General features: G+C 70.2%; 45 protein-coding genes and 12 pseudogenes (2 of these 57 running past the window's edge). 25 read left to right on the top strand and 32 right to left on the bottom strand.

Features of this window, described 5'->3' with window-relative positions; all coding sequences use genetic code 11:
- Positions 1-1,593: the 5' portion of a DUF5941 domain-containing protein gene (locus AB0I23_RS11890; protein ID WP_359109081.1), read on the bottom strand. It extends 168 nt beyond the left edge of the window; the window shows 1,593 of its 1,761 coding nt (coding positions 1-1,593); its start codon is at positions 1,591-1,593; its stop codon lies off the left edge, out of view.
- A 339-nt stretch (positions 1,594-1,932) separates the two neighbouring features.
- On the opposite strand from AB0I23_RS11890, the gene galE reads away from it, so the two are divergent.
- The 4 genes from galE to idi all read left to right on the top strand — a co-directional run bounded on the left by galE (position 1,933) and on the right by idi (position 6,285).
- Positions 1,933-2,916 carry a UDP-glucose 4-epimerase GalE gene (gene galE / locus AB0I23_RS11885; protein ID WP_359109080.1) on the top strand — a complete coding sequence of 328 codons (984 nt, stop codon included), beginning with the start codon at positions 1,933-1,935 and terminating at the stop codon, positions 2,914-2,916.
- 164 nt (positions 2,917-3,080) lie between these two features.
- Positions 3,081-4,022 (top strand): cation diffusion facilitator family transporter, encoded by a 942-nt coding sequence (locus tag AB0I23_RS11880; RefSeq protein ID WP_359109079.1) that lies wholly within the window; start codon positions 3,081-3,083, stop codon positions 4,020-4,022.
- Between the two features lie 239 nt (positions 4,023-4,261).
- Complete coding sequence (locus AB0I23_RS11875; protein ID WP_359109078.1) at positions 4,262-5,542, top strand: bifunctional class I SAM-dependent methyltransferase/N-acetyltransferase; 1,281 nt, start codon at positions 4,262-4,264, stop codon at positions 5,540-5,542.
- A 149-nt stretch (positions 5,543-5,691) separates the two neighbouring features.
- Positions 5,692-6,285 (top strand): isopentenyl-diphosphate Delta-isomerase, encoded by a 594-nt coding sequence (gene idi, locus AB0I23_RS11870; protein ID WP_359109077.1) that lies wholly within the window; start codon positions 5,692-5,694, stop codon positions 6,283-6,285.
- A 39-nt stretch (positions 6,286-6,324) separates the two neighbouring features.
- On the opposite strand, the gene AB0I23_RS11865 is transcribed toward idi, so the two are convergent.
- Positions 6,325-6,780 carry an ATP-binding protein gene (locus AB0I23_RS11865; RefSeq protein WP_359109076.1) on the bottom strand — a complete coding sequence of 152 codons (456 nt, stop codon included), beginning with the start codon at positions 6,778-6,780 and terminating at the stop codon, positions 6,325-6,327.
- Between the two features lie 427 nt (positions 6,781-7,207).
- On the opposite strand from AB0I23_RS11865, the gene AB0I23_RS11855 reads away from it, so the two are divergent.
- Entirely contained in the window at positions 7,208-7,972 is a 765-nt protein-coding gene (locus tag AB0I23_RS11855) for an enoyl-CoA hydratase/isomerase family protein (protein ID WP_359109075.1), read from the top strand.
- A gap of 140 nt (positions 7,973-8,112) precedes the next feature.
- On the opposite strand, the pseudogene AB0I23_RS11845 reads toward AB0I23_RS11855, so the two are convergent.
- Positions 8,113-8,632: pseudogene (locus tag AB0I23_RS11845) on the bottom strand (DJ-1/PfpI family protein); the annotation flags it as partial.
- A 134-nt stretch (positions 8,633-8,766) separates the two neighbouring features.
- Between AB0I23_RS11845 and AB0I23_RS11840 the strand changes: the two are divergent.
- Both AB0I23_RS11840 and AB0I23_RS11835 read left to right on the top strand, forming a co-directional pair.
- Complete coding sequence (locus tag AB0I23_RS11840) at positions 8,767-9,630, top strand: SCO6745 family protein (RefSeq protein WP_359109074.1); 864 nt, start codon at positions 8,767-8,769, stop codon at positions 9,628-9,630.
- Between the two features lie 153 nt (positions 9,631-9,783).
- Entirely contained in the window at positions 9,784-12,174 is a 2,391-nt protein-coding gene (locus tag AB0I23_RS11835; protein ID WP_359109072.1) for a Tex family protein, read from the top strand.
- 101 nt (positions 12,175-12,275) lie between these two features.
- On the opposite strand, the pseudogene AB0I23_RS11830 reads toward AB0I23_RS11835, so the two are convergent.
- A pseudogene (locus tag AB0I23_RS11830) lies at positions 12,276-12,565 on the bottom strand (MFS transporter); the annotation flags it as partial.
- Between AB0I23_RS11830 and AB0I23_RS11825 the strand changes: the two are divergent.
- A pseudogene (locus AB0I23_RS11825) lies at positions 12,563-12,664 on the top strand (TetR/AcrR family transcriptional regulator); the annotation flags it as partial. The pseudogenes AB0I23_RS11830 and AB0I23_RS11825 overlap by 3 nt on opposite strands.
- Positions 12,665-12,668: 4 nt before the next feature.
- Here AB0I23_RS11825 and AB0I23_RS11820 read toward each other — a convergent pair.
- Positions 12,669-14,306: an ABC-F family ATP-binding cassette domain-containing protein gene (locus tag AB0I23_RS11820; RefSeq protein WP_359109071.1), complete on the bottom strand. Its 1,638-nt coding sequence runs from the start codon at positions 14,304-14,306 to the stop codon at positions 12,669-12,671.
- A gap of 137 nt (positions 14,307-14,443) precedes the next feature.
- Between AB0I23_RS11820 and AB0I23_RS11815 the strand changes: the two are divergent.
- A pseudogene (locus AB0I23_RS11815) lies at positions 14,444-14,848 on the top strand (FAD-dependent oxidoreductase); the annotation flags it as partial.
- Positions 14,849-14,920: 72 nt separating this feature from the next.
- Here AB0I23_RS11815 and AB0I23_RS11810 read toward each other — a convergent pair.
- From AB0I23_RS11810 to AB0I23_RS11800, 3 pseudogenes are all read right to left on the bottom strand, one after another.
- A pseudogene (locus AB0I23_RS11810) lies at positions 14,921-16,054 on the bottom strand (RNA-guided endonuclease InsQ/TnpB family protein).
- A 288-nt stretch (positions 16,055-16,342) separates the two neighbouring features.
- Positions 16,343-17,017: pseudogene (locus tag AB0I23_RS11805) on the bottom strand (carboxypeptidase); the annotation flags it as partial.
- A pseudogene (locus AB0I23_RS11800) lies at positions 17,017-17,385 on the bottom strand (CocE/NonD family hydrolase); the annotation flags it as partial. The pseudogenes AB0I23_RS11805 and AB0I23_RS11800, both read right to left, overlap by 1 nt.
- 202 nt (positions 17,386-17,587) lie before the next feature.
- Between AB0I23_RS11800 and AB0I23_RS11795 the strand changes: the two are divergent.
- Positions 17,588-17,933 (top strand): annotated as a pseudogene (locus AB0I23_RS11795) (M1 family peptidase); the annotation flags it as partial.
- A 52-nt stretch (positions 17,934-17,985) separates the two neighbouring features.
- Here the strand turns inward: AB0I23_RS11795 and AB0I23_RS11790 are convergent.
- The 3 genes from AB0I23_RS11790 to AB0I23_RS11780 all read right to left on the bottom strand — a co-directional run bounded on the left by AB0I23_RS11790 (position 17,986) and on the right by AB0I23_RS11780 (position 20,108).
- A complete protein-coding gene (locus tag AB0I23_RS11790; RefSeq protein ID WP_359109070.1) occupies positions 17,986-18,879 on the bottom strand; it encodes an oxygenase MpaB family protein in 894 nt (297 codons plus the stop codon).
- A gap of 155 nt (positions 18,880-19,034) precedes the next feature.
- Entirely contained in the window at positions 19,035-19,574 is a 540-nt protein-coding gene (locus AB0I23_RS11785; RefSeq protein WP_359109069.1) for a hypothetical protein, read from the bottom strand.
- Between the two features lie 57 nt (positions 19,575-19,631).
- Positions 19,632-20,108, bottom strand: a complete 477-nt coding sequence (locus tag AB0I23_RS11780; RefSeq protein WP_359109068.1) for a macro domain-containing protein — start codon at positions 20,106-20,108, stop codon at positions 19,632-19,634.
- A 553-nt stretch (positions 20,109-20,661) separates the two neighbouring features.
- On the opposite strand from AB0I23_RS11780, the gene AB0I23_RS11770 reads away from it, so the two are divergent.
- On the top strand, positions 20,662-21,393 hold the full coding sequence (locus tag AB0I23_RS11770; RefSeq protein WP_359109067.1) for a MerR family transcriptional regulator: 732 nt from the start codon (positions 20,662-20,664) through the stop codon (positions 21,391-21,393).
- Positions 21,394-21,434: 41 nt separating this feature from the next.
- Here the strand turns inward: AB0I23_RS11770 and thrS are convergent, their stop codons facing one another.
- The 6 genes from thrS to AB0I23_RS11740 all read right to left on the bottom strand — a co-directional run bounded on the left by thrS (position 21,435) and on the right by AB0I23_RS11740 (position 29,871).
- Positions 21,435-22,739: a threonine--tRNA ligase gene (gene thrS / locus AB0I23_RS11765; RefSeq protein ID WP_359109066.1), complete on the bottom strand. Its 1,305-nt coding sequence runs from the start codon at positions 22,737-22,739 to the stop codon at positions 21,435-21,437.
- Between the two features lie 157 nt (positions 22,740-22,896).
- Positions 22,897-25,104 carry a 3-hydroxyacyl-CoA dehydrogenase NAD-binding domain-containing protein gene (locus AB0I23_RS11760; protein ID WP_359109065.1) on the bottom strand — a complete coding sequence of 736 codons (2,208 nt, stop codon included), beginning with the start codon at positions 25,102-25,104 and terminating at the stop codon, positions 22,897-22,899.
- Between the two features lie 196 nt (positions 25,105-25,300).
- Positions 25,301-26,515 carry an acetyl-CoA C-acetyltransferase gene (locus AB0I23_RS11755; RefSeq protein ID WP_359109064.1) on the bottom strand — a complete coding sequence of 405 codons (1,215 nt, stop codon included), beginning with the start codon at positions 26,513-26,515 and terminating at the stop codon, positions 25,301-25,303.
- Between the two features lie 35 nt (positions 26,516-26,550).
- Positions 26,551-27,693: an acyl-CoA dehydrogenase family protein gene (locus AB0I23_RS11750; protein ID WP_359109063.1), complete on the bottom strand. Its 1,143-nt coding sequence runs from the start codon at positions 27,691-27,693 to the stop codon at positions 26,551-26,553.
- Positions 27,694-27,703: 10 nt separating this feature from the next.
- On the bottom strand, positions 27,704-28,729 hold the full coding sequence (locus tag AB0I23_RS11745; RefSeq protein ID WP_359109062.1) for an LLM class F420-dependent oxidoreductase: 1,026 nt from the start codon (positions 28,727-28,729) through the stop codon (positions 27,704-27,706).
- A complete protein-coding gene (locus tag AB0I23_RS11740) occupies positions 28,729-29,871 on the bottom strand; it encodes a CaiB/BaiF CoA transferase family protein (RefSeq protein ID WP_359109061.1) in 1,143 nt (380 codons plus the stop codon). The genes AB0I23_RS11745 and AB0I23_RS11740 overlap by 1 nt, the downstream gene beginning before the upstream one ends.
- A 204-nt stretch (positions 29,872-30,075) precedes the next feature.
- On the opposite strand from AB0I23_RS11740, the gene AB0I23_RS11735 reads away from it, so the two are divergent.
- On the top strand, positions 30,076-31,266 hold the full coding sequence (locus AB0I23_RS11735) for a saccharopine dehydrogenase family protein (protein WP_359109060.1): 1,191 nt from the start codon (positions 30,076-30,078) through the stop codon (positions 31,264-31,266).
- Between the two features lie 46 nt (positions 31,267-31,312).
- Here AB0I23_RS11735 and mmpA read toward each other — a convergent pair whose 3' ends face one another.
- Positions 31,313-31,456: a morphogenic membrane protein MmpA gene (mmpA, locus tag AB0I23_RS11730; protein WP_359109059.1), complete on the bottom strand. Its 144-nt coding sequence runs from the start codon at positions 31,454-31,456 to the stop codon at positions 31,313-31,315.
- Between the two features lie 286 nt (positions 31,457-31,742).
- Positions 31,743-32,420 carry an endonuclease V gene (locus AB0I23_RS11725; protein ID WP_359109058.1) on the bottom strand — a complete coding sequence of 226 codons (678 nt, stop codon included), beginning with the start codon at positions 32,418-32,420 and terminating at the stop codon, positions 31,743-31,745.
- 65 nt (positions 32,421-32,485) lie between these two features.
- Between AB0I23_RS11725 and AB0I23_RS11720 the strand changes: the two genes are divergently transcribed.
- The 8 genes and pseudogenes from AB0I23_RS11720 to AB0I23_RS11685 all read left to right on the top strand — a co-directional run.
- The gene (locus tag AB0I23_RS11720; protein ID WP_359109057.1) at positions 32,486-32,782 is read left to right on the top strand and encodes a YciI family protein; all 297 of its coding nucleotides are present in this window, start codon (positions 32,486-32,488) and stop codon (positions 32,780-32,782) included.
- A gap of 526 nt (positions 32,783-33,308) precedes the next feature.
- The gene (locus tag AB0I23_RS11715) at positions 33,309-33,725 is read left to right on the top strand and encodes an SsgA family sporulation/cell division regulator (RefSeq protein ID WP_359109056.1); all 417 of its coding nucleotides are present in this window, start codon (positions 33,309-33,311) and stop codon (positions 33,723-33,725) included.
- Positions 33,712-33,858 carry a hypothetical protein gene (locus tag AB0I23_RS11710; protein WP_359109055.1) on the top strand — a complete coding sequence of 49 codons (147 nt, stop codon included), beginning with the start codon at positions 33,712-33,714 and terminating at the stop codon, positions 33,856-33,858. The genes AB0I23_RS11715 and AB0I23_RS11710 overlap by 14 nt, the downstream gene beginning before the upstream one ends.
- A gap of 793 nt (positions 33,859-34,651) precedes the next feature.
- A complete protein-coding gene (locus AB0I23_RS11705; protein ID WP_359109054.1) occupies positions 34,652-36,283 on the top strand; it encodes an ABC-F family ATP-binding cassette domain-containing protein in 1,632 nt (543 codons plus the stop codon).
- Positions 36,284-36,495: 212 nt separating this feature from the next.
- Positions 36,496-36,780, top strand: a pseudogene (locus tag AB0I23_RS11700) (hypothetical protein); the annotation flags it as partial.
- A gap of 119 nt (positions 36,781-36,899) precedes the next feature.
- On the top strand, positions 36,900-37,676 hold the full coding sequence (gene ddaH / locus AB0I23_RS11695) for a dimethylargininase (protein WP_359109053.1): 777 nt from the start codon (positions 36,900-36,902) through the stop codon (positions 37,674-37,676).
- Between the two features lie 116 nt (positions 37,677-37,792).
- A complete protein-coding gene (locus tag AB0I23_RS11690; protein WP_359109052.1) occupies positions 37,793-38,767 on the top strand; it encodes an acyl-ACP desaturase in 975 nt (324 codons plus the stop codon).
- Positions 38,768-38,894: 127 nt separating this feature from the next.
- A pseudogene (locus tag AB0I23_RS11685) lies at positions 38,895-39,101 on the top strand (MFS transporter); the annotation flags it as partial.
- A gap of 451 nt (positions 39,102-39,552) precedes the next feature.
- Here the strand turns inward: AB0I23_RS11685 and AB0I23_RS11680 are convergent.
- Positions 39,553-39,807, bottom strand: a complete 255-nt coding sequence (locus AB0I23_RS11680) for a WhiB family transcriptional regulator (RefSeq protein WP_266979107.1) — start codon at positions 39,805-39,807, stop codon at positions 39,553-39,555.
- Between the two features lie 73 nt (positions 39,808-39,880).
- Positions 39,881-40,681, bottom strand: coding sequence for a VOC family protein (locus AB0I23_RS11675; RefSeq protein ID WP_359109051.1), 801 nt, complete (start codon positions 40,679-40,681; stop codon positions 39,881-39,883).
- A 374-nt stretch (positions 40,682-41,055) separates the two neighbouring features.
- On the opposite strand from AB0I23_RS11675, the gene AB0I23_RS11670 reads away from it, so the two are divergent.
- A complete protein-coding gene (locus tag AB0I23_RS11670; protein ID WP_359109050.1) occupies positions 41,056-43,263 on the top strand; it encodes a DEAD/DEAH box helicase in 2,208 nt (735 codons plus the stop codon).
- 77 nt (positions 43,264-43,340) lie between these two features.
- Here AB0I23_RS11670 and AB0I23_RS11665 read toward each other — a convergent pair.
- The 3 genes and pseudogenes from AB0I23_RS11665 to ligD all read right to left on the bottom strand — a co-directional run.
- A pseudogene (locus AB0I23_RS11665) lies at positions 43,341-43,475 on the bottom strand (multicopper oxidase domain-containing protein); the annotation flags it as partial.
- A gap of 181 nt (positions 43,476-43,656) precedes the next feature.
- On the bottom strand, positions 43,657-44,736 hold the full coding sequence (locus AB0I23_RS11660) for an ABC transporter permease (RefSeq protein WP_359109049.1): 1,080 nt from the start codon (positions 44,734-44,736) through the stop codon (positions 43,657-43,659).
- Positions 44,733-45,755: a non-homologous end-joining DNA ligase gene (gene ligD / locus AB0I23_RS11655; RefSeq protein WP_359109048.1), complete on the bottom strand. Its 1,023-nt coding sequence runs from the start codon at positions 45,753-45,755 to the stop codon at positions 44,733-44,735. The genes AB0I23_RS11660 and ligD overlap by 4 nt, the downstream gene beginning before the upstream one ends.
- A gap of 78 nt (positions 45,756-45,833) precedes the next feature.
- Here ligD and AB0I23_RS11650 point away from each other — a divergent pair, with 78 nt between their 5' ends.
- Positions 45,834-46,895, top strand: a complete 1,062-nt coding sequence (locus tag AB0I23_RS11650) for an ATP-dependent DNA ligase (protein WP_359109047.1) — start codon at positions 45,834-45,836, stop codon at positions 46,893-46,895.
- A gap of 269 nt (positions 46,896-47,164) precedes the next feature.
- Here the strand turns inward: AB0I23_RS11650 and AB0I23_RS11645 are convergent, their stop codons facing one another.
- Entirely contained in the window at positions 47,165-48,181 is a 1,017-nt protein-coding gene (locus AB0I23_RS11645; RefSeq protein ID WP_359109046.1) for an MASE1 domain-containing protein, read from the bottom strand.
- A gap of 89 nt (positions 48,182-48,270) precedes the next feature.
- A complete protein-coding gene (locus AB0I23_RS11640) occupies positions 48,271-49,101 on the bottom strand; it encodes a PP2C family protein-serine/threonine phosphatase (protein ID WP_359109045.1) in 831 nt (276 codons plus the stop codon).
- Positions 49,102-49,622: 521 nt separating this feature from the next.
- Here AB0I23_RS11640 and AB0I23_RS11635 point away from each other — a divergent pair.
- Positions 49,623-49,886, top strand: a complete 264-nt coding sequence (locus tag AB0I23_RS11635; protein WP_359109044.1) for a hypothetical protein — start codon at positions 49,623-49,625, stop codon at positions 49,884-49,886.
- A 223-nt stretch (positions 49,887-50,109) separates the two neighbouring features.
- Here the strand turns inward: AB0I23_RS11635 and AB0I23_RS11630 are convergent, their stop codons facing one another.
- Complete coding sequence (locus AB0I23_RS11630) at positions 50,110-50,289, bottom strand: CsbD family protein (RefSeq protein ID WP_359109043.1); 180 nt, start codon at positions 50,287-50,289, stop codon at positions 50,110-50,112.
- Between the two features lie 280 nt (positions 50,290-50,569).
- Positions 50,570-50,932: pseudogene (locus AB0I23_RS11625) on the bottom strand (hypothetical protein); the annotation flags it as partial.
- Between the two features lie 70 nt (positions 50,933-51,002).
- Between AB0I23_RS11625 and AB0I23_RS11620 the strand changes: the two are divergent.
- Positions 51,003-51,842 (top strand): hypothetical protein, encoded by an 840-nt coding sequence (locus tag AB0I23_RS11620; protein ID WP_359109042.1) that lies wholly within the window; start codon positions 51,003-51,005, stop codon positions 51,840-51,842.
- 178 nt (positions 51,843-52,020) lie between these two features.
- On the opposite strand, the gene AB0I23_RS11615 is transcribed toward AB0I23_RS11620, so the two are convergent.
- Both AB0I23_RS11615 and AB0I23_RS11610 read right to left on the bottom strand, forming a co-directional pair.
- Entirely contained in the window at positions 52,021-53,172 is a 1,152-nt protein-coding gene (locus AB0I23_RS11615; protein ID WP_359109041.1) for a luciferase domain-containing protein, read from the bottom strand.
- A 263-nt stretch (positions 53,173-53,435) separates the two neighbouring features.
- Positions 53,436-53,981, bottom strand: a complete 546-nt coding sequence (locus AB0I23_RS11610; protein WP_359109040.1) for a DoxX family protein — start codon at positions 53,979-53,981, stop codon at positions 53,436-53,438.
- Positions 53,982-54,211: 230 nt separating this feature from the next.
- Here AB0I23_RS11610 and AB0I23_RS11605 point away from each other — a divergent pair, with 230 nt between their 5' ends.
- Positions 54,212-55,312 (top strand): hypothetical protein, encoded by a 1,101-nt coding sequence (locus AB0I23_RS11605; protein ID WP_359109039.1) that lies wholly within the window; start codon positions 54,212-54,214, stop codon positions 55,310-55,312.
- 286 nt (positions 55,313-55,598) lie between these two features.
- Here AB0I23_RS11605 and AB0I23_RS11600 read toward each other — a convergent pair whose 3' ends face one another.
- Together AB0I23_RS11600 and AB0I23_RS11595 are read right to left on the bottom strand one after the other, a co-directional pair.
- Positions 55,599-55,772 carry a hypothetical protein gene (locus tag AB0I23_RS11600; protein WP_359109038.1) on the bottom strand — a complete coding sequence of 58 codons (174 nt, stop codon included), beginning with the start codon at positions 55,770-55,772 and terminating at the stop codon, positions 55,599-55,601.
- A protein-coding gene (locus tag AB0I23_RS11595; RefSeq protein WP_359109037.1) for a FadR/GntR family transcriptional regulator crosses the window boundary here: on the bottom strand, positions 55,769-56,244 show its 3' portion. The gene runs 178 nt beyond the window's last position; 476 of the gene's 654 nt are visible here — the last part of the coding sequence; its start codon lies off the right edge, out of view; the stop codon is at positions 55,769-55,771. Before AB0I23_RS11595 ends, AB0I23_RS11600 begins: the two co-directional genes overlap by 4 nt.

The following is a 56,244-nucleotide window of genomic DNA, read 5'->3' as shown; positions in this document are numbered from 1 at the left end:
CCGGCCCTCGTGCCCACCGATCGTTCGCACCAGCCACCGGGGCGGCGCGCCAGTGCCCCCGCGAATGCGGTACACCGTGTCGTAGTGATGGTAGGCAACGGCCGAAATCAGACCGAAAGCCGCAGGAAGGGCTTGGTCGAGATCGCTGCGGGCGGCCAGAGCGAGGATCGTGCAGTACTCCGCCGCCCGGAATATCGGGGGTACGAGCCAGTCGAGTGCGCCCTTGAGGGGGCGGGCGACGGCGACGCCGGAGCAGACCGCGTAGAACACCGCGGCGACGATCATCTGCCGGCTGCCGAACGGCTGCAGCAGAGCGGCGCCGATCAGGGCGGCCGCACCGACGAGGGCCACCACCGGGGCGGCCCATCCGCCCCGGATGCGGGGTCCCCTCGCCACGACGAGGCCGGCCAGCGGCCCGGAGTCCGCGAGGTCGGCGAGCGCCTGAGCGGCCCGGTCGGTGCGCTGTGCCTTGCGGGTCAGCGAACGCAGCAGGCGGCCGGCGGTGGTGTAGCAGGCGGCGACGGAGCAGCCGATCAGCAGAGCGTAGAAGACGATCCGCGGGGTCGTCACCGCGGTCAGCACGGCGATCATCGCCCAGCGCTCGCCGATCGGCAGCACTATCATCCGGCGCAGCCAGACCGTCCAGCCGACGCTGTCGAGCTTGTCGGAGAGGGCTGCCGTCGGGCTCGAATTGGCGACCGCGTCGTGGTTGGCCTCGTTGAACGAGAAGTCGACGACATGGCGGCAGGTCTGCAGCACCATCGCACCGAGGGCGAGCGCCCATACGTCGTCGCCGTTGCGGGCCGCGCCGAGGGCGAGGCCCGCGTAGTACGCGTACTCCTTGGCCCGGTCGAACGTGGCGTCCAGCCAGGCGCCCATCGTCGAGTACTGCAGCGAGTAACGGGCGAGCTGCCCGTCGGTGCAGTCCAGGACGAAGGAGAAGAGCAGCAGCAGTCCGGCGGCGATGTACCCGCCGCGGCTGCCGGTCGCCGCGCAGCCCGCCGCGATCAGCGCGGTGAGCAGGGAGGCGGTGGTGACCTGGTTCGGGGTGAGGCCGCGGCGCGCGCACCAGCGGGCGATGTAACGCGAGTACGGGCTGATGAAGTGCGTGGTGAAGAAGCCGTCGCGGGCCTTCACGGCGCTGCGCAGCCGTACCGCCTCGTCGTCGACCGCGGCCACGGCGGACTGCGCCGTGGCCCGGGCGGCCTGGTCGACGGGGACGGCCGCGACGAGCGAGCCGAGCTCCGGGCGCTGCACGGCGGTGCCCTCGGACTCCAGCGCGATGGCGAGGTGTCCCGGCACGGTGCGGTCGGTGGCGGGCACGGTGTCCGCGCCGCCGGCCCGCCCCAGGGGGACGCCCGCACCGATGGCCGCGGTGGCGCTGCGCAGGGCACGGGCCAGCGCGGGACGCGCCTCCGGCTGTGCGGTGAGCGCACCGGGGACGGTGGCGGCGGGGAAGCGGGGGTCGGTCAGTCCGAGCCGGAGGGCGTGGACGTGTCCGACGAAACGGGGATCGACGAGTGCGACGCGGACGTCGGCGGGAGCCGCGGAGAGCAGCTCGGCGGCCTCGGTGACATCAGCGGCGGCCTGCACGTCGAAGCCCAGCGACCTCAGATCGTCCTCGAGCGACGATCCGGGTACCGGTGCACCGGTGAGGATGGCGGTCGACAGACGAACTCACTCCTTGGTGCTGACAGGGTCGGCGCGCGACGGTGCGGCCCGGATGCGGGCCGGCGGCACGTCGGCAGAGGCTATCGGATGAACGGAAGCGGGAGTTCACTGCCCGTTCGAGCTCCGTTCGGGGTGGACCGGCATCATGCGGCGCCGCCCGCGATCATCATCGTCGATCCCGGCCCCGGCTCACAAACCGCGGGGGTACCGGTCTCCCCCTCGGCTCACGCGCCGCAGGGGCATAGACCTAGGCTGACGGGTATGACATGGCTGATCACAGGCGGAGCGGGCTATATCGGGGCACATGTGGTGCGGGCCATGGCGGCTGCCGGGGAGCGGGTGGTCGTGCTCGACGACCTCTCGACCGGCATCCGCGACCGGCTCCCGGCCGATGTACCGCTGATCCGCGGCTCGGCCGCCGACCGCGCGCTGCTCGACCGTACGCTCGCCGAGCACGCGGTGACCGGTGTGGTGCATCTCGCAGCGAAGAAGCAGGTCGGTGAGTCCGTCGAGAAGCCACTGCTCTACTACCGGGAGAACGTCTCGGGGCTAGCCGTCCTGCTGGAGGCCGTGGTCGCGGCCGGTGTGCGGAGCTTCGTCTTCTCCTCCTCGGCCGCCGTGTACGGCGTACCGGACGTGGGACTCATCACCGAGGAGACTCCCTGCGCACCGATCAATCCGTACGGTGAGACCAAGCTTGCCGGGGAGTGGCTGGTCCGGGCGACCGGGAGGGCGCACGCGCTGTCCACCGGCTGTCTGCGCTACTTCAATGTGGCGGGAGCGACCGAGCCGGAACTCTCGGACACCGGCGTCTTCAATGTCATACCGATGTTCTTCGACCGGCTGACCCGCGGCGAGGCCCCCCGGATCTTCGGCGACGACTATCCGACGCCGGACGGGACCTGCATCCGCGACTACATCCACGTCGCCGATCTCGCCGACGCGCATCTCGCGGTGGCCCGCCGGCTGGCGGAGCAGGACGGCTCCGGGGACCTGACCGTGAACATCGGCCGCGGCGAGGGCGTCTCGGTGCGCGAGCTCGCCGATCTGGTGGGCGAGGTCACCGGTCACCCGATCAAGCCGCAGACCGAGCCGCGCCGGCCCGGCGACGCGGCCAGAGCCGTCGCCTCCGCCGCACGGATGTCCGAGGAGCTGGGCTGGACGGCCCGGCGCGGGGTGCGAGAGATGGTCGAGTCGGCCTGGGAGGGCTGGTGCCTGCGCCACCCCGGGGCACTCGCCGACTGATCCGCACTGACTGCTCGACCGCCCTGACCTGCCATCGTTTCCGCAGGTCAGAGCACATGACAACGGTGTTCAGTACCGTGTTGCCGGATACCCCCTACCCGTAGTTCACTGGCCTTCTCGGGCCGATACAGGTCCGGTTCCGCAAGACGACCGGAGGCGTCCCCATGGGGGCTGGGCACGATCACGGGCACTCGCACGGCGGGCCGCCGCCCACCGGCACCGCGGCCGCCGGGTACAAGGGACGGCTGCGGATCGCGCTGTGCATCACACTCACCGTGATGGTCGTGGAGATCATCGGTGGTCTGCTCTCCGACTCGCTCGCGCTGATCGCCGACGCCGCCCATATGGCGACCGATGCACTGGGGCTGGGCATGGCGCTGATGGCGATCCACTTCGCCAACAAGCCGGCCGGACTCAACCGGACCTTCGGCTACGCCCGGGCCGAGATCCTCGCCGCTCTGGCCAACTGCCTGCTGCTGCTCGGCGTGGGCGGCTATCTGCTCTACGAGGCGGTCCAGCGTTTCATCACGCCCGCCGAGACCCGGGGCGGGCTGACGATCGTCTTCGCCCTCGTCGGCCTGGTGGCCAACATGGTCTCCCTGTCGCTGTTGGTGCGCGGGCAGAAGGACAGCCTCAATGTGCGTGGCGCCTATCTGGAGGTGCTCGCGGACGCGCTCGGCTCGGTCACCGTGCTGGTCTCGGCCAGCATCATCCTGGCCACCGGCTGGCAGGCCGCCGACCCGATCGCCTCGCTGCTGATCGGCCTGATGATCGTCCCCCGTACGGTCAAGCTGCTCCGGGAGACGCTCAATGTGCTGCTGGAGGCGGCCCCCAAGGGCGTCGACATGGGCGAGGTACGGGCCCACATCACCGCCCTGCCCGGGGTGCTGGACGTCCATGACCTGCATGCCTGGACCATCACCTCGGGGATGCCGGTGCTCTCCGCCCACGTGGTGGTGCGGCAGGAGCTGCTCGACTCGATGGGGCACGAGAAGCTGCTGCACGAGCTGCAGGGCTGTCTCGGCGACCACTTCGACGTCGAGCACTGCACGTTCCAGCTGGAGCCGAGCGGGCACGCGGAGCACGAGGCCAGACTCTGTCACTGAACGGCGGTTCAGCGCGGTGCTCCAACTGCCGCCCTGGCGTGGATGTTAGGGTCGTGCGCAGAGGTGTGCGAGCCTCCCCGTGCCTGAGAGAGGAGCTGAGGTTGATGACCGTCGCGACGGCGCCTGCCCGGCGCAGCATCCGGTCCTTCTTCCGCTCCCGGGTTCCCGGCTGACGCCCCGGCTCACCCACACCGAGTCACCACGTCGGCCGGAACCCTTTCACTCAGGGGTTTCCCACGTTGACCGACAACGATCACGCCGCCCGTTACGAGGCGTTCTTCTCCCTGCACCACCACCTGCCCCGGCAGAGCCCCGGCTCCGACACCACCACCCGGTGGCTGCTCGCCCGCACCGGCCCACTGCCGCACCGTCCGCGCGTCCTCGATCTGGGCTGCGGTCCCGGCCGTGCCGCGCTGCTGCTCGCCGCCGACGCCGGCGCCGAGGTGACGGCCGTCGACACCCATCAGCCGTTCCTCGACGAGCTGCGCGCGTCCGCCGAGGCGCGCGGGCTCGGCGACCGGATCCGTACTGTCCACGCCGACATGGGCAGGCTTTCCGGCCCCGGCACCCCGGACTTCGCGGACGCGTCGTTCGATCTGGTCTGGGCCGAGGGATCCGCGTACATCATCGGCTTCGACACCGCGCTGCGGGACTGGAAGCGGCTGCTCGCCCCGGGCGGCTCCCTGGTCGTCAGCCAGTGCGTCTGGACGACGGACGCGCCGTCCGACGAGGCGCGCGCCTTCTGGGACCAGGACGGCCCGATGCTCCCGGTGTCCGCACAGACGGCGCAGGCCGTCGCGGCGGGCTATCACGTCCTCGGGGTGCGGGTGCAACCCGAGAGCGACTGGGACGAGTACTACGTGCCGCTCGCCGAGAAGGTCGCGGCCACCGATCCGTCGGCGCCCGGTATGGCGTGGGCACTCGCGTCCACCCGGGAGGAACTGGCCATGCGCCGCGACCACGGTGCGGAGTACGGCTATGCCGCGTACGTCCTGCGCCCCGCCGACCCCCGCTGGACCACCGGGCCGGAGACGGCGGCGGACATCGGTGCCGTGCACGTGGTCAATGCGGCAGCCTTCCCGACTCCGGACGAGGCCCGTCTCGTCGACGCGCTGCGCACCGATCCGCAGGCCTGGCTGCCCGGTCTGTCCTACGTGGCGCGGGAGACCGAGGGGGCCGGGGACATCGCGGCGTACGCCCTGCTGACCCGGTGCCGGGTCGGTGACGCACCGGCGCTCGCACTGGCCCCGGTGGCGACCGCCCCGGGCCGTCAGCGGCAGGGTGCGGGTCAGGCGGTGGTGCGGGCCGTGCTGGACGCGGCGCGGCTGCGGGGCGAGTCGCTCGTGCTGGTGCTCGGGCATCCCGACTACTACCCGCGGTTCGGCTTCGTACCTGCGTCCCGGTACGGGATCCGGGCGGGCTTCGAGGTGCCGGACGAGGCGATGATGGCTCTGGTCCTCGACGATTCCCTGCCCGTGCCGACGGGCACGATCCAGTATCCGGCGGCATTCGGGATCTGACGTGCCGTCCGGTCCCGCCGCATCCATCAGGTGCGGCGGGACCGGACATGCCAGGGCTCGAAGTACGGACAAGCCGCTTTTGTACGGCAGACTTGAGCAGACTCGAGGGGACCGGCGCACAAGGCCGGGGACCATAGCGAAGGATGGGTATGCCGACCACACCAGCCACCGCGGCGAACAGCTCGTCGAACGGCACAGCAGAAGCGATCATGCTCGAACTGGTCGACGAGAACGGCACCACCATCGGCACGGCGGAGAAGCTCGCCGCCCACCAGGCACCCGGTCAACTGCACCGGGCGTTCTCCGTGTTCCTCTTCGACGAGCAGGGCAGACTGCTGCTGCAGCGCCGGGCGCTCGGCAAGTACCACTCCCCCGGTGTCTGGTCGAACACCTGCTGCGGCCACCCGTACCCGGGCGAGGCACCCTTCACCGCCGCCGCCCGCCGTACGTACGAGGAGCTCGGGATCTCGCCCTCGCTGCTGGCCGAGGCGGGCACCGTCCGCTACAACCACCCCGACCCGGCATCGGGCCTGGTGGAGCAGGAGTTCAACCACCTCTTCGTCGGGATGGCGCAGGCGGAGCCGGAGCCGGACCCGGAGGAGATCGGTGAGACAGCGTTCGTGGCCGCCGACGAACTGGCGAAGCGGCATGCCGAGGCACCGTTCTCGGCGTGGTTCATGACGGTGCTCGATGCCGCGCGCCCGGCGATCAGGGAGCTGACCGGCCCGTCCGCGGGCTGGTAGCGGCGAACCGAACGGTGAGCGCGGGACGGGCGGGGGCGGTCAGAGGTACGGGTTCAGCGGCAGCGCAGCCCAAATGATCTTTCCGCCGCCGGCGGTGTGCTCGACATCGCAGGTGCCGCCCGCCTCGTTCGTGATCTCCCGGACCAACAGGAGCCCGCGCCCGCCCGTCTGCGCATAGTCCGTCTCCAGCGCCGTGGGCCGGTACGGGTGGTTGTCCTCGACGGAGACTCTGACCCATTCGGCACCGACGGCCACCTCGACGGCGAGCTCCGGGGAGAGCAGCGCGGCGTGCTTCACGGCGTTGGTGACCAGCTCCGAGACGATGAGCAGCAGGCCCTGGGCGATACCTTCGTCCATCGGCACGCCCTGGCGGTTCAGCAGATCGCGTACGGCGTGCCGGGCCTGCGGTACGGAGACGTCGACGGCCGGCGCGGTGAACCGCCAGACTCCCTCGTAGGACACGGGCCTGGCGGGGACACTCCCGCGGCTCTCCATAGTTCCCGCACCCGCTCTCGATTGGACAGTCACTGCACGTCGAAGTACAGAGTGCGGGGAGTAGTTGGTCCGGGCCGTACTACTGAACAGAAGTAGACGCCTATCGACAGAATTTGTTCGAATGAGTATGACGGCGTCAGTTCTTGGACTGGTTCTGATCTTCTCCTGAAGGCCTGTCCGGCAGCCTCTCGGACGCCATCCGGTCCGAGACCAGCGAGGCGACGCGACGGCCACCGGCCCCGATCGCGATCGGACCCAGCCCGGCGAAAAGCAGCGCCGGCGAGAGGAACAGGCCGAGTGTCGAGGCTGCGGCTCGGTTTCCTTCGCTGGAGTTCGGGGCCGGCCATCCGACAACTCCTGACGGTCCGCGCCTGCCTCGCGACCCTTCTTGATCATAGGTTCGAACGGGACGGATAGCATCCGGCTCATGGACCGTACGGAACCGCAGCTGCAGCTCACCGTCGCGGAGGGCTTCGCCACCGTCGTGATCAGCAACCCGGCCAAGCGCAACGCCATGACGGCCGCCATGTGGCAGGCGCTGCCCGGACTGCTGGAGCGGCTGGCCGCCGACCGCACCGTCCGCGCCCTGGTTCTGACCGGCGCCGGGGGCACCTTCTGTGCAGGCGCGGACATCTCCTCGCTGCAGGAGCGGGCGAGCGATCCGGCGTACGATCCGCAGGCTCTGGCGGTGGCGGCCGAGGAGGCCCTGGCCGCCTTCCCCCGGCCGACGCTCGCGGCGGTGCGCGGCTACTGCGTGGGCGGCGGCAGCCAGCTGGCGGCCTCCTGCGATCTGCGGTTCGCCGAGGAGGGCGCGTCCTTCGGCGTCACCCCGGCCAAGCTCGGGATCGTCTACGCCGCGTCGTCGACCCGGCGGCTGGTCTCACTGATCGGACCGGCCGCGGCAAAGCATCTGCTGTTCTCCGGCGAGTTGATCGGCACGGAACGGGCGCTGCGGACCGGCCTGGTGGACGAGGTGCTGCCGGCCGGTGAGCTGGACAAGCGGGTGGAGGCGTACGCACGGATCCTGGCCTCGCGCTCGCAGCTGACGCAGGCGGCGGCGAAGGAGTTCGCCACAGGGCGGGGAGACCGGGACGCGTACTGGGCGGAGCAGGCGCGCCACAGCGGCGACACCGCGGAGGGTGTCGCCGCCTTCCTGGAGCGGCGGGCGCCGCGCTTTACCTGGACGACCTGAGCGCCGGCCGTGATACGCCACGCCCCCTACCGAAGGATGAAGCGGCTCTTGGCGCGGAACTCCTCGACGAGCGCGGCCGGGGCCCTGTCCGGTGGCCCCGCGTCGTACGGCGGCTGGGGGTCGTACTCCGTCAGCAGCTGCACGGCCTGGGCATGCTCGTCACCGGTGATCCGGCCGAGCAGGGTGAGCCCCATGTCGATGCCGGACGAGACGCCGGCAGGCGCGTACGAAGATCGGGTCCGGGTCGACCTCGACGGCCGGGTAGGCGCGGGCGAGGTACTCGGTGACCACCCAGTGGGTGGTCACCCGGTGCCCGTCCAGCAGGCCGGCGGCGGCGAGCAGCAGAGCTCCCGTGCAGACCGAGACCAGTCGTTCGGCGTGCGGGGCATGGGTGCGCAGCCAGTCGACGAGTGCTGGGTCGGGGTGACGGGTGCCCTGGCCGCCGGGGACGAAGGGGGTGTGGGGCGGTTCGAGACTGCCGTCCGGAACGAGGGTGAGGCCGACGCTTGTGCGGACCGGTGCCCCGTCGAGGGAGGCGGTGCGGAGCTCGTACGTGACGTCCGGGAAGCGGGAGGCACCGGCGAAAACCTCCATGGGCCCGGTCACGTCGAGACTCTGAACACCGTCGAAGAGGACGACGAGTACGGATCGCTGCGTCATGTCTGCCGTCCTGGGCGGCCACGACGATGGCTGCAATGACGAAGAACCCACCTTTCCTGCCGTGCCGGTCCCGGTCGAAATTGGGTGTGGCTCCGGGGTTACGGGACGTACTGACCAGTCGGTAACGTTCGGGCATGAGTACTCTGCCGCCGCGCGCCGGACGCCGCTGCCACAACGCCATCAACCCGCTGCACTCGACGGTCTACTTCTCCCCCGACCTCGGCAAGGAGCTCGGAGAGCTCGGCATCCACGACTCGAACGCCGCCTACTTCGCCGCACGCGGAGCGGCGCTCGGCGCCGTCGGACCAGGCACGGTCACCGCCACCTTCTACAACTTCAACCACGAACTCCTCGCCCGGCACCTCCCCGCGGTGTGGTCCGTCGCCTCGCCGCAGGCGGTCCTGGACGCCCGGCTGCGGGCCGCGGACACGACGCTGCGCCGGCTGCTCGGCCCGGAGATCATCGACTCCCCCGATCTGGCCGAGGCCGCGGAGCTGGCGCTGCGCGCCGCCGAGGCGTGCACGCGACACGCCCGGCCGCTCTACGCCGCCCACGCCGATCTGCCGGTGCCGGAGCAGCCGCATCTGGCGTACTGGCACGCCGGGACGCTGTTGCGCGAACACCGCGGTGACGGCCATCTCGCCGCGCTCCTCGCCGCCGGTCTCGACCCGGTCGAGGCCCTGGTCAGCCACACCGCGACCGGAAAGGGAATGTCCCCGCGCTGGGTGCTCGCCACCCGCGGCTGGCGCCGCCCGGACTGGGAGGACGCGGCCGAACGGCTGCGCCGGCGCGGACTCCTGGACGGCGAGGGCGAGTTGACGGAGGCGGGCGTCGCACTGCGGGCGGAGCTGGAGGACACCACGGACCGGATGGACCTGGCACCGTACGAGCATCTGGGAGCGGAGGGCGTGGAGCGGCTCACCGAGCTGGCGCGCGGATTCCTCCTCACGGCGGTTTCTGCGGGTGCCTTCCCGGCCGATCTGGTCGGCAAGGGCTGATCCCGCCGACCCGCCGACCGGCGGACAAGTGGGGTGGTCGGGCGACACGGCGCCCGGCCACCCGGCACAATGCAGACGGAAGGGGCCCCGCCCCGGTAAGCACAGCCAGTACAGCCCAGCACAGCCAGTACGAGAAGGCGAGTCGGTAGAACCGTGACGACGTCCATCGAAGGCAGGATCGCCGAGGAGCTCGGCGTACGCGAGCGGCAGGTGAAGGCGGCCGTCGAGCTGCTCGACGGCGGGTCGACCGTGCCGTTCATCGCGCGCTACCGCAAGGAAGCGACCGAGATGCTCGACGATGCGCAGCTGCGCACGCTCGAGGAACGGCTGCGGTACCTGCGGGAACTGGAGGACCGGCGGGCGGCGATCCTCGAATCCGTACGCGAACAGGGCAAGCTCGACGACGCCCTGGAGGCGCAGATCCGGGCCGCCGACACCAAGGCGCGGCTCGAGGACATCTATCTGCCGTTCAAGCCGAAACGGCGGACGAAGGCGCAGATCGCCCGGGAGGCAGGTCTCGAACCGCTCGCCGACGGTCTGCTGGGCGACCCGTCCGTCGAACCGCTCGCCGCTGCCGCCGCCTTCGTCGACGCCGGCAAGGGCGTCGCGGACCCGGCCGCGGCTCTGGAGGGTGCCCGTGCCATTCTCGCCGAGCGGTTCTCCGAGGACGCGGACCTGATCGGCGAGCTGCGTGAGCGCATGTGGTCGCGCGGGCGGCTGGCGGCGAAGGTGCGGGACGGCAAGGAGGAGGCGGGCGCGAAGTTCGCCGACTACTTCGACTTCGCCGAGCCGTTCACCGCGCTGCCCTCGCACCGGGTCCTCGCGATGCTCCGGGGTGAGAAGGAGGACGTGCTCGACCTGGTCCTGGAGCCGGAGGAGCCCTCGGAGACGCCGGGCCCTTCGACGTACGAGAACATGGTCGCCCGCCGTTTCGGCGTGGCCGACCGGGGCCGCCCGGGCGACAAGTGGCTCGGCGACACGGTGCGGTGGGCGTGGCGGACCCGGATCCTCGTACACCTCGGGATCGATCTGCGGCTGCGGCTGCGGACGGCGGCGGAGGACGAGGCGGTACGGGTCTTCGCGTCGAACCTGCGCGACCTGCTGCTCGCCGCGCCAGCCGGGACGCGTGCCACGCTGGGGCTCGACCCCGGTTTCCGTACGGGTGTGAAGGTCGCCGTCGTCGACGCGACCGGCAAGGTCGTCGCGACGGACGTCATCTACCCGCACGTCCCGGCGAACAAGTGGGACGAGTCCCTGGCCAAGCTGGAGCGGCTGGCGAAGGAGCACTCCGTCGATCTGATCGCGATCGGCAACGGCACGGCGTCCCGCGAGACGGACAAGCTCGCGGGTGAACTGTGCGAGAGGCACCCGGAGCTGAAGCTCACCAGGGTGATGGTGTCCGAGGCGGGCGCATCGGTCTACTCGGCCTCCGCCTTCGCCTCGCAGGAACTCCCCGACATGGACGTGTCGCTGCGCGGTGCGGTGTCGATCGCACGTCGGCTGCAGGACCCGCTGGCCGAACTCGTGAAGATCGACCCGAAGTCGATCGGTGTCGGCCAGTACCAGCACGACCTGTCCGAAGTGAAGCTGTCGCGCTCACTGGACGCGGTCGTCGAGGACTGTGTGAACGGCGTCGGTGTCGACGTCAACACCGCGTCCGCCCCGCTGCTCTCGCGGGTCTCCGGCATCGGCTCCGGTCTCGCCGAGAACATCGTCGCGCACCGGGACACGAACGGGCCGTTCCGGTCCCGGAAGGCGCTGAAGGACGTGGCGCGGCTGGGCCCGAAGGCGTACGAGCAGTGTGCGGGCTTCCTCCGGATCCGGGGCGACGACCCGCTCGACGCGTCGAGCGTGCACCCGGAGGCGTACCCGGTGGTGCGGCGGATGGCGAAGACAGTGGGCGGCGACGTCGCGTCGCTGGTCGGCAACTCGGGTGTGCTGCGGTCGCTGCGGGCGGACGACTTCGTGGACGAGACGTTCGGGCTGCCGACGGTCACCGACATCCTGAGGGAACTGGAAAAGCCGGGTCGCGACCCGCGGCCCGCGTTCAAGACGGCCACCTTCAAGGAGGGCGTCGAGAAGATCGGCGATCTGGCCCCCGGAATGGTGCTGGAGGGGGTCGTCACGAATGTCGCGGCGTTCGGGGCGTTCGTGGACATCGGTGTGCACCAGGACGGTCTGGTGCATGTGTCGGCGATGTCGAAGACGTTCGTGAAGGATCCGCGGGATGTCGTGAAGCCTGGCGACATCGTGAAGGTGAAGGTGATGGAGGTCGACATTCCGCGGAAGCGGATCTCGTTGACGCTGCGGCTGGACGACGAGGCGTCGCCGCAGGCCTCCGGCGGCGGCCCGGGCCGGCGCCGCGAGCGCGGCCAGGATTCCCGCCCGCCCCAGCAGCGCACCCCGCGCGACCGGCGCGACGGCGGGGGCGGCGCCCGCCAGGCGGCGGCCCCGGCCCCCGCGAACAGTGCGATGGCCGATGCGCTGCGTCGCGCGGGCCTGACGGACGGCGGCAATCCCACGGACCGCCGCGGCAGGCGCTGACGATGCCGGGGGCGGCCGGGTCGGGGGACGAGGCCCGGCAGGCCCCCGGCGTACCCGCCCGGAATTCACCACGGGTACCGCCCGGACTCGGCCGGGATAGGGAGCACACCGGAGGCGAACATCGCGACCAGCATGGGCAGCATCAGCAGTCCGGTCCCGGTGACACCGGAGCCGAATCCGTACCCGACGGCCGACGGGGTCTGCGCGAAGCCGGGCAGGAACGACCACACCGCGTACATGCCTGCCCCGAACAACGGGGTGACCGTGTTGGTCGTCCACACCGGGCACAGCCGCTGATCCGCAGATCGATCAGCGGGTGTTCGGCCCGCGACTCGGCGAACAGCCACGCGGCGAACAGCACGACGGCGACGCCGAACAGGCCGAGCACCTGATCCGCATGGTCGCGGGCATCACCGGGGCGTCGGACCCCACGACCGGACAGCGCGACCGCGTCCTGGAGATCGCCCTGGACGGCGTCCGCGGCCGCTGAACCCTCAGCTCTCGGTGACCCTGCCCCCGTCCACGCGCAGCATGCGCGTGGTGCGGACGACATCCAGCATGCGCCGGTCGTGCGTGACCAACAGCAACGTCCCGGTGTAGGAGTCGAGCGCCGACTCCAGCTGCTCGATCGCGGGCAGGTCGAGGTGGTTCGTCGGCTCGTCCAGGACCAGGAGGTTCACGCCCTTGCCCTGGAGAAGAGCGAGGGCCGCCCGGGTCCGTTCGCCCGGGGAGAGGGTCGTGGCGGGCCGCATCACATGGTCCGCGCGCAGCCCGAACTTGGCGAGCAGCGTGCGGACTTCGGCCGGTTCGGTCTCGGGGACGGCCGCACAGAACGCCTCCAGCAAGGTCTCCGAGCCGTGGAACAGCTTCCGCGCCTGGTCCACCTCGCCCACGACCACGCCCGAGCCGAGCGTCGCATGGCCCGAGTCCAGCGGCAGGCGGCCGAGCAGCGCCGCGAGGAGAGTGGACTTGCCGGCACCGTTGGCCCCGGTGATCGCCACCCGGTCCGCCCAGTCGATCTGCAGCGACGCCGGCCCGAACGTGAAGTCGCCGCGCACGACCTGCGCCTCGCGGAGCGTGGCGACGACCGATCCGGAGCGCGGGGCCGTCGCGATCTCCATCCGCAGCTCCCACTCCTTGCGCGGCTCCTCGACGACATCGAGCCGTTCGATCATGCGCTGCGTCTGCCGGGCCTTCGCAGCCTGCTTCTCGCTCGCTTCGCTGCGGAACTTGCGGCCGATCTTGTCGGAGTCGGTGGCCTTGCGGCGGGCGTTCTTGACGCCCTTGTCCATCCAGCCGCGCTGCATCTGGGCGCGGCCTTCGAGGGCGGAGCGCTTGTCGGCGTACTCGTCGAACTCCTCGCGGGCATGCCTGCGGGCCCGTTCGCGCTCCTCCAGATAGGCCGCGTACCCGCCGCCGTAGAGGTTGATCTGCTGCTGGGCGAAATCGAGTTCAAGGACCTTGGTGACCGTACGCATCAGGAACTCGCGATCGTGGCTGATGACGACGGTGCCTGCGCGGAGCCCGGAGACGTACCGCTCCAGTCGCTCCAGTCCGTCCAGGTCCAGGTCGTTGGTGGGCTCGTCGAGAAGGAAGACGTCGTACCGCGACAGAAGCAGCGAGGCGAGTCCGGCGCGGGCGGCCTGGCCACCGGAGAGCGCGGTCATCGGCAGGTCGAGGCCGACCGTCAGACCGAGGTCGGCGGCGACCTCCTCGGCGCGCTCGTCGAGGTCGGCGCCGCCGAGGGCCAGCCAGCGTTCGAGGGTTTCGGAGTACGCGTCGTCCGCCCCCGGTGCCTCGTCGACGAGGGCCTGGGTGGCGGCGTCCATCGCCGCCTGGGCGTCGGCGACGCCGGTCCGGCGGGCGAGGAAGTCCCGTACGGTCTCGTCCTGGCGGCGCTCCGGCTCCTGCGGGAGGTGGCCGACGGTGGCGGTGGGCGGGGAGAGGCGCAGCTCGCCCTCCTCCGGCCGGTCGAGCCCGGCGAGCAGCCGGAGCAGGGACGATTTTCCGGCTCCGTTGACTCCGACGAGACCGATCACGTCACCGGGTGCGACGACGAGGTCGAGTCCGGCGAAGAGTGTGCGGTCGCCGTGTCCGGCGGCGAGGTCCTTGGCGACGAGAGTGGCAGTCATCAGGGTGTCGATCCTAATCGGCGGACGGCTTCGCTCTCGACAGGTGTCTGAGCAGCCCGGCCAGTCTGTAGAGGGCGAGCGATCCAGCGACGGCGACGTTCAGGCTCGCGCCGGTGCCGATCATCGGAATCTCCACGCACCCGGTCCGCGGCCAGCTGGTGCTGGTGGAGAACCCGGGGATCGAGGAGTGGTTCACCGAGGCGAACCCTGCGTCGGACGCGACGACGTACTTCTTCCCGCAGCCCGGGAGGCTGGTTCTCGGCGGCATGGCCGAGGTGGACGAGTGGAGCACGGTGCCCGACCCACGTACCGCCGAGGAGATCGTGGCCCGGTGTGCCCGGATCCGACCGGAGATCGCGGGGGCTCGGGTCATCGGGCACCTGGTGGGTCTGCGTCCCGCACGCGACACCGGGGTGCGGATCGGGACCGAACCGCTGCCGGGCGGCGGACGGTTGGTGCACAACTACGGGCACGGGGGTGCGAGGGTGACGGTGGCCCTGGGCTGCGCGCGGGCGGCGGCCGATCTCATCTCGTCAACTTGACCCGGTCCTGAAGAACCGAGCTTGGAGGTAGAGCCCAACTGGCTGCTGGGTTGTCTCCTCCGTCCAGGCCTCCTATGGGGTGGCTGGGACGCGTGACTCAGGCCCCGCAGTCCACACGGTCTCGCCCTTGCGGTCGATGTTGTGGGACGCGTTGTCGTCCGCGTGCATGGTGACGCCGCAGGCACGGCACGCGAACGTTGCTTGACCGACTCGGTTCTTCCGGTCGATGTGTCCGCACTCGGAGCATTGCTGGCTGGTGTACGCGGGATCGACGTACACCAGCGGCACCCCGGCCCGGCGTGCCTTGTACTCAAGGAAGGAGCCGAGCTGGTGGAAGCTCCACGAATGCAGTTGTGCCCGCTGGTCCTTGCGGAGCCGTACCCGGTCGCGGATGCCCGTGAGGTCTTCCAGGGCGATACCGCGACCGGTGCGTTCAGCGGTGGTGACGATCTTCTTCGAGATGATGTGGTTGATGTTCGCGGCGTGCCGCTGTTCCTTGCGGCTGCGGTGCTTCAACCGACGTTTGGCGGACTGGGTGCCCTTGGTCTGGAGCTTGCGGCGCAAGTCGCGCTGCCGCTTGCGGTGCCGGTTCAAGCCGCGTCCGGCGGCCCGGTAGCCGGTGGAGGTGGTGGCGATGTTGACGATGCCGAGGTCCACGCCGATGAACCCGGACGGGTTCTCGTTGACCGGGGTCTCGGGGATCTCGCATACCGCGATCAGGTAGAACACTCCGTCGCGTTCGATCAGATCCGACTCGCCCTGACGGTGCTCGCGGAGCGTTCTGAGCGCGTCGGCGGAGCAGACGAAGCGGACGTTTCTGAGCCGCCCCGCTGTGGTCCAGATACTGACGGTCCGCGCGTCGTACTGCCAGGACAGACACCGGTCGTCGAACGGGTGCGCGGCCTGGGGGCGGAAGCTGATGGGCTTGGACTCCGCTTTGGCCCGGCGCTTCGATCCGGGCTTGCCAAGGTTCCCGGCCTTGATGTTCGCCTTCAAGGTGGTGTAGGCGTCGCGGACCTTCTTGATCGTTTACTGAGCCGTCTGCGCCCCGAGACCGGAGGCTTTCAGCTCGGCGTAGGTGTGCTTCCGCAGTTCGTACTCACGCGGCACACCGTGTTCGAACGCCACGCCGGACACCCAGTTGGCCCGGTCGTTGACCGTGCGCAGGGTCGCACCGATGACCGGTGCCTGTACGGCATCCGGCATCAGCTTGACCTGCACGACGATCTTCACGCGGATCAGCGTACTACGGTTGATCTATGTCACCCCAATAGGAGCCAAACTCCAATATTCGCCGGGGACGTACGGTCGTCTACACTCAAGGCCGGTCGTGGGGTGCCGGTCTCGCGTCAGGTCGCCGGGCAGATCCGCCATGACCGGCAGATCCCCCGGCCGCCCGTTCTCCGTTCGTCCTGCGACACGAGTGGCACCTTTCACGGAGGCTGAGTTTCGCTCTCCGTAGCCAGTACCACACGCATCACATGGTTCATGGGATCAACAAGCCGTATCGGCTTGACCGTTTGTGAGGTGATAGGTCGCCCGCTCGTCGAGGAGGAGCGGAATCAGGTTACGGGCCGACTGCCGCAACGGTACGTACGCTCCGTCACCGTCGGGCCGGGAAGTGACACCGTGCAGGGCGAGTTCGTCCTTGACGTCGGCGAACTGCGCGGCGCTGAGGCGGTAGCCGCACGGCGGGTCCTGGAGGATTTCGGCGGGCCCGGCCGGTTCGTTGTCCGCGCCACCGAGGTAGACGGGACCGCGGTCGGCGTACCCGGCCGCACGCGATGCGGCGGTGGCGGCGCCGATGGGGCCACGCCGTTCGTCTGTGAAGCGGAACAGACCGTCGAGCGCGGTGAGTTGAGAGTCGACGCGGCGTCGGCTGTTGAGGGCCGGGTCGGCCTTCTCGGCGTCGGTGAGCGCATCGACGCGGGACTCGATGAGCAGGCCCACCGCGTGCTTGATGCCCGAGGTGTTGCGCAGGATGCGCTCCTGTCCGTCGCCCGCCGTCTGCTTGATCGGGTCTCCGGTGACCGGGTCGGTCCAGATCCCGTAGAGGCCGCTGCTGTAGCCGGCGTCCTTGGCGGTGGGCCGCACGTACTGTTCCGCCAGGGTCCGCGATTCGTTGTGCACCCGGTCGGTGGCGTTGAGGTTGCGGGGCCAGAGGACGAAGGGAACTGGACGGGGTCGCCGTTGGTGTCGTAGGTCTTCAACTGGCTCTCGTTGCCCCGCCCGCAGCACGAGTAGTACGGGCTGGCGTCCATGATCACGGGTATCTTCCGGCCCTGTTGCGCGGGTTCGCGCGGCCGGACGATGTCGACGGCGACGCGGTCGCTCGTCCCGTCTCCGTCACCGTCCAGTCCCGTGTCCACCCAGACGGACTCACGGACGGCGTTCCCGTACGAGTAGACGGCTCTGCTCTCCCGCGGGCTCGCGCCCTGTGCACCTGCCGGCGAGAGCAGGACGGTCATCAGGGCGGCCGAGGCCGCCACCACCAGCGATCTGTACGTCAAGCGGGTGCTCCGCGCACGTATCGGCATCTGCGGACGGTACCCCGGTCAACTCCTGTGCAACAGGGGGCGATCACAGGCCGATGTGACGGAAAGGCAGTCAAGGTGCCTTCGCGGCCGAATGGCGATCGTGTGACAGGGGTGGCCATGGACACGACCAGGGCGGGGAACGCTGAACAGTGTCGAAAGGACCGGTCGGAAAGGTCATCCGCCCCGAAGACTTGGAGTATTCGTGCACCGCAGACTCATCGTCCCGAGCGCACTCGCGGCCTGCCTGCTGCCGGCGATCCCGGCATCGGCCGCCGAAGGCACCGCGGAGTCCCGGGTATCGGCGACCCCTACTACCCGGCCGGCGGCAACGGCGACTACGACGTTTCCCACTACGAACTGCGGCTGAAATACCAGCCGCAGACGGACCTGTTGGAGGGCACGGCGACGCCCTCGCGACCACCACCCAGAATCTGTCGCGCTTCAACCTCGGCTTCGGGCTCGATGTCTCCGAGGTGCGGGTGAACGGGACGAAGGCCCCGTACGCAAGGACTGGCACCCAGGAGTTGGAGATCACCCCCACAGCCCCTGGCGACGGGCACGGGTGGCGCCGACCAGCCGCCCGTCCACTGCGGAGGACCTTCAGCGAGAAGCGCCCCGGACCGCCCTGCGGTGCTCCGCCCGCGCCTTGCGGGCGAAGGGCAGATAGCGCAGCCGCTCAGGAAGCACGGGCACCACGACCCGGACGACACCGCAGAACCGCCGCAGTTTGCGCTCCTGCGCGTCCGTCCACTCCAGACCGATCGCCTCGCGCGCGTCCGGCGGCATCAGCCCGATGGTGATGAACCTGCGGAACCGGGCCAGCGGCGGGAACAGGAGGGGCCACAGGGCCTTGAGCAGCAACCTGACCGGCAGCGGACCCCGGTCCGGCGGCGGTACCGGCCGGTCGGTGGCGACCAGCTCCTCGACGACGACGGTCGCCTCGATCTCGTCGGCGAGCATCTTGCGGAAGTACGGCCAGAACTCCTCGATCGACTGCGGCATGTCCCGGTCGTGGATGCCGAGAACCCGGCCGACCTGGAGCCATTCCCGGTACAGGGCTCGTTCCTGCGCCTCGGTGAGGGGTCGGACGAGATAGCGCGTGGCGTGCCGGTAGACGGGGAAGCCGGTGGCATGCACCCACGCGTAGTTCTCCGGTGACAGTGCGTGATAGCGGCGCCCTCGGCTGTCCGTGCCCTGAATGGTGCGATGCAGCTTCCGCAGCCTGCGCCCCTCCTCGGCTGCTTCCTCGCCCCCGTACACCCAGAGCTGGAGCGAGCGCAGGGACCGCTCGCCGCGCCCCCACGGGTCCGTACGGAACACCGAGTGCTCGTCGACGCCCGCGCCGACCGCCGGGTGCGCGACCTGCAGGGTGAGGGCGGCGGGGAGCATCAGCAGGGCGCGGACGTCCCCGGCGAGGCTCCACAGCACTCCGCCGGGCGGCGGCGGCTCGGGATCCCGCTCCCGATCCCTGTCACGGGGTGCTTCGCTGCTCATGCGGGTACTCCCAGCGGTCGGTGGCATGCGGGCCGGGCGGGGGCCCGGCTGGTGTGTGTTCCAGTATGCGATCGTGGGCGAACCGGCGAGCCGCAAGGGCGGCGGGGCCGGTTTCGGCCGGCGTCCGCTGTGTGCGCAGGAGGCGGTGCCCTCCGTCACCGCCAGCCGACGGCTTCCAGCACCGCGGCCGCGGCCTGGTCGACGGATCGGCCGGTTGCCTCGACCGTGAAGTCCTCCACCCGGGCCCGATCGAGGATCCCGTCCAGCTCCCCCGATCGGTCCAGGTGCCAGCGCAGCGCCTCGGGCTCGTCCGCATGGCGCCGGGTCAGCCGCTGCCGGACCACCGGCAGCTCGACCAGGAGTCGGCACACGGACAGGCCGACACCCACCGCCTCGCCGCACTGCTTGCGGTCCTCCACGTCCTCGACGACGCCCGCGAGAACGAGCCGGGTGACGCCCGCATCAAGGTAGTTGCCGACCATGCACCGCAGATTGCGCAGCAGCAGGGCGAAGTTGAAGCGGTCGTCGGCGGGCGCGGGCCAGGTCCGGCGCAGCCAGTCCATGTCGATGACGGCGTTGGGTATCCCGGCGCCGGTGAGCAGATGACCCACGGCGCCGGCCACCGACGTCTTACCGGCCCCGACGGTGCCGGTGATCAGAAGGGCGCGGGCTTCCGGAGTGCTGTCGGTTCGCATGGCCGGGAGCCTACGGTGGGCGATGGTCCACCGGTACGCGGGTTCCGCGCCCGGCGCCTACTCGTAGTCGTACACCGTCACGGGTATCCCCCGGCTCAGCAGCCGACGCTCGATCAACGGCTCTGTCCGGGACCACTTACCGCCCGCGAGGCCGCACCCGATCCGCGGCATGTGGACCGACGCCCCCAGTTCGACCGCCCGTTCGGCCACCGCCTGCAGCGCCGTGTCGATCGCCTCGTACCGCACGGGCACCCCCTTGCTGCCCGTGCGCATGCCCCGCTGCCCCACCATGTTCGCCACCCACACATACGGCCCCACCTGGACGAACTGCACGGCGCCCAGGCCGAAGTCGTTGCCCGCGCGCTCCCGGTGCCAGCGGCGGTACGCGGCTTCCGGTTCGGGCCAGCGGTGCGACACGGCGAGGACGAAGCCCTTGCCCCACCCGCCCAGGTCGTTGCAGACATGCGTGATCAGCTTGACGCCCTTGCCCTGGGGTGCGGTGGCGTCCCCCCGTACATACTTGATCTCCGCCATGACACCAGCGTAGGAGCCGCGACTGACAACCGGCCGAGTTCAACGGTCCCCGTACAGCGCCTCGATGAGCTCGCCGTACGTGTCGCGGCTGTGCCGGGCGATGTGCGCGATCTGTCCGGGGGGCCGCGGGGGAGTACACCGGCACCGGAACGGCTCCCCGGAGTATCCGGTGGCGAGTTCGCCCGTCCTGCGCCGCACCTCGCGCCAGGTGAGGGTCGTCCATCCGGAGTCGCCACCGTCGGCCCGCCACGAGAGCGCCGGAAGATCACCATGGTCCTCGGCGTTGCGCAGCAGCAGGGCGGGGAGCGTGAAGTTGCCCGGGTCCGGCGGGAAGTCGCAGGATCGTGGTCACGGCCGCCTCCTGGCGCCATCGGCCGGACCGTGCGGGTCCGTACCGGGAGGTGGGACTGCGCTTCGATGCTGCCGGACACTTTCACAACAGTGGTGAGACAGCAATACTGTTGAACCGGATGGATGCAACGGATGCGGCCGTGCCCACGTACAGCCGTGACCGAGGACAGCAGTGCCCAGCGGTCAGGAGCGAGGAGCAGACATGGCGACCGGGACCGAGGAGCCGACGCTCACCGTCGACGAGCTGGCGGCGCGCGCCGGAGTCACCGTACGCACCGTGCGTTTCTACAGCACGCGGGGGCTCCTGCCGCCCCCGGTGATCGGACCGCGCCGGGTCGGTCACTACGGGCACGAGCACCTCTCGCGGCTGGCGCTGATCGAGGAACTTCAGCACCAGGGCATGACCCTCGCCGCGATCGAACGCTATCTGGAGCAGCTGCCGCCCGATCTGAGCGCGCACGACCTGGCGATCCACCGGGCGATGGTGGCGTCCTGGGCGCCGGACTCGGCGGAGGACGCGACCCGGGCGGAGCTGGAGCGGCGGGCGGGACGGGCGCTGGCCGAGGGGGACATCGACCGGCTGGCCGCGATGGGCGTTCTGGTGCGTGCGGAGGCGGCGGCCGGGAGCTACCGGGTCGATCCCGGGCTGCTGCGTCTCGGCGTCGAGCTGCTCGACGTTCCGATCGCGCACGAGACGATCCTCGCCGCCCGTACGGTGCTGCTGGAGCACACCCGTTCCGCCGCGCACGAGCTGACGCGGCTGTTCCGGGACGAGGTGTGGAATCCGTACCGGGAGCGGGAGTCGGACCCGGAGCATGTGGCGGCGATGAAGTCGCTGTCGGCCCATATGCAGCCGATGGTGCTGCAGGCGCTGGTGACCGCGTTCCAGCGGTCGCTCAGGGAAGAGCTGCGGGCGGCGTTCACAGCGGAGTGAGCCCCGTCGGCGACAGGGGCTCACTGCTGGTGGACGGTCCGTTACGCGGCGTCGTCCCACAGCCCGGTGCTGTGGGCGTCGATGAGCGCGCCGATCCGTTCGAGGAAGGCGTCGGCGGGTTGCGGGTCGAGGCGGCGTCCGTCGCGCAGCCGTACGGCGACGTGGTCGTCGACGGCTTCCTTGGCTCCGATCACCGCTTGGTACGGCACCAAGCGTTCCTCCCGGATGCGGGCGCCCAGGGTGCCGCGTTCCGGCCCGGCGACCTCGGCGCGCAGCCCGCGCCCGGTGCAGCGCGCGGCCAGCGCGACGGCGTTCGGCAGTTCAGCCTCGGAGACCGGGAGGATCGCCAGCTGGGTCGGGGCGAGCCAGGCGGGGAAGGCGCCGCCGTGCTGTTCGATGAGGTGGGCGACGGCCCGCTCCACGCTGCCGATGACGCTGCGGTGGATCATGACCGGCCGGTGTTTCGCGCCGTCCGCGCCGATGTAGTGCAGGTCGAACTGCTCGGGCTGGTGAAAGTCGACCTGGACGGTGGACAGGGTGGATTCCCTGCCCGCACCATCGGTGACCTGGACATCGATCTTCGGGCCGTAGAACGCGGCCTCGCCCTCCGCCGAGTCGTACGGCAGGCCCGAGCGGTCGAGTACCTCGGTGAGCAGGGCGGTGGACCGCTGCCACTTCTCGGGGTCGGCCACGTACTTGCCGCCGGGGCCGGGGAGGGAGAGCCGGTAGCGTGCCGGGCGGATGCCCAGCGCCTCATAGGCACTGCGGATCATCTCCAGGGCGGCCCGCGCCTCGTCGGCGACTTGGTCCAGGGTGCAGAAGATGTGCGCGTCGTTCAGCTGGATGGCCCGGACGCGGGTCAGTCCGCCGAGCACGCCGGAGAGTTCGGAGCGGTACATGCCGCCCAGTTCGGCCATGCGCAGCGGCAGTTCCCGGTAGCTGTGGGAGCGGGAGCGGTAGATCACCGCGTGGTGGGGGCACAGGCTCGGCCGCAGGACGACCTGTTCCGAGCCCAGGTCCATCGGCGGGAACATGTCGTCGCTGTAGTGCGACCAGTGCCCGGAGATCTCGTACAGCTCCCGCTTGCCCAGCACCGGCGAGTACACATGCCGGTAGCCGGCCCGCCGCTCAGCGGTGCGGATGTACTCCTCCAGGGTGTGCCGCACGGTCGCGCCGTCGGGCAGCCAGTACGGGAGTCCCGCGCCGATCAGCGGGTCGGTGTCGAACAGGGCCAGTTCGCGGCCAAGCTTGCGGTGGTCGTGCATGGCGGTCTCCTCGCGGTCATCGGGCGAGTGACCACAAGCCGAAGCCCCGGGGCACTCGCCCCGGGGCTTGGACTGAGACATCTGTCAGCGCGCCGGGACACTCTCCGGCGTCGTCGTCATGGCAGCACGCTTCATGGCTCTGACGCTAGCAGGGTGTCCCGCTGTCCACCCGGTAATTTCCGGCCGGAGGGTGCGGATGCCGCAGCCTCCGGCCGTACGTGGCCCGCTGGGCCGCCGGTCAGTCGTGGAAGGTCTCGCCCTTCTCGGCCTTCTCCACCAGCAGCGCGGGCGGCAGGAACCGGTCGCCGTACTTCTCGGCGAGTTCCCGGGCGCGCGCCACGAAGCCGGGCAGGCCGCCCTCGTACCCGTTGATGTACTGGAGCACGCCTCCGGTCCACGGCGGGAAACCGATGCCCATGATGGAGCCGATGTTGGCGTCGGCGACCGAGATGAGGACGTTCTCCTCCAGACATCGGACACTGTCCAGGGCCTCGGAGAAAAGCATCCGCTCCTTCATGTCGACGAAGGGGATGTCGGTGCCGGTCTTCGTGCTGTGCTGGCCCGAGGGGCGACCCCCGGAACCCCCGAAATGCTCGCGCAGCCCCGGCCACAGCCGGGCCCGCTTGCCGTCCTCGTCGTAGTCGTAGAAGCCCGCGCCACCGCTGCGTCCGGTGCGTCCGAATTCGTCGACCATCCGGTCGATGACCGCGTCCGCAGGATGCCCGGCCCATGTGCCGCCCGCCTCCTCGACCGCGCGCTTCGTCTCGTTGCGGATCTTGCGCGGCAGGGTCAGCGTCAGCTCGTCCATCAGCGAGAGGACCTTGGCCGGGTAGCCGGACTGGGCCGCGGCCTGCTCGACCGACGCGGGCTCGACGCCCTCGCCGACCATGGCGACGCCCTCGTTGATGAACTGGCCGATGACGCGCGAGGTGAAGAAGCCACGCGAGTCGTTGACGACGATCGGCGTCTTCTGGATCCGGCGGACCAGATCGAAGGCGCGTGCCAGTGCCTCGTCGCCGGTCTGCTCGCCCTTGATGATCTCGACCAGCGGCATCTTGTCGACGGGCGAGAAGAAATGCAGGCCGATGAAGTCGGCGGGGCGCGTGACGCCCTCGGCAAGGACCGTGATCGGCAGGGTCGAGGTGTTGGAGCAGAGCAGCGCGTCGGGCTCGATGATGTCCTGGATCTCCTGGAACACCTTGTGCTTGAGCGCCGTGTCCTCGAAGACCGCCTCGATGACGGCGTCGCAGCCCGCCAGATCGGCCGGGTCGCCGGTCGGGGTGATGCGGGCCAGCAGCTCGTCGCGCTTGGCCTCGGTCGTGCGGCCCCGGGAGAGCGCCTTGGCGAGGAGTTTCTCGCTGTACGCCTTGCCCTTGGCGGCCGCCTCCGTGGAGACGTCCTTGAGGACGACGTCGATGCCGGCGCGGGCGCAGGAGTACGCGATACCGGCGCCCATCATTCCGGCGCCGAGGACGGCGACCTTGCGGACCTGACGCTCCTCGATGCCCTTGGGGCGGCTGGCGCCGGAGTTGACGGCCTGGAGGTCGAAGAAGAACGCCTGGATCATGTTCTTCGAGATCTGGCCGGTGACGAGCTCGGTGAAGTACCGGGCCTCGATGGTCAGCGCGGTCTCGAAGTCGACCTGGGAGCCCTCGACGGCGGCGGCCAGGATGTTGCGCGGCGCGGGCATGGGGGCGCCGGCGAGCTGTTTCTTCAGGTTGGCCGGGAAGGCGGGCAGGTTGGCGGCGAACTTCGGATTCGACGGGGTACCGCCGGGGATCCTGTAGCCCTTGACGTCCCAGGGCTGCTGGGACTCGGGGTGGGCGTCGATGAAGGCGCGGGCCTTGTCGAGCATCTCCTCGGGGGTGGCCGCGACCTCGTGGACGAGGCCGTTCTCCAGGGCGCGCTTCGGGCTGTACTGGGTGCCCTGGAGGAGAACCTTCAGCAGCGCGTCGGCGATGCCCATGAGGCGTACGGTGCGGGTGACGCCGCCGCCCGCGGGCAGCAGGCCAAGGGTGACCTCGGGCAGGCCGATGCGGGAGCCGGGCGCGTCGAGGGCGATGCGGTGGTGGGAGGCGAGCGCGATCTCGTAACCGCCGCCGAGGGCGGCGCCGTTGATGGCGGCGACGACGGGGATGCCGAGGGTCTCGATGCGGCGCAGCGAGTTCTTGATGGCGGTGCCGACGTCGAAGGCGTCCTGGGCGCTCGAAGGACCGACCTTGATCATGTCCTTGAGGTCGCCGCCCGCGAAGAAGGTCTTCTTGGCGGAGGTGAAGATGATGCCGCGGATGGAGTCCTTCTCGGCTTCCGCGCGATCGGCGATGACCGCGATGGAGTCCTTGAAGGCCTGGTTCATCGTGTTGGCGGACTGGTTGGGGTCGTCGAGTACGAGGGTGACGACGCCGGTCTCGTCCTGTTCCCAGCGGATGGTCGTGCTCTCGGTCATTGCTGTCTTCTCCGTAAGTGAGGGGCCGACGCGGGTGGCGTGGGTGAAGGAGCGGGGCCGGGGTGCGTGGATCGCAAGGCGGAGGACCGATCCATGGCGGAGCCATGGTGAGGGACGACAACGCCGCGAGGTGCGTGCCCCGGCTCCGCGACGCCACGCCACCCGCCGCCGGCCCCTCCCGGGTGGCCCGGGACGGTCAGAGACGCTCGATGACGGTGGCGATGCCCATGCCGCCGCCGACGCAGAGGGTGGCGAGGCCGTACCGCTTGTCCCGGCGCTCCAGTTCGTCGATGAGCGTGCCGAGGATCATCGCGCCGGTGGCGCCGAGCGGGTGGCCGAGCGCGATGGCGCCGCCGTTGACGTTGATCTTGTCGAGGGAGAGCCCCATGTCCCGGGCGAAGCGCAGCACGACACCGGCGAACGCCTCGTTGATCTCGACGAGGTCGATGTCGTCGATGGTGAGTCCGGCCTTGGCCAGGGCCTTGCGGGTGGCGGGCGCGGGGCCGGTCAGCATGATGGTCGGCTCGGAGCCGGAGACCGCGGCGGAGACGATCCGGGCGCGCGGCGTGAGTCCGTACCGCTCACCGGTCTCCTTGTTGCCGATCGCGACGAGTGCGGCGCCGTCCACGATGCCGGAGGAGTTGCCCGCGTGGTGGACGTGGTCGATCTTCTCGACCCAGTGGTACTTCTGCAGCGCCACGGCGTCGAAGCCGCCCAGCTCGCCGATGGTGGCGAACGACGGCTTGAGCGAGGCCAGCGAGTCGGCGGTGGTGCCGGGGCGCATGTGCTCGTCGTGGTCGAGGACGACGAGGCCGTTGCGGTCCTTGACCGGGACGACGGAGCGCGCGAAGCGGCCGTCCTTCCAGGCCTCGGCGGCCCGCTCCTGGGAGAGTGCGGCGAACTCGTCGACGTCGCGGCGTGAGAAGCCCTCGATGGTGGCGATGAGGTCGGCGCCGACGCCCTGCGGGGCGAAGCCGGTCTCGTAGTTGGTCATCGGGTCCATGGCCCACGCGCCGCCGTCGGATCCCATCGGCACCCGGGACATCGACTCGACACCACCTGCGAGGATCAGGTCCTCCCAGCCCGAACGGACCTTCGCGGCAGCCAGGTTGACAGCTTCCAGACCGGAGGCACAGAACCGGTTCTCCTGGACGCCTGCCACCGAGTCCGGGAGCCCGGCCGCGATGGCGGCGATCCGCGCGATGTCGGAGCCCTGGTCGCCGAGGGGGCTGACCACGCCGAGGACGATGTCGTCGATGGCGGCCGGGTCCAGGCCCGGGAAGCGGTTGCGCATGTCGTGGATGAGGCCGACGACGAGGTCGATCGGCTTGGTGCCGTGCAGGGCTCCGTTGGCCTTGCCGCGGCCGCGCGGGGTGCGGATCGCGTCGTAGACAAATGCTTCGGTACTCAAGACAGCAGCCTTTCGAGGGTGGTCGGTCGTCGGGGTCAGGCGAGCAGCGAGCGGCCGATGATCTCCTTCATGATCTCGGTCGTGCCGCCGTAGATGGTCTGGATGCGGCCGTCGGTGAACGCCTTGGCGACCCGGTATTCCGTCATGTAGCCGTAGCCGCCGTGGAGCTGGAGGCAGCGGTCGGCGACGCGCTTCTGCAGTTCGGTGGCCCACCACTTGGCCATCGAGGCGTGCACGGCATCGAGTTCGCCGTTCGAGTGGTCGACGATGCACCGGTCGATGAAGGTCCGGGTGACGGCGCACTCGGTGGCCATCTCGGCGATCTCGAACCGGATGTGCTGGAGCTTGGAGAGCGGCCGCCCGAAGGCCTCGCGCTCCTTCACGTACTGGGTGGTGATCTCCAGGAGGTACTCGGCGGCGGCGATACCGGCGACCGCTATGCCCATCCGTTCCTGCGCCAGATTGGTCATCAGGTGGATGAACGCGCCGTCGCGCTCACCGAGCAGGTTCCCCTTGGGGACGCGGACGTCGTCGAAGAACAGCTCGGCCGTGTCCTGGGACTTCTGGCCGATCTTGTCGAGGTTGCGGCCCCGCTCGAAGCCCTCCGCACCGCGTTCGACGACGATCAGCGAGAGCCCCTTCGCGCCGCCCTCCGGGGTGGTCTTCGCGACGACGACGACCAGGTCGGCGAGGATGCCGTTGGAGATGAACGTCTTGGAGCCGCCCAGCAGCCAGTGGTCGCCCTTGTCCTCGGCGGTGGTGCGGATGCCCTGGAGGTCGGAACCGGCGCCGGGTTCGGTCATCGCGATGGCGGTGACGATCTCGCCACTGCAGAAGCCGGGCAGCCAGCGCCGCTTCTGTTCCTCGGTGGCGAGGCCGGTGAGGTAGGGGCCGATGATGTCGTTGTGCAGGCCGAGCGCGAGCCCGGGGGCGCCGGCCCGGGTGAACTCCTCGGCGAGGACGGCGCTGTAGCGGAAGTCGGTGGTGCCGCCGCCCCCGTACTCCTCGGGCACGGCGAGGCCGAGCAGCCCCTGCCGTCCGGCCGCGAGCCAGGCCTCGCGCGAGACGATGCCGTCCTTCTCCCACTGCTCGTAGTGCGGGAGGACTTCCTTGGTCAGGAAGGTCCGGACGGTCTCACGGAACGCGTCGTGCTCCTCGGTGAAGATCTGCCGCTGCACTGCGGGCCCCCTAGAGCCAGTTCTTGACGGTGGAGATCAGCCGGGCCGGATCGGGGCCGACCGGGATGACGTTGAGCATGGTGACGCCGGCCTCGCGGAACGCCTCGATGCGGTCGCGTACGTATCCCTCGGGCCCGCACAGCGACATCAGCTCGCAGAATTCGTCCGGGACGGCGGCCTCGGCCTCCTTCTTCTTCCCGGAGAGATAGAGCTCCTGGATGAGCGCGGCTTCCTTCTCGTACCCGTACGCGACGGCGAGGTCGTTGTAGAAGTTCTTGCCCTTGGCGCCCATGCCGCCGACGTACAGCGCGATCTGCGGGCGGGCGAGGTCCCTGAGTGCGGCCGCGTCGTCGCCGATGGCGAGGAGCCCGCCCGCGACGGTCTGCAGCGGTCCGCGCGCCGGGTCACGTCGAGCGGCGCCTTCGGCGAGGGCCGCGCCCCATACCTGCTGGGCCTTCTCGGGGAGGAAGAGTGTGGGGAGCCAGCCGTCGGCGATCTCGGCGGTCAGCCGGACGTTGGCGGGGCCGAGCGAGGCGATGTAGAGCGGGATCTCCTCGCGCACCGGGCGGGTGAGGATCTTCAGCGGCTTGCCGAGCCGGCCGCCCTTCTCCCTGGGCAGCGGCATGTCGGTGATGCCGTGGTGGTCGATGACCTCGCGGCGCCAGATCCGGCGGCACAGTTCGACGGTCTCGCGTGTCCGGCCGAGCGGCTTGTCGTACACCTTTCCGTGCCAGCCCTCGACGACCTGCGGGCCCGACGCGCCGAGCCCGAGCAGTGCCCGGCCGCCGGAGATCGCGTCGAGTCCGGCACCGGTCTGGGCGATCAGTGCGGGGGTGCGGGAGTAGACGTTGAGGATCGCCGCGCCGATCTTCATGCGTTCGGTACGGGCGGCCAGGTACCCCATGAGGGTGGGTGAGTCGAAGCCGTACGCCTCCGCGACCCAGACGGCGTCGAGTCCGGCGGACTCCAGCGCGGCGACCTGGTCGCAGGCCTCGCGCGGGTCGCCCGCGTAGTTCAGAGGCAGGGAGAGTTCCATCAGTCGGTGGTGTCCTTCCGGGGCCGGTGGATGCTCGGTACGTCCCAGTCCCGGGCGACGGCCTCGGTGTCCGCGCCGGGCTGCGCGGGTCCGCTGCGTACGGAGACGGGGGTGGCGGAGAAGCGGGGTGCGGGGGCGGGCTGGGTCAGGCCGCCGTGTTCGACGAAGGTGGAGCGGGCCGCGAGGTGCGGGTGGTGCCGGGCCTCGCGGAGCGACAGGACCGGGGCCACACAGGCGTCCGTGGCTTCGAAGACCTCGGTCCACTCCGCGCGCGTCCGGGTCCTGAACCGGTCGGCGACGACGGTGCGCAGCTCCTCCCAGCGGCTGACGTCCTTGCGGTCCGGGGCCCCGTCCCCGATCCCGAGCAGTTCGACGAACTCGTCGTAGAACTGCTGCTCCAGCGGGCCGACGGCCATGTACTGGCCGTCGGCGGTCTCGTACGACCCGTAGAACGGACAGCCGCCGTCCAGGAGGTTGGAGCCGCGCCGGTCCTGCCAGCCGCCGGCCGCCAGCATCCCGTGGATCATCGTGGCGAGATGGGCGGCGCCGTCGACGATCGCCGCGTCCACGACCTGGCCCGTGCCGCCGGGCGTGCGAGCGTGCTGGAGGGCGGCGAGGACGCCGACGACGAGGTAGAGCGAGCCGCCCGCGTAGTCGCCGACCAGATTGGCGGGGACGGTGGGCGGCTCGCCGGGTTTGCCGATCATGGAAAGGGTGCCGGTGAGGGCGATGTACGCGATGTCGTGCCCCGCCCGTTCGGCGAGCGGCCCGTCCTGGCCCCAGCCGGTCATCCGCCCGTACACGAGCTGCGGGTTGCGGGCCAGGCAGGCGTCGGGGCCGACGCCGAGGCGCTCGGCGACGCCCGGCCGGTAGCCCTCGATCAGGATGTCGGCGCGTTCGACCAGGTCCAGGACGCGGTCCGGGCCGCCCTCGGCCTTGAGGTCGACGAGCACCGAGCGTTTGTTCCGGTTGGTGAGGTCGTGCGCGGGGTCGATGCCGAGCCCCGCGCCACCGGGCCGGTCGACCCTGACGACGTCGGCGCCGAGGTCCGCCAGCAGCATCGCGGCGAACGGGCCGGGTCCGATGCCCGCCAGCTCGACCACGCGCACACCCGCCAGCGGGCCGTGCTCTGTCGTTGCCATCGAACCCCCAGCGGTGTGACACAACTGATGTAACAGCGACGATGCTAAGAACGCTCCACGCTCCGCACAACCCTTTTGGCCGAGCAAGCGCTTAGTTCTTCCTCAAGGATCCTCCCCCACGAGGGCCGCCCGCCTGCACACCGCCACGAACCCCTCCGCTAACCTCTGCCTGCTACATCGGCGCCGGCCCCTGCGGAGGCACTCGTGAACAGGCAGAACGGGGCAGAACGCCCCTATGACATAGTCCTCTTCGGCGCCACCGGCTTCGTGGGTGTCCTCACCGCCGAATATCTCGCCGCCCACGCACCCGACGGATGCCGCTGGGCGCTGGCCGGCCGCAGCCCGGCCAAGCTCCAGAACCTGCGCGAGCGCCTGGCCGCCATCGATCCCCGCTGCGCGGACCTTCCGCTGCTGCACGCCGACGCCGAAGCCCCCGGTTCACTGCGCGCCCTCGCCGAATCGGCCCACGTGGTGGCCACCACCGTGGGCCCCTACGTCTGGTACGGCGAACAACTCGTCGCCGCCTGCGCGGAGGCAGGGACGGACTACACGGACCTCACCGGTGAGGCGGAGTTCGTCGACCGGATGTTCCTGGAGCACGATGCGCGGGCCCGCGAGACCGGGGCGCGGCTCGTGCACGCCTGCGGCTTCGACTCCGTACCGCACGACCTCGGGGTCTACTTCACCGTCCAGCAGCTGCCGCAGGACGTGCCGCTGACGATCGACGGGTTCGTCCGCGGCAACGCCGTCTTCTCCGGCGGTACGTTCGCCTCCGCACTCACCGCGATGGGCCGCGGCCCGCAGATGCTGCGCGCCGCACAGGAGCGTCGGCTGCACGAACCGCGCCTGGTCGGACGCCGTGCCCGCGCCCGCTTCGGCACCCCGCACTTCAGTGCCGAGACCGGCACCTGGGCACTGCCCCTGCCGACGCTGGACCCGCAGGTCATCGAGCGCTCGGCGCGGGCGCTCGCGCGGTACGGCCCCGACTTCCGCTACCGCCACTTCGCCTCGGTGAAGACGCTGCCGATGGCGCTGGGCGGCACGGCCGCGATCGGCGTCCTCGTGGGCGCCGCGCAGCTGCCCGCAGCGCGGAGCCGGCTGATGGACCGGTACGAGCCGGGTGAGGGCCCGGACGCGGAGCGCCGGAAGCGGAGCTGGTTCACGGTGCGGTTCGTCGGGGAAGGCGGCGGACGCCGGGTCTACACGGAGGTCTCCGGCGGTGACCCCGGCTACGACGAGACGGCGAAGATGCTCGCCCAATCCGCGCTCTGCCTCGCCCTGGACGAACTCCCGCGGACATCGGGGCAGGTCACCACGGCCGTCGCGATGGGCGACGCGCTGCTTCAGCGGCTGCGCGGAGCCGGGCTGCGCTTCCGGGTCGCGGCGACACGCTGAGCGGATTCACGCCGGGACGGCTGTTGGCAGGCGGGTCGTCCCGGCGTCAGAACATCCAGGACGCGAGCGTGCAGATCATCGAGACGGTCCAGACGACTGCGGCGAGGGCGCCGAGGGTCATCCCTACGGCGAGGCGCCGCTGGGCGACATAGACGGTTCCGGCATGCGTGGGCGTTCGATGATCGGTCATACGTACCAGCGTGCCGTTCATGATCGGCAAACGGTATCCGTACGCATACTCAGATACTCGGGCGCGGGCGCCGTCGGGCCCTCAGAGCCTGTCGGGTGACCTTCGATCGGAGAGCGGACGCGGCATGGTGCGTGCGATTCCAAGGCGCCGGGATGGCCTCGGATGGGGTCTCCCCTGCTCGAACGAAGCTGAGAGCTTGGGGAAGGAGCTACCAGGGCATTTCGGCAACGCCGGAAGCGTGCGTGCCAGGGCGTGGCCGCCCGATCAGAGGTCACCCGACAGGCTCTCAGGCGGTCGCCTCCCGGAGAACCCGCCTGCAGAGTGCGTCGGCCCTGCGGGTCGTCTCCGGTTGGCGGAAGTCCCTGGCCAACAGGAGGGTGTGCGCGCAGGCGTTGTCCAGACCGGTCCGGTGACCGACGGACACGTACACCGGCTTGGTGCCGTCCTGGGTGCGCAGCGCCCGGCCCACCTCCTCGTCCCCGTCGACGAGCGGGGAGAAGTCGCCGCGCCGGGGGCCCGGCTGTTCGTACGTGAAGGTGAACGGGTTCTTGGCGACACCGATGACCGGCAGCCCGGTGAGGACGCCGAGGTGGCTGGCGAGCCCGAACCGGCGCGGGTGCGCCCTGCCGTAGCCGTCGCAGACGACCAGGCCGGGGTCGACCGGGAGGGATTCCAGCGCGGCCAGGACGGTCGGTATCTCCCGGAAGGCGAGCAGCCCCGGGATGTAGGGGAAGGCCACCCGGCCGGTGGCGGTGGCCTCGGCGACGACGTCGAGGGTGGCCGCGTCGAGCACGACCGCCGCCGCCACGACACGGTCGCGCTCGTCGTCGTAGGCGACGTCCACACCGGTCACCCGACCGGTGCCGGGCGGCGGTCCCGGCTCGTCCAGCACCACGCGGGCGCGGAGGGTGTCCTGCATGGCGCGGGCTTCGGCCGCGTCGGCCGGTGTGCGGAGCGTCGTCATAGTGCCATCCAGCTTAGAAGTCCTGTCCGAACCTCCCTCGATAAGGCCTCGGTAGGGTGAGACGTATGTTCGTACTCGAGTTGACCTACACCGCCCCCGTCGAGCGCGTCGACGCGCTCCTGGAGGCGCATGTCGCCTGGCTGGACACGCAGTACGCAGCGGGGGTCTTCATCGCGTCCGGGCGCAAGAACCCGCGCGACGGCGGGGTGATCCTCGCCGTCGGGGACGACCGCACGCAGATCGAGAAGATCACGGCGGCCGACCCGTTCGTGGCCGAGGGCGTGTGCGCGTACCGGATCACGGAGTTCATCGCGACGAAGACGTCGGACGAACTCGCCCCGTACCAGCAGCAGTTGCCGTAGCGGTCCGGCAATCGCCCCATCCTGGCATGGAATCCGGGTCCTGGACGAGGATCCCGGAGCGGTGCTGCCGGGGCCCGGTCTTCGCCGGGTGGCCGGGCCGGGCCGGCGCGGGTCGGCGGAGCGGGCTGAGCCGGCCCGCTCCGCCTGTCGAACCTGCGCCGGGGACCCACGAGGCCGATCGCGCAGCAGGCCGGATCCTCGTTCCGGCGCCGGCCTGATCCAGACGAAAGACCCTAGTTCATCCGGGCGATCCGCCCCTTCTCCCCCGCCGCCCCCGCGGTCAGCGCCGCCCCGCACAGTCCCCATGCCATCAGTCGTGTCGTCTTCCCCTTGGGCCTCATGGCGCAGGAAGCTAACCCACGGGCAGTACGCCGTCCAGAGTGCGCCGCCGCCACGCGGGCACGTGCGTCAGGGAGCTGCGGTGCGGTGACGCAACTCACTCCATCCCCCAGTGCACGGAACGTGAGGTTCCGTCGTCTCTGTCGGTGCCGGGAACCGTTCATCTGGCCGTATGAGGGAGCAGGTCTTGTCCAGCGTCATCGAGCAGTCCGTACAGGCCCGCATGGTCGCATCCGCGCCGCGGATGGAGACCCTTCCCGCCACCTTGCAGTACGACCGCCGGGATCCGTTCGCCGTGCGCATGGCCTTTCCTGCCCCGGCGACCCTGGAGGGCACCGAGGTGTCCTGGGAGTTCTCCCGCGAACTGCTGGCGGCAGGAATGGAAGGACCGGCCGGGGTCGGGGACGTACGGATCAGGCCGTTCGGCTACGACCGTACGGTCCTGGAGTTCCATGCCGCGGAGGGCATCGCCATGGTGCATGTCCGCACGGCGGAGCTGCGTCGCTTCCTCAGGCGCGCCGAGGAGCTGGTCCCGTCGGGGCAGGAGCACCGCTTCCTGGATCTCGACCGGAGTCTGACGGACCTGCTCGGTGGAGCGTGCTGAGCCCGGTCAGTCCTTCTTCACCGCTCTGATCTCCACCAGGTTCCGGCCGTCGCAGTACATCACCGCGCCGGACTTCACCGCGGCGAAGGCCATGCAGTCCGACGTCCCGCGCCAGCTCACCGCGCCGCCGTAGCCGACGAGCAGCAGGTTCCGCCCGACCTGGAAGAGGCCCCCATCACCCGCCGGGCCCCCGCCCCCAGCGCCTTGGCCGGCTTCCGGTCGTCAAGGGCGGCGTCGAGCGGGCGGTCGGGGCGGCCGGGGGCGCGGATCAGGTCCGGGAAGCCCCTGCCGTCGCCGCGGCCACGTACGCTCCCTCGGCGAGCCGCCGGGGGGGTTGTGCCCCGGGCCGAAGCAGGGGTCGACGACCAGGGCGCCGCCCCGCTCGGGCAGCACCAGGTCCCAGGCCGTGTTCTGCGGCAGGCTGCGGTTCCAGCGGCAGCCGGTGTGCGGATCTTTCGCCCTGCTCGGAGGGGACGGACACACCGTCCCCGAACCTCGGTGGCTGCGGAGCGAAACAGCCGGTCAGCACCGCACCGGCGCAGAGCACCGTGAGCGTCCTCAGGGCTCTGCCCGTCCAGCGATCTGTCATCGTCCGGCCCCCGTCCCGCCGCACACACCGGCGCGGCCGGGATCGACGTAAATCGTTTGCCTGGCCGCGAGGTCCCGTCGTACCGTTTGTGACGTCCTTGTTGTCGTCGGATCGGAGAAGGACGTTGCTCGTCTGAGGTCGTGAGACACCGCGTTGCGCGCCGTGTCCGGACAGTGCATGCCCGTTCATGTCTGTCATGTCTGCGCGCCCGAGTGTGACCTCAGCTCTTCGAGCCGTCCTCCGCAACCGGGACCCCTCCTTGGCCATGTCCGTGGAACGCCCGTGACCGGTGTCTCGCCCGTTGCCCCCTGTCCTTCCTCGCAACCGGGAGATCCGCATGTCTACCCCCCTGACTCATATCGCCTGTTCGTCGCTCTCCTTCGCCTGGCCCGACGGCAGTGAGGTCTTCGACGACTTCCAGCTGGCCGTGGGCCCCGGCAGGACCGGTCTCATCGGCCTCAACGGCTGTGGAAAGTCCACCCTGTTGCGGCTGATCGCGGGTGAACTCGCCCCCACCGAGGGTCACATCCGGACCCGGGGCGAGATCGGGTATCTGCCGCAGAATCTGGTGCTGGACACGGCGCTGCGGGTCGATGCGGCCCTGGGCATCGCCGGTACCCGGGCCGCTCTGCACGCCATCGAGGCGGGCGACGTCCGCGCGGAGCAGTTCGCGGCCGTCGGCGACGACTGGGACGTGGAGGAGCGCGCCCGCGCGACGCTCGATCAGCTCGGCCTCGGTCACATCGGGCTCGACCGCACGATCGGCGAGATGTCGGGCGGCGAGTGCGTGCTGCTGCGCCTGGCCGCGCTGCTGCTGGCCCGCCCCGGGGTGCTGCTGCTCGACGAGCCCACGAACAATCTGGATCTGTACGCGCGCAGGCGGCTGTACGAGGCGGTCGACGCATGGGCGGGTGTCCTGGTCGTCGTCAGCCATGACCGTGAACTCCTGGAACGGGTCGACCAGATCGCGGATCTGCGGGACGGATCGCTCACCTGGTACGGCGGGAATCTCTCGGAGTACGAGGAGGCGCTCGCCGTCGAGCAGGAGGCGGCCGCGCGCATGGTGCGGGTCGCGGAGGCCGACGTGCAGCGACAGAAGCGTGAACTGGCCGACGCCCAGGTCAAGTTGGCCCGACGCAAGCGCTACGGACAGAAGATGTCGGACACCAAGCGTGAGCCGAAGATCGTCATGGGCAAGCGCAAGCGAGCCGCCCAGGAGTCGGCCGGCAAGCATCGCCTCATGCACGCCGGGAGACTGGCCGAGGCGAAGGAGCGCCTCGACGACGCCGTCGAGGCGGTGCGGGACGACGACGAGATCAGGGTCGAGCTGCCGCACACCAAGGTGCATCCGGGCCAGGGCGTGCTCGTCCTGCGCGATCTGGAACTCGCGTACGGGGCACGGGTGAGCGGCGGGTTCGAGCTGCGAGGCCCCGAGCGGATCGCGCTGGTGGGCCGCAACGGCGCGGGCAAGACGACGCTGTTGCGGACCATTGCCGGTGAGCTGGCACCGGTGTCCGGCGAGGCGACTCCGCAATTGCCGCTGGGCTTTCTGCCACAGCGTCTGGATGTGCTCGACGACGGACTGAGCGTGGTGGAGAACGTGGCGCGATTCGCACCGAATGCCACGGACAACCGGATCAGGGCGAGGCTGGCGCACTTTCTGTTCAAGGGGGCTCGGGCGGACCGGCCCGTGGGGACGCTGTCGGGCGGGGAACGATTCCGTGCGGCGCTGGCGGCGTTGCTGCTGGCCGAACCGGCACCGCGGCTGCTGATGCTGGACGAGCCGACGAACAATCTGGACATGACGAGTGTGCGCCGGCTGACGGCCGCTCTGGAGTCGTACGAGGGAGCGCTGATCGTGGCGAGCCACGATGTGCCGTTCCTGGAATCGCTCGGCATCACGCGTTGGCTGCTGCTGGACGGCGAACTGCGTGATACCACGGCCGAGGCGGTGGTCACGGAGCTCTGAGCCGTAGGACGCGGGAGGGTGGAGGTGGTGGGCAATCGGTGGAAACAAGGCCCAGCTCTTGCAGCCGCCGGACGGACAGCGCGGGAGCGAGCCCCCGGTCCCCGCCTTGCGAGTCGGCCGCGGCGGCGAGCAGCCACCTGCTCTCGCTGTGGCGCTCGCGGCATTCCCCGCACTTCTCGGCCGATCGGCGGGTCGGGCCCCGGTCGTGGAGGATGATCCGCGGCGCATCGAACGGCCCATGGGCCCGGAGCGGCATGTCCGGGTCCGGCGTGGCCCGAAGGTGGCCGGATTTCCCGGCTCGACCACATCCTGGAACAGTCGGAAGGGAACGGATCACTGTCCGCGCCATCCCGTTCACGGCGTGCGGTTTCCCGGGTGCGGGACAGGCCTTCACGTACATCGGCGCCGCGGCGCCTCGGCTCGACACGGTGCAGCCCGACTCCTCGCACGGCTCGATGCCGCTCGATACCAGTATGCAACTGCGCTGCTGTCGGGGATTGTTGGAGCGACTGCGGACCCTTGCTCCACCGGTCCAGGAGTCGCGCGACTTCATCCGATGCGTGACCGAGGTGGCCGGCCCGCACCCCGCCCCGGAACCCTATGGAGGAAACTACCCGTGCCCAGTAGAAAAGCCCTGGTCCGCCGCCCCGACCCGCGTCTCGCCGAGGGTCTCGTCACCCATGCCGAGCGCACCGCCGTCGATGTCCCCCTCGCCGTCGAACAGTGGGAGCGGTACGTCGCCGTCCTCGGCGAGTACGGGTGGGAGACGGTCGAGGCGAAGCCGGCGGACGGATATCCGGACAGCGTGTTCGTCGAGGACACCGTCGTAATGTTCCGGAACGTGGCGCTCATCGCCCGGTCCGGTGCGGAGTCCCGCCGTGGCGAGACCGCGGCCGTGGAGGAGGCGCTGGCCGGGCTCGGCTGCTCGGTGAACCGGGTGAGGGAGCCGGGCACGCTGGACGGCGGCGACGTCCTGAAGATCGGCGACACGGTCCATGTCGGGCGCGGCGGCCGGACGAACGCGGAGGGGGTGCGGCAACTCAGATCCGCGTTCGAGCCGCTGGGCGCCCGTGTCGTAGCCGTACCGCTGACCCGGGTGCTGCACCTGAAGTCCGCTGTGACCGCACTGCCGGACGGCACGGTCGTCGGGTATCCGCCGCTGGTCGACGAGCCGTCGCTCTTCGGCCGTTTCCTGCCGGTTCCGGAGGAGGCGGGCTCGCACGTGGTGCTGCTCGGCGGCGGGAATCTGCTGATGGCCGCGAGTGCACCGAAGACCGCGGAGTTGTTCGCGGGGCTCGGATATCACCCTGTATTGGTGCACATCAGTGAGTTCGAGAAGCTGGAAGGCTGCGTGACCTGTCTGTCCGTACGCCTGCGTGACCTGCAGACATAACGGTACGTAATCGTACTTCGTGCGGCCCGGGTTGGCGATGGCCTTACTCCCGCTTTAACCTACGGTCTCGTAACCTACGAAGCCGTAGGTACTTCTCCCGTCCCCAGGAGCCCCCCGTGACGATCACCTCTCCCCACCTCGGCAGTTCACAGGCGTGGACCGACGCCCAACTGCTGTACGCCCTGGAAGAGGTGGTGGAGAAGGAGCTCAACCGCCATCTCAAGGTCGCCAAGGACTGGATGCCCCACGAGTACGTCCCCTTCTCGGACGGCCGGAACTTCCCCGGCGTCTTCGAGGACGGCGAGGCGTGGCACGCCGACCAGTCCAAGGTCACCGACATCGGCAAGATCGCACTGGTCGTGAACCTGCTGACCGAGGACAACCTCCCCAGCTACCACCACGAGATCGCCTCCCTCTTCGGACGTGACGGCGCCTGGGGCACCTGGGTGCACCGCTGGACCGCGGAGGAGGGCCGGCACGGCATCGTGATGCGCGACTACCTGCTCACCTCCCGCGCCGTCGACCCGGACAAGCTGGAGCAGTTCCGGATGGCGCACATGGCGGAGGGCTTCGAGTCCGACAACCGGCATTCGATGCTGCACTCCGTGGCGTACGTCGCCTTCCAGGAGCTCGCGACCCGCGTCTCGCACCGCAACACCGGCCACCAGTCGGGCGACCCGGTCTGCGACCGCATGCTGGCCAGGATCGCCACTGACGAGAACCTGCACATGGTCTTCTACCGCAACCTGCTCGGCGCGGCCTTCGAGCTCGCCCCGGACCTGACGATGCAGGCCGTGCGTGACGTCGTGGTCAACTTCCGGATGCCCGGTCACGGCATGCCCGGCTTCGAGCGGGCCGCAGCACAGATGGCGATCGGCGAGATCTACAACATGCGGATCCACCACGACGACGTGATCCAGCCCGTGCTGCGCTACCTGAAGGTCCTCGACATCGACGGGCTCGGCCCGGACGGGCTGAAGGCGCAGGAGGAGCTGGGGCTCTACATGGGCGGACTGGACAGCGAGGCGGCCAAGTTCGACGAGAAGCTGGCGGCGCGCAAGGCGCGGATGGCCGCCCGCGCGAACGCCTGAGTCTCAGGTCTCCGCGAAACGCCTGACCCGCAGCCCGCACGGCACCCGACGGCCCACGAGCCCGCTCACTCGTGGGCCGTCGTCTCTGCGTGACGCGGCATCACGCACATCGGGTCCGAGACGGTGACAGGCCACGACCTGGACCGCCACCGTGGTCGGACCGCCGCTCGGCGGGACCGCGATCGGGCTGTTCGGCCCCGTGATGACCGTGGTGGCCGATGCGGTCAGCTACCTGCTCTCGGCAGTAGGGATCCGTGCGCTCGGCGGCAGCGAGCCGATCCCTGTGCGAAGCGACGCACCGCCACGGCTCCGGATCGGTGATCTGCTCGATGGCAGGAACTGACCCTGAGCGTGTGGCTCGTGCTGCGGCTGGTGGCTGACCTGGCCGACCTGGCCGACCTCCGCGATTGCGGGGCCCGCCTGTCCGGTGGTGCCTCAGGTGGTCCTGGTCGTCGTCCTCCGCCGGGGCGGCAGTGCCATTGCGGTCACGGCGAAGAGCAGAGCAGTGAACGCGGCGGTGGTCAGGGAGGCTGCTCGCGCGCCGGGTAGGGACGCGCCGGGGACCCCAGGGTCCGGGTCGCGCTGGTCGAGTCGGGAGGGTGTGACCGCAAGCGGAGATCAGGGTTCCGGCCGCCTTCCCGAAGCTCATCAAGACGAGTCGCTCGGCCAGCACCGCCGGTCGATCCCGCACCGACGACGCCGTAGTCGTACTCGCTCGACGCGGCTCCCTGGAGATGCGAACTCAGGACTGCGGAGGGCCGAATCGTGGTACGTACCGAGGAAGTTCAGGCCCGGCCGCGCTCAACTCTGCGCAGTCGCTCCCGCTCCTTCTCCGATAGTCCGCCCCAGACGCCGAACCGCTCGTCGTTGTCGAGGGCGTACTCCAGGCAGGCCACCCGGCCCTCGCAGGCGTTGCACAGCTGCTTCGCCTCACGTGTGGAACTGCCGGGGGCAGGGAAGAAGAACTCGGGTCCCGCTTGCGCGCAGAGCGCCGTCTCCTGCCAGGCGAGTGCGGGGTCGGTCACGGTGTTGATCAGCATGGCGCACACAGTGCCCGGTCGGAATAAACGACTGATCAACGACGCATCAATGCGGGGTCCGTACGCCCTCCGGTCAGCCTTCCGACGAGTCCGCGCTCTTGATCACGGCGAACTGCGCCCCGTACGGATCGGCGACGTCGGCGAACTTGCCCACGCCTTCCATCTCCATGGGCTCCAGCGTCAGCTTGCCGCCCAGCCGCTCGACGTCCGCGACCGTGGCGTCGCAGTCGTCCACCTCGAAGTACGGCAGCCAGTGCGGTCCCAGGACGCCCTGGGTCGCAACGGCGTCGAGAGGTACGAGCCCGCCGAAGCCGGCATCCTCGCCGCCGCCCTTGGTACGGATCAGAGTGTAGGACCCACCGCCGCCGGGGTACGCCACCTGATGGGTCTCCCACCCGAAGACCCTGCCGTAGAACGCGGCGGCCGCGGGCACGTCCGGGGTGTACAGCTCGGCCCAGCAGAGCGAGCGGGGCACGCCCACCGCGCCCAGGCCGGTGTTCTTCTTGGGCTGCCAGGTCCCGAAGTACGCGCCGCCCCGGTCCGTGAAGCCGCCCATCCGACCGAAGTCGAGGACATCCATCGGCGGGAAGGGCACCGCGCCGCCGGCCTGCTCGACCGCCTTGGCGGTGCCGTCGACATCGGGTGTCTGGAAGTAGACCGACCAGGACGACTTCGCCTGCTCCGGGGTGACGGTCATGGCACCCGCGACCGATTTCCCGTCCAGCATGAACATCCCGTACCCGCCGGTCTCGGGACCACCGGGAACGAAGTCCCAGCCGAAGAGGCCCTGGTAAAAGGTGGTGGCCCGGTCGAGGTCGGGCGTGCCGAGATCGAGCCAGTTGGGGGATCCGGTGACATAACCGGTGGTGAGCATGGTGCGCTCCTTCAGTGAGTCCCGCGTGTGCGCTGCAGGGGTTTCTCCTGACCGTCCGAGTCTTGCACCGGGCACTGACAACCGCAGACTGCGCAACGCGGGAAACCAGTGCGCCTCGGCGCGGGGTGAGAGCCGCAGCACCATCGACAGGCAGCACGTGCAGGTCTTCGACGCGGTGGGACGGTCGTCCTGCGCCAGGACGCTGGAGGTCCTGCAGCTGTCCCCGGCCGAACGCCGTCCACCCGCGTCCTGACCCCGCACCGGGGCTCTCGCTCCGTCCGGCCTTCACTGTCATCGGCCCATGGCACGATATGTCTCACTCGGGCAGCTGCCGGGCAAGGCGGCAGCGGGGCTGCGCGGACAGAGGAACGTACATGACAGAGGCCGGGGAGACCGGTACCGGGGCGAGGGACACCGGGGCGCCGATGGGAAAGGCAGCCCGGGAGCTGATCGCAGAGGCGGAACGGCTGCTCGACGCGGCGCGTGCCGTGCTCGCCGACCACACCCGCGCGACCGACGCCATACACGCCGCCCTCACCCCGATCCTCGACTCCCTGATCCACCGTGAGCTGGCCGCGATCCCGGTCTCCCGGCTCAAGGACGTCACCGAGGGCCGACTGCGCCTCGGCACGGTCGAGCAGGCCGGCTACACGACGGTCGGTCAGGTCCATGAGGCCAATCGGTACGAGCTCCGCCAGATCCCCGGCGTCGGTGCGCAGACCGCCGATCAGGCGCTCGCCGCCGCGAGCCAGATCGCGCACGCGGTCCGGGACACGGTCGCCGTCCGGATCGACGTGGAGGCGCCCGACGAGTCCACGACCGCCCTGGTCATGGCGTTGCACCGGCTGGTCGAGGCCGGTCCGGACGTCCGGCGGGCCGTGGACGCCGCCCGGCGGCTCGTCGGGCGGCTGGAGCCGCTGCTCACCGCGGCCGGACCGGCCCGCGGTCGGTTGCGCATGCTGTTCGCCGGGCGGCAGACCCGTGCGGCGGCGCTCACGGCCGTCGCCTCTGTTCGGACCGTGGTCGCGGAAGCGACGGAGCGCGGGCTTCCGCTGCTGTTCGGGCAGGTGTCGGTCGATCTGCTGCGGGCCCCGGAGTCGGACCTCGCCGCATGGGTCGACTTCGAGCTGCGGTCCGCCGAGTACTACAGCCTGCTCGCCGAGATGTCGGGCACCAGCCCCGACCGGGACGCCGCCGAGGGGTTCCTTCCGTCAGGGATCGCGGACCGGGTGCGCGGGCTGCGGCTCGACGACGCGCATCTGCGGGTCTCCCTGCGTGGCTACCAGTCGTTCGGCGCCCGCTTCGCGCTCGCGCAGAAGCGGGTGATCCTCGGCGACGAGATGGGGCTCGGGAAGACTGTGCAGGCGATCGCCGCGCTCGCGCATCTCTCGGCGCGGGGCGAGACGCACTTCCTGGTGGTGTGCCCGGCGAGCGTGCTGATCAACTGGGCGCGGGAGGTCCGGGCCCGGTCCACCCTGCGGGTGCTGCCGGTGCACGGCCCCGAACGGCAGGAGGCGTTCGCCGAGTGGCACGAGCGCGGCGGGGTGGCCCTCACCACCTTCGACGCCCTGCACACCCTCCCTGCCGCACGGGACGGCGGGAAGCGGCCCGGCATGCTGGTCGTCGACGAGGCGCACTACGTCAAGAACCCCGCCACCCGCCGCTCGCGCGCGGTCTCCGGCTGGGCGGGGCGCACCGAACGGGTGCTGTTCCTGACCGGTACGCCGATGGAGAACCGGGTCGAGGAGTTCCGCAGCCTGGTCCGCCATCTCCAGCCCGAACTGGCCCCGTCGATCATGACCACCCACGGGGTCGCCGGTTCGCACGCCTTCCGCCGCGCCGTCGCGCCCGCCTACCTGCGGCGCAACCAGGCGGACGTGCTGACCGAACTCCCGGCGCTGGTGCAGGTCGACGAGTGGGAGGAGTTCAGCGAGGCCGATCTCGACGCCTACCGGGAGGCGGTCGCTGCCGGACAGTTCATGCGGATGCGCCGGGCCGCGTACGCCCGCCCGGAGACCTCCGCGAAGCTGAACCGGCTGCGCGAGCTGGTCACGGAGGCCGCCGGAAACGGGCTCAAGGTCGTCGTTTTCTCGTACTTCCACGAGGTGCTCACCACGGTCCGGGAGGCCCTGGGCGACAAGGTGTTCGGGCCGGTCTCCGGCAACGTCCCGGCCGCCCGGCGGCAGAAGCTGATCGATGAGTTCGGCACGGCGGACGGCCACGCTGTCCTGCTGAGCCAGATCCAGGCCGGGGGCGTCGGGCTGAACATGCAGGCCGCGTCGGTGGTCATCCTCTGCGAGCCGCAGATCAAACCGACGATGGAGCACCAGGCCGTGGCCCGCGCCCATCGGATGGGGCAGATACGCACGGTCCAGGTGCACCGGCTGCTCGCGACGGACAGCGTCGACCAGCGGATGCTGGACATCCTTGCCCGCAAGGAGCGGCTGTTCGACGCGTACGCGCGGCGCAGCGACGTCGCCGAGACGACGCCGGACGCCGTCGACGTGTCGGACGGGAGCCTGGCCAGGCGCATCGTCGAGGAGGAACAGCTGCGCCTGGCGACGGGGACGACGGAACCCTGACCGGATTCTGTCGGCCCCGGTCCGTCGGCCTCAGGTCTTGTCGTGCATCGCCCCGTCCTTCATCGGCTTGTCTGCCTTCATGTCATGCATGGCGTGGGGGTCGTACCCGGCACCGTGCCGTCCGCCTTGGCGACCAGCAGCAGTCCGGCCATAGCCATGCCGAAGTGGCTCTGCACATGGCAGTGGTACATCCAGGCACCCGCGCAGCGGTGTCCTGCTGAACGAGTTCGACAACACGGGCGGCCAGGTCTTCGAGCCCCCGAGGGGCGACGATCCGGGCACCGCCGGCCGCAGGTTCTCCTCCGGCTACATCGGACTCCAGGTCCACAGCACCACGGACGTGGTCTCGTACCGCGACATCCGGATCAAGGAGCTGTAACCGCCCAGGGACAGTCAGGAGGCCCTGACCGCATGCTGAGGCATGTGGTCACGGCCTCCCGGGTGCCGATGACGCCACACCCAGAACACCGTGCACGACACCAGCGACCAGCCGGCGAGCACCAGGTAGGGGAAGATCCGCTGGTGCCCCTGGTAGTAGACAGCGGCGTGCTGGGCGTTGACCGAGGCGCCCGGGGGCAGCCAGCGGCCGATGAAGCCCAGCACCGACGGCAACAGCGGCCAGGACACCGCACCGCCGGAGGACGGGTTGCCGAGCAGCACCATCAGTCCCCAGGTGGGGATCATCGCCCAGCGGCCCATCAGGGTGTTGAACATGGTGAAGACCATGCCCGTGGTGAACATCGTGAAGGCGAGGATCATCCACGACTGGACGAACGGCAGATCGATGGAGCCGAGCAGCCAGTCCACCACGGCGGCGATCGCGAAACCGCCGAGCAGCGCGTACGCGACGGTGAACCCGATCCGCTCCAGCGGGTTCAGCCCCTTGGCGTGCACGCTCAGCTGGATGGCGCCGACGAAGCCGATGACCACCGCGGCGAGCGAGATGTAGAAGAGGGCGAGGCCACGCGGATCACCCCGTTGCAGGGGTTTCACGTCGGTGACCTTCACCGGCACATGGGTCGCTTGCGCCACCCTCAGTGCGGACTCGGCGAGCAGCTGGGCGACCGAGGCTCCGGACGCGCTCGCGACATCCAGGGCGACACCGCCGTTCGCGGACCGCACGACGGCGAAGACCTTCTGCTCCTCCAGCGCGGTGCGGGCCTCGGCTTCGGTGGCGTACTCGTGCAGCACCAGCGAGGTGTCGAGCACGACCTCCAGCCGCTCGAGGAAGGCCTTGTCGCGCGGGGTGTCGAGGTGTCCGACCGCGGCGGCCGGGATGTTGCGCGGGGTCGGGTTGGCCATCGCGTACGTGTAGGAGCCGGCGAAAAAACCGGCCGCCGCCGCGATGATGAACAGCAGCACGACGGCGGGCAGATACGGGGACGCCTTGAACGCCGCCCACCTGTCACCGCGGGTCCGGGGGCGGGCGTGGTCCCCGTGCGGCTTGACGGGCTCCAGGTCGGGCGCGCTCATGCCTCCCCGTCCTCGTCGCGCCGGGCACGGCTCGGCTGGACCCGCTTGGGTTCGCCGGGCATCTTCGGATACTCCGGCGGGTAGGGCATGTCGCCGAGCCCGCGCTCCCGCTCGTCCCGGTCCGCCAGTTCCAGCAACCGGTCGAGCCGGAAGGCGTGGTCGTCCATGTCCGCGTGCACATCGCCGACCTCCGCGTACCGCTTCGGCATGGTGCGGATGTCGAAGTCCCGCGGATCGGCGTCGTCGATCTCGTCCCAGCGCAGCGGTGCGGAGACCGGAGCGTGCGGGCGGGGCCGCACGGAGTAGGCGGAGGCGATCGTCCGGTCGCGGGCGGTCTGGTTGTAGTCGACGAAGACGCGTTCGCCGCGCTCTTCCTTCCACCACGCGGTGGTCACCCGGTCCGGCGTCCGGCGTTCGAGTTCGCGGCCGGCCGCGATGGCCGCGCGACGGACCTCGGTGAAGGTCCAGCGGGGTTCGACGGGGACGAAGACATGGATGCCGCGCCCGCCGGAGGTCTTGGGCCAGCCGCGCAGACCGTGGTCGTCGAGGACGGCGCGCAGCTCATGGGCGGCAATGACCGCGTCGGCGTAGTCCGTGCCGGGCTGTGGGTCGAGATCGATGCGCAGTTCGTCCGGGTGGTCGGTGTCGGTCCGCCGTACCGGCCAGGGGTGGAAGGTGAGCGTGCCGAGGTTGGCCGCCCAGAGGACGGCGGCGAGTTCGGTGGGGCAGATCTCGTCGGCGGGCCGGCCGCTGGGGAAGGTGATGCGCGCGGTGGGGATCCAGTCGGGGAGGTTCTTCGGGGCGCGCTTCTGGTAGAAGAAGTCGCCGTCGACACCGTCGACGAAGCGCTGGAGTGTGGTCGGCCGGTCGCGCAGGGAGCGCGTGATCCCGGCGCCCACGGAGAGGAAGTACTCGGCGACGTCCCTCTTCGTGTAGCCCTTCTCCGGGAAGTACACCTTGTCGGGGTTGGACAGCCGTACCGCCCGTCCGCCCGCATCCAGCTCCACCGCAGCGCCCATGGGGGCCACGGTAGGCCGGGAGCTCACATATGCCGCATATCGGGAGTCGTGTCGAGGTATCCGGGCAAGAATCGGTCCATGGATCTGCCAGTGATGCCGCCTGTGAAGCCGATGCTCGCCAAGTCCGTGTCCCGGATCCCGCCGGGCATGCAGTACGAGGCCAAATGGGACGGCTTCCGGGCGATCGTGCACCGCGACGGCGACGAGGTGGTGATCGGCAGCCGCACCGGTAAGCCGCTCACCCGCTACTTTCCCGAGCTGGTCACAGCGGTCCGGGAGAATCTGCCGCCGCGCTGCGTGATCGACGGCGAGATCGTCGTCGCGTACGACGGGAAACTGGACTTCGACCGGCTCACCGAGCGCATCCATCCGGCCGATTCACGGGTGCGGCTGCTCGCCGAACAGACCCCGGCCAGTCTGGTCGCCTTCGACATCCTCGCGGTGGGCGACGACTCGCTGCTCTCCACCCGGCAGGCGGACCGCCGCGCCGTGCTGGAAGCGGCGCTGTCCGGTGCCTCGGCCCCCGTCCATCTCGCCCCCGCGACCACCGACCCGGCCGTCGCCCAGGAGTGGTTCGAACGGTACGAGGGTGCCGGGCTCGACGGTGTCGTCGCCAAGCCACTGGATCTGCCGTACCGCCCGGACGTCCGCGTCATGTACAAGATCAAGCACGAGCGGACCGCCGACTGTGTGGTGGCGGGCTACCGCTTCCACAGGAGCGGCCCTGTCGTCGGCTCGCTGCTGCTCGGTCTGTACGACTCCGAGGGCGTCCTGCAGCACGTCGGGGTCTGCGCGGCGTTCTCGATGAAGCGCCGCGAGGAGCTGGTCGCCGAGCTGGAGCCGCTGCGGACGGAGTTCGCCGACCATCCGTGGGCGGCGTGGGCGGACGCCGCCGCGCACGAGACCGCCCGGCTGCCCGGTACGCCGAGCCGCTGGTCCGGGAAGAAGGACCAGTCGTGGGTGGCGCTGCGTCCGGAGCGGGTGTGCGAAGTCGGTTACGACCACATGGAGGGCGACCGGTTCCGGCACACGGCCCAGTTCCGCCGGTGGCGGCCGGACCGCACTCCCGGGAGCTGCACCTACGCGCAGTTGGAAGAGGCCGTGCGGTACGACCTCGCCGAGGTGCTGTCAGCCCGCTGACGCCGCGCCCGGCGGGTGGCGCAGGGGTCGTCGCCCGGGCTGGGGTCCGGCGATGGGCGAGTCCGTGACCCAGGCCGTGTCGGTCGGGGCCGGGCGACGATCAACGACTTCGGCGTCGCACCCGACGCGGGCGGGCTGCTGTCGCAGTACTGGCACTCGGCGGCCCGGTGGTCACTGCCGGGTGCGACAGGGAACGACCGGCGGGCGACTCTCCTGGAGAGGGCGGCCCCGTCGGGGCGCGTACGCGAAGAGCGCCGGCCGGACGCCACCTAACGGTCGCCGGCGCGGCCGTCCGGGTCGTCGGGTTCGTCGGGCGTCAGCCACTGGTCGGTGACCGGGTGGTCCGGCATGGCCGCCACCATGTCGGTGAGCCGCTCGCAGAGCCGGTTGATCTCGCCGTGGGTGCGGTTCCGCTCGGTGATGACCGCCGCGAGCAGCAGGGCGGTCAGTGCCGTGGCGCCGTTGAAGGCCTGGAGCGTGACCATATTGGTGAAGAGGTCCTCGTGGGCGAACGGACCGGTCCCGCGACCGGCGGCCAGAATCGCCAGCATGGAGACTCCGAGCGCACACGAGGCGGCACCGGCGCGTTCGAAGCGGAACGCGGCCCAGATCAGGAACGGGAAGACAAGGAAAAGCAGCGAGGGTCTGCCGACCGTCGCCAGCAGCGTGACCGCAAGGGTGCCGAGCAACAGGACCCCTGCCTCGGCCCACCGCAGGAGTGTCACACCCCGTGGCCACCGCGCCTCGCGAAGGATGAGCAGAAACGGTGCGACGACCAGCACACCCATCGCGTCGCCCGTCCACCACACCGACCACGTGGACCAGAAGCCGCCTGCGGGCAGCGCGCCGGAAAGCACCAGCACGCTGCTGCCCATGGTCGCGCTGATGAGCATCCCGCCCAGGGCGCCGATGAAGACCAGCGCCAACGCGTCACGCAGCCGGTCCAGGTCGTTGTGGAACCCCACACGCCGCAGCATCAGGTAGGAGCAGACCGGTGCGAGCGTGTTTCCCAGCATGATGACCAGAACGATGGGAGCCGTCGGCCCGATGGATACGTTCGCGAGAAAGGCTCCGATCGCGATGCCCGGCCAGACGCGGAGCCCGAAGACGAGCAGACCGGCCAGGGCAATGCCGGTAGGGGGCCAGAGCGGCGTGACCTGTCCGCGCACCAATTGTTCGAGCAGGCCCAGCCGGGCAGCCCCGTAATAGGCGGCTGCGACGGCAAGGACCAGGAGAGTCGCGGCGCCCTTGCGCCGAAGCTCCGGATTGGTCACCACGGCAGTCATCAGACACCACCTGGAAGGGCTCTACCGGCCAGGACGCGCCGGAAGACACCTTGATCGCTGCAGCGCGGAGCATGCAGCGCCGGCCATGGCTACCCAACGCCGGGGAGGCCGGCATAACGGAGGACGAGGACTGCGGCGTCGTCGCAGTGGCCCGTCAGATCGGCCACCTTCACCACTTCACCGGCCAGCTCGTCGGGGTCGCCGTCGCAGCCACTGCACACCAGCCGTAGCACCTCCTCCAGCCCTTTCTCGATCGGAAAGGTCGGCCCTTCCACCACTCCGTCGGTGACCATGACCAACGATCCCGGCTCCGTCAGCCATCGTCGCGTCACGGGATATTTCTCTCCGGGGACTATGCCGAGGGGCGGGCCACCACTGTCGAGGATGATGCCGGACCTACCGACGGACGTGGCCCAGACCATCGGGATGTGGCCTGCTCGGGAGATGACGAGCGCGCCGCTGAGCGGGTCGAAGGTCAGGAAGCAACACGTCGCGAAGAGGCCGCAGCCCATGGAAATGAGCAGATCATTGGCGCGGCTCAGTACCTCGCCCGGATCGGTCGTGGCGCAGGCGAGGGCCCTCAGGCTGGTGCGGGCCTCTCCCATGAAGGCAATGGCTTCCACGTCGTGACCCTGCACGTCACCGATGGCAATCCCGACCACCCCATTCGTCATCGGAAAGGCGTCGTACCAGTCGCCCCCGACATCGAGACCGTCACGCGAAGGGGTGTACCGGGCTGCGATGGCCAGGCGGGGCAGCTGCGGAAGCTGGGGCGGGAGCAGATGGCGCTGCAACGCCTCGGCCAGTTCCACTCGCGCCCGCTGGATCCTGATCCGCTCCAGCGCCTGGTCGACAAGACGCCCGAGGGTGAGCAGGGATTCCTGGGCGCTGTCGGCATGGGTGGTGCGGTGTCGGCGCATGGCCCCTCCGGGGGGGCGTTCCTACGTGTCCCGTATACCACCTTAGATCTCTTCGCACCGGGGGGCCGGACTACTGGCCGGCGGTACAGGAACCTGCGAACGGGATGGGGTCACCGTTGTTGACGAGCCCCAGGCAACGTCGGCACGGTCGGCGGGCAGGGGGTCGACGGTTCACTCGGAATACGGGTCGCGCCCTGGTTCACGGTGATCGGCGAGCAACTCGTCGACCCGGAGTCGCGGTTCTCGACCGAGCCAGTGCTGCGTGCGCTGTCGCTGCATGCCCGCAGCGACAACGCGCCCCTCTGATCGGCACAGCCCGGATTCCGAGCGAGCACGTACCTCACGTGGAGTCAACTTACTTATGAGTAAGAGGAAATAGCCGGTCACTCTCAAACGGTTGCCGGACGGAGACGTTCTCCATGAGAAACCCGGAACTGCGTCCCGTTGCATAGGGAGGAGTCGACCGCCCACCCGGCGGCCGCGGAGCACCACCTCCTGGTCAATCATCCGAGAGGGCCCTCATGACCGCCTCGCACCTCCTCGTTCCCGTGCCGATCCCGGACCGGGTCACCGAAATGATCGGGTCCTGCATCCCGCCGCACATCGTGCAGGCGGAGTTCGACGCCGAGTGCGCCGCCCGCGAGGTCCGCAGGTTCCGCGGCCCCCGGCTCGGCATCGAGGACCGGGCCGACCGCGAGCAGGCTCTGTCCGAACTGGCGAGGGCCAACAAGGTCCTGGCCGCCCACCACCCCCGGCTGGCGGTGCGCCCCGGCAACTCCTGGTGATGACTCACCCGCGCCCCGCCCGCTCCGCGCCTCCCTCGCGAAAAAATGGCGCACCCCGGGCAGCTCGGAGGCCGAGCCGCGTACGACGCTCGTCGGGCAACACCTCCGGACACCGGGCCCGCAACGACCGCGCCCGAGCCCCCGCCCGCGTGGGCAGGGGCTCTCTGCGGGCACAAGGCCCAGGGCCTTTCTTTCGGATCAGGCCCGATCCGAAAAAGGTGCCCTAGTCGTGCTTGAGGGAGTCCTTCACGCCCTTGGCCCGTTCGCCCGCGTGGTGCACGGCACCTTTGACCTGACCCTTGGCCTGGTCCGTCTTGCCTTCGGCTTGCTTGCGTCGGTCGCCGGTCATCTTGCCCATGGCTTCCTTGGCCTTGCCCTTGGCCTTGTCCTTGGCGCTACTCACTACTGCTCCTTGGATCGTACGGATGGTGCCTGCCCAAAGTAGGACAGGTCTGCCTATGTCGCCTGCGGTGAGAGGGACGCCCCCGTCGGATCCGCCACTCCGAAGCCGTTGTCGCACCGGCGGCGTACCGGGAGGGCAGCCATGCGCCTTCCCCGACCGCGCTTCGACCAGTCGGCGGGTATCCGCTGCGACTCCCCTCCACGGTGAACCAATCGTCGAAGGGGTCGCGCAGAAGGTGCCGGCCCCCGGATCCGGTGAGCCCGTGGCGACCGGGGTGAACGTTGCGTTCGATGACCGGCAGGAACTTCTCCTGGAGGTCGGTGCCAGGGAAGGCGGGGGCGACCAGGGCCCGGCGCACCGCGTGCTCACGGCCGCTGAACTGCAGGATCGTCCGGCCCCGCACCGGTTCGATCTGCCAGTCGTAGTTGTCGGTGGTGAACTCTCCCGTCTTGTCCTTGAAGACCCGCTCGACGTCCTCGTACCGGGAGACGAGGTAACTGTCCGTGGCCTCGTGGTGGATCAGCGGGGCGCTCTCCCTCGTGGTCCGGCAGGCCCCGTAGGGGTCGGCGGCGAAGGCGGGCGAGAGAATGTCGGCGGTGGCGACACGTGCGACTCCTGTGGGGCAGAGGTCATGATGCTCCACAGTGGTGAACGGGCAACGCCATCAAAGTTATTGAGCCGCCGTCCGCCTCCACACCCCCTGGGAGAACGTCATGCCCGCCGGTCCGCGCCCGTCCGTCCTCTTCGTCACCGACCTCGCGTACCAGGCGCGCGGCCGCCGCTACTGCGACGAGGACATCTTTCTCACCTCGCGGCTGCGTGAGGAGTTCGATGTCGCGCTCTGTCATCCGCGGGACGCGGCGGCGCTGCTGGACGGCTTCGACGCCGTCGTCGTCCGCAACAGCGGTCCGGTGCTGCACTACCAGGAGGCGTACGACACGTTCTGCGCCCGCGCCCGCGAGCGGAAGGTGCCGGTGTACAACCCGCTGACCGGGCGCGGTGACATGGCGGGCAAGCAGTATCTGGTCGATCTGAGCGCGGCGGAGTACCCGGTGATCGCGACCGTGGACCGAGCAAGCGATCTGGGGCTGCTGCCCGTGGCGGCGGAGTATGTGATCAAGCCGAAGCTGGGCGCGGACTCGGTCGGGCTGCGCTTCGTCACGCCGGACGCGCTCGCGGCCGAGGTGGGCGCCGAGCCGGACGGCAGCGTGCTCGTCCAACCGAGGATCGACTTCCGCTACGAGGTGTCCTTCTTCTTCATCGACCGCGACTTCCAGTACGCGCTCCACGCACCGCACCCAGAGCAGCGCTGGGTGCTGGATCCGTACGAGCCGACGGCGACGGATCTGGACTTCGCCCACCGGTTCGTGGAGTGGAACGACCTCGCGCACGGCATCCAGCGCGTCGACGCCTGCCGGGCGGCGGACGGTGAGCTGCTGCTCGTCGAGCTGGAGGACCTCAATCCGTACCTCTCACTGGACCGGGTGACGGACGAGGTGCGGGAGGCGTTCGTGGCCCGGATGAAGACGTCGGTACGGGCGCTGCTGCGCTGACCCGTCCGGCCGTCCCCCACATGCGGGCCCGGACCGTCTCCGGCGCCTGACGCCGATTTCGCGCTGCCCGACCGGCACGGCGCGTCACGCGCGGCGGCCACCCCGTAGCCATCACCTCTCCGGCCGTCGCGGCGCGACCAGACAGAAGGCGCCACTCCGGTGCCGATATCTGCTCGCGTCATTGCGTGGTCGGGCGGTACCTGCCGGAGGCCCAGGTGTGGCTGGTGGCGACGATGGACGTGACGATGTCGAGTTCGGCTTCGTCTCGAGGCCCGTAGACAAGCACCATGCCCGGAGCGAGCCGGACTCCGGCGAGCGGATGTGCCACGGCCCAGCCGTGCGCGACCGCGTCGGCAGCCAGGTGCACAGGCAGCGCGACATGCAGCGAACCGTCGGTGTCAGGGTGCAGGTGTGCGAACTCCCCGGCATGCGGTACGAGGAATGCGTCGTCGGGACCGCCCTGCGGTGCCGTGACCATGAATCCACGCGCGCCGGGAACAGAGAGGGCGGACTGACGGCTGTGTACGCCGGGTAGCGCGCTCAACCGGGCGAACAGCTTCTCCTGCACCTCGGCAGGTGCGTTGTCGGTACGTTGCTGCTGGGGAATCGTCGTAGTGACGTCGGGACGCGGACCGGCCCGGTCCGGAAGGTCCCCGGGCAACGTTTCCCAATGAGCCGGCGCGGGTACCGGCCGTCCCTGCCGGGCGAGGTAGGCTGCCCGCCCGACCAGCCAGCCTGCCAGGGCCGCCAGCGCGTCACGGGCGATTCCATGTCCGACCGGGTCACGCCGGGAGATCGCAGGTGCCCCCGACTCGACGGTCAGGTAACGCCATGTCCGGTCGAGCAGGTCGCGGGGAATGACCTGGTCGTGATCGCCTTGTGCGACGAAGACGGGCACTCCGGCGAGCTGTGCGGCATCGGTGGGCACCCCTGCCTCGAACGGCAGCGTTCCGTACAGGATCGCCGCACCGGCGAACCGCGCGGGATCGTCCAGCACAAGGCCTCCCGCGAAGGCGGCTCCGCCGCTGAAGCCGACGAGAATGACCGGGCGGCCCGGCGGGGCGATGCCGTCGAGCCACAGCCGGAACCAGTCCATGGTGGCCCGCAGCGACTCCGCGACGGGACGGCCGACGCCACGGTTGGCGAACCAGGCGAAGCCGCCGTGTTCAGCGATAGGAGCGCGAACCGCCGCGTAGGAAAGGCCACGGGGCAGAGCGTCCGCCAGCCCGATGATCTCGGTCTCACGCGAGCCGCGGCCGTGCAACAGAACGACCAGTGGTCCCTCCGTGTCTCCTCGGGTCACCACAACAGGTGTGTCGAAACGGCTCACCACGCGCCTCCCGTGTCAGTGCCGTGGGTCGGTGTCGCAGGAGTAGTGCTCACGGATGCTGTCCCTTCGGGCGGTCGGGCCGAGCAGTACACGGCCGGTCCGCCGAGGCCGGTTGTTGCCGGCGGTGGGTGAGAGGTGAAAAGACCCCGCGCGTGATCGTGATCCGTGTCCTGGGCCCGCAGGAAGGCCACCCGTCCAGGCAGCTCGTGCTCGACGACGAAGCGGAGGACGTCGCTGGAGAAGTCCACAGCGAACAACCGCAGTCAGTTACGGATGAGCAGCACGAGAGCAGCGAGCACGGCGGCGAGCACCAAGGCCGCGACGCCGTATACAAGCCGATGGGCCCGCAGCCCGGGAAGAAAACGGTCGACGGCGAACCTGCCCGGCCCGGTGAGGGCCAGCCCGGCCGCACCTGCGGACAGCAGGACTTCATACTCGACACCCGTCGGGGCGAAGAAGCCGCCGCCCCACTTGACTGCGAGCGCGTTGATCATGGTGCCGAGCACGGCCGCGCCCGCGAGCGGCGTGAGCAGCCCGAACACAAGGCCGAGTCCGCCGAGGACTTCACTGAGTCCGGCAATCAGCGCCATGGTTTCGCCGGAAGGATAGCCACTCATGGTGAAGAACTGACCAAAGCCTTCAAGCCCGCCGCCACCGAACCAGCCGAAGAGTTTCTGCGCGCCGTGGGCCGCCACTGTCAGACCGAGGACCAGGCGCAGGACCAGCAACCCCACATCGTAGACGTACGGAGAGGGACCCTCCGTGCGGGCGCCGGAGGAGTCGCGGGTGGTGCGCGGGATGGAGGTCATTTTTTGTCCCCTTCTGCAGGGAGTGGAAGTTGAACATTCAAGCGTCAGGTAAAGCGTACCTGTTGCGTGAAACTTCAAGCAACTTCGCCTCGTCGTCGATCGGTCGCGGACCACCAGTGCGTCTTCGCGGCCGCCGGCGGCCGGTACGTGGCGCGTGTCGACGACGCGCACATCCATTACGGGGTGCCGGCTGTCACGTATGTGTTCACGAGACAGTGATGAGGGAGCGTATGAGGGGCGGAATCGAGGACGTCGTCCGCGGGGGCGTGGGCCTGCTGCTGGCCACCGCGCTGCTGGGGGCGGCCTGGCCGCTCTGGCAGCAGGCGGAACGGCTGCGCGCCGACGACGTGGACTTCGCGAAGGTGGCGGTGGTCGAGGACGGGCACCCCACCGACCAGCTGAAGGTGTGCGGGGACCGCTATCGCAAGCCGTACTGCATGCAGCGGGAACGCGTCACTGTGCGGGTCACCGACTACGCGCTCAAGCGCGCGTCCACGGTGTACACGCTGGAGCTGACCCGGGCGGACAAGCGCGCGATGGAGCTGCGCTACCTCGACCACCGCTCGCACGAGGAGCGGGACTCCGTGTACGGACGGGCACGGGCCGGGGAGCCGGTGACTCTGTTGTGGTGGCGCGGATCGGTACGGATGATCCAGGCCGGTGAGGGCGACGACACCGCCACCGTGCGCACCGGCCACTACCCGGGACGGCTCTTCAGCGGGCCCGCCGCCCTGGCCTCCGCGCTGTGCGGGATCGGCCTCGGGCCGCTGTGGGCGGCGCTGTGGCTGCTGCTGCGCGGGCGGCGCAATCCGCTGACGATGGCCTGGCAGTGGCTGGCACCGGCGCTCGCACTGGGGGCCGCGGGCGGTGTCGGCGCGCTGGTGGCGCTGATCGCGCCACGGCCCGAAGCGGTGGTGCGGGGCTTCGCGGTGGCGGCGGTCGCCCTGCTGGTATCGACCCTGCTGGGGCTGCGGTGGTGGACGCGGCTGCCGCGCACGTGCGAGGTGGAGCCGGTCGACCCGGTCGAGGTGCACGCGGTGGACGGCGCCGTCGTGGGAACGGGCCCGTGGAAGCTGGACATCAAGGGCCCGCTGTACGTGGGGCCCGGGGTGCTGGGCACCACACCCGACCCCTGCGCGAAGGTGGCGTTGAAGCCGCTGCCGGGCCCGCTGCGGGTGCTCGCCGTACGGCCGCCGTTCCGCAGTGATCCGCGAGCGGTGCGACGGTACTCGATCACCCCCTGCATCGGCGAGGAAGCGCGCGCGAAGACCGAAGGGCCGGTACCAGCAGGTGGGGGCAGAGGCGACCCATCCGCTGGTCGCCGTCTGTGAGGTACTGGACGGGCCGGGGCGCGGCTCGCGGGTGCTGATAGGGGCGCCGGAGCAGGACATGCCCGAGGTGCTGGGAGCCATCGCCGCGCACGCGCGGCGATGGCTCTGAACCAGTACGTCAGCAGCGCCTGTGACGTGCGATCGTCGCGCACGCGCGAGGGTGGCCGACGGCACACGCCCCGGCCACGTCGATGGCGTGGGCGCTGCCGACGACGCCCGGGGTCCACGGTTCGAACCAGTCGGGCGATCGCGGGGGCGTGATTCCCGTCGGCCGAGGCCGGCCGCATCATCGCGCGCCGGTGCCGCACCGAACTGGTGCCGCCCCGCCGCACGATCTGCTGTCACTGCCGACCGGACCGAGCAATTCGCGGACACCCCAGCCGCCGGGCAGGTCGCCCAGTGCCAAGTCCGTGGTGACGACCAGGTCGGCGTTGTGGATCAGCAGATCGGCGGTGGTCACGGTTCCCCGTCGGTGCAGTCGTCCAGGATGGACAACGCCGCGGCGGTCGCGGCGATCGGATCGCCGGCGAGTACGGCCTCGAACAGCGCGGTGTGGAACGGGTCGTCGCCCGCGTCATCCATGCACTGGTTGGCCTTGACGGTCTCCCACAGGGCGTCGCTCATGTTCCGGTAGAGGTCACCGAGTAGCCATTTGTGGGAAGCCTCGGCGATGTACAGGTGGAAGTCGACGTCGACGTCGGCGTCGGTGAAGGCGTCCAGGTCGGCCGCCCGGCCTGCGACAGCGCGACGTTCCATGGCCTCCCGGAGCTTGTCCAGGTCCTCCTCGGTGCGCATGGTCGCGGCCAGTCGGGCCGCGACGATGTCCAGACCCCGCCCGACGTCGAGAATATCGGCGGTCTCTGCCCGGCCGAGGTGGCGGCGGAGCGCGACCTGGCCCTCGTCCGTGGCGGTCACGTAAGTGCCGTCGCCCT

It is taken from the genome of Streptomyces atratus, from assembly GCF_040655115.1.
GTDB lineage: Bacteria > Actinomycetota > Actinomycetes > Streptomycetales > Streptomycetaceae > Streptomyces > Streptomyces atratus_D.
The sequence above is the reverse complement of the archived record's forward strand: the minus strand, read 5'-3'. Positions and strand labels throughout refer to the sequence as shown.

Bases quoted from the DNA above. Each gene is read 5' to 3' on its own strand.
- AB0I23_RS11840 (WP_359109074.1), top strand. From the start codon at position 8,767: ATGAGTACTCTGCCGCCGCGCGCCGGACGCCGCTGCCACAACGCCATC.
- AB0I23_RS11740 (WP_359109061.1), bottom strand. From the start codon at position 29,871: ATGGCAACGACAGAGCACGGCCCGCTGGCGGGTGTGCGCGTGGTCGAG.
- AB0I23_RS11640 (WP_359109045.1), bottom strand. From the start codon at position 49,101: ATGCGCCGACACCGCACCACCCATGCCGACAGCGCCCAGGAATCCCTG.
- AB0I23_RS11865 (WP_359109076.1), bottom strand. From the start codon at position 6,780: ATGGAGAGCCGCGGGAGTGTCCCCGCCAGGCCCGTGTCCTACGAGGGA.
- AB0I23_RS11745 (WP_359109062.1), bottom strand. From the start codon at position 28,729: ATGGAACTCTCCCTGCCTCTGAACTACGCGGGCGACCCGCGCGAGGCC.
- AB0I23_RS11670 (WP_359109050.1), top strand. From the start codon at position 41,056: ATGACAGAGGCCGGGGAGACCGGTACCGGGGCGAGGGACACCGGGGCG.
- AB0I23_RS11760 (WP_359109065.1), bottom strand. From the start codon at position 25,104: ATGACCGAGAGCACGACCATCCGCTGGGAACAGGACGAGACCGGCGTC.
- galE (WP_359109080.1), top strand. From the start codon at position 1,933: ATGACATGGCTGATCACAGGCGGAGCGGGCTATATCGGGGCACATGTG.
- AB0I23_RS11705 (WP_359109054.1), top strand. From the start codon at position 34,652: ATGTCTACCCCCCTGACTCATATCGCCTGTTCGTCGCTCTCCTTCGCC.
- mmpA (WP_359109059.1), bottom strand. From the start codon at position 31,456: ATGACCGATCATCGAACGCCCACGCATGCCGGAACCGTCTATGTCGCC.
- AB0I23_RS11880 (WP_359109079.1), top strand. From the start codon at position 3,081: ATGGGGGCTGGGCACGATCACGGGCACTCGCACGGCGGGCCGCCGCCC.
- AB0I23_RS11610 (WP_359109040.1), bottom strand. From the start codon at position 53,981: ATGACCTCCATCCCGCGCACCACCCGCGACTCCTCCGGCGCCCGCACG.
- AB0I23_RS11660 (WP_359109049.1), bottom strand. From the start codon at position 44,736: ATGAGCGCGCCCGACCTGGAGCCCGTCAAGCCGCACGGGGACCACGCC.
- idi (WP_359109077.1), top strand. From the start codon at position 5,692: ATGCCGACCACACCAGCCACCGCGGCGAACAGCTCGTCGAACGGCACA.
- AB0I23_RS11650 (WP_359109047.1), top strand. From the start codon at position 45,834: ATGGATCTGCCAGTGATGCCGCCTGTGAAGCCGATGCTCGCCAAGTCC.
- AB0I23_RS11725 (WP_359109058.1), bottom strand. From the start codon at position 32,420: ATGACGACGCTCCGCACACCGGCCGACGCGGCCGAAGCCCGCGCCATG.
- AB0I23_RS11680 (WP_266979107.1), bottom strand. From the start codon at position 39,807: ATGCTGATCAACACCGTGACCGACCCCGCACTCGCCTGGCAGGAGACG.
- AB0I23_RS11790 (WP_359109070.1), bottom strand. From the start codon at position 18,879: ATGAGCAGCGAAGCACCCCGTGACAGGGATCGGGAGCGGGATCCCGAG.
- AB0I23_RS11780 (WP_359109068.1), bottom strand. From the start codon at position 20,108: ATGGCGGAGATCAAGTATGTACGGGGGGACGCCACCGCACCCCAGGGC.
- AB0I23_RS11785 (WP_359109069.1), bottom strand. From the start codon at position 19,574: ATGCGAACCGACAGCACTCCGGAAGCCCGCGCCCTTCTGATCACCGGC.
- AB0I23_RS11675 (WP_359109051.1), bottom strand. From the start codon at position 40,681: ATGCTCACCACCGGTTATGTCACCGGATCCCCCAACTGGCTCGATCTC.
- AB0I23_RS11770 (WP_359109067.1), top strand. From the start codon at position 20,662: ATGGCGACCGGGACCGAGGAGCCGACGCTCACCGTCGACGAGCTGGCG.
- AB0I23_RS11605 (WP_359109039.1), top strand. From the start codon at position 54,212: ATGAGGGGCGGAATCGAGGACGTCGTCCGCGGGGGCGTGGGCCTGCTG.
- ligD (WP_359109048.1), bottom strand. From the start codon at position 45,755: ATGGGCGCTGCGGTGGAGCTGGATGCGGGCGGACGGGCGGTACGGCTG.
- AB0I23_RS11720 (WP_359109057.1), top strand. From the start codon at position 32,486: ATGTTCGTACTCGAGTTGACCTACACCGCCCCCGTCGAGCGCGTCGAC.
- AB0I23_RS11820 (WP_359109071.1), bottom strand. From the start codon at position 14,306: ATGACTGCCACTCTCGTCGCCAAGGACCTCGCCGCCGGACACGGCGAC.
- AB0I23_RS11635 (WP_359109044.1), top strand. From the start codon at position 49,623: ATGACCGCCTCGCACCTCCTCGTTCCCGTGCCGATCCCGGACCGGGTC.
- AB0I23_RS11645 (WP_359109046.1), bottom strand. From the start codon at position 48,181: ATGACTGCCGTGGTGACCAATCCGGAGCTTCGGCGCAAGGGCGCCGCG.
- thrS (WP_359109066.1), bottom strand. From the start codon at position 22,739: ATGTCTCAGTCCAAGCCCCGGGGCGAGTGCCCCGGGGCTTCGGCTTGT.
- AB0I23_RS11620 (WP_359109042.1), top strand. From the start codon at position 51,003: ATGCCCGCCGGTCCGCGCCCGTCCGTCCTCTTCGTCACCGACCTCGCG.
- AB0I23_RS11855 (WP_359109075.1), top strand. From the start codon at position 7,208: ATGGACCGTACGGAACCGCAGCTGCAGCTCACCGTCGCGGAGGGCTTC.